The organism is Labrys sp. (in: a-proteobacteria) (assembly GCF_047605565.1).
GTDB classification, from domain to species: domain Bacteria; phylum Pseudomonadota; class Alphaproteobacteria; order Rhizobiales; family Labraceae; genus Labrys; species Labrys neptuniae.
In genome coordinates, this window is record NZ_JASGFM010000046.1 from 1 (window position 1) to 55,719 (window position 55,719).

General features: G+C 64.4%; 48 protein-coding genes, 1 tRNA gene and 2 pseudogenes. 30 read left to right on the forward strand and 21 right to left on the reverse strand.

All coding sequences use genetic code 11. The features are described 5' to 3' along the window. Window positions 1–154: 154 nt before the first annotated feature. Window positions 155–745 (reverse strand): annotated as a pseudogene (locus QM672_RS27935) (DDE-type integrase/transposase/recombinase); the annotation flags it as partial. Window positions 746–1,167: 422 nt separating this feature from the next. Next, window positions 1,168–1,257: transfer RNA gene (locus QM672_RS27940), tRNA-Ser, on the reverse strand. A gap of 256 nt (window positions 1,258–1,513) precedes the next feature. Here QM672_RS27940 and QM672_RS27945 point away from each other — a divergent pair. From QM672_RS27945 to QM672_RS27955, 3 genes are all read left to right on the forward strand, one after another. Beyond that, on the forward strand, window positions 1,514–2,779 hold the full coding sequence (locus QM672_RS27945; protein WP_415086542.1) for a sarcosine oxidase subunit beta family protein: 1,266 nt from the start codon (window positions 1,514–1,516) through the stop codon (window positions 2,777–2,779). Between the two features lie 159 nt (window positions 2,780–2,938). Continuing rightward, window positions 2,939–3,220: a sarcosine oxidase subunit delta gene (locus tag QM672_RS27950; RefSeq protein ID WP_415086544.1), complete on the forward strand. Its 282-nt coding sequence runs from the start codon at window positions 2,939–2,941 to the stop codon at window positions 3,218–3,220. Next, window positions 3,217–6,684, forward strand: coding sequence for a 2Fe-2S iron-sulfur cluster-binding protein (locus QM672_RS27955; protein ID WP_415086546.1), 3,468 nt, complete (start codon window positions 3,217–3,219; stop codon window positions 6,682–6,684). Before QM672_RS27950 ends, QM672_RS27955 begins: the two co-directional genes overlap by 4 nt. A 153-nt stretch (window positions 6,685–6,837) precedes the next feature. On the opposite strand, the gene QM672_RS27960 is transcribed toward QM672_RS27955, so the two are convergent. Together QM672_RS27960 and QM672_RS27965 are read right to left on the reverse strand one after the other, a co-directional pair. Beyond that, a complete protein-coding gene (locus tag QM672_RS27960; RefSeq protein ID WP_394314752.1) occupies window positions 6,838–8,514 on the reverse strand; it encodes a cation acetate symporter in 1,677 nt (558 codons plus the stop codon). After that, window positions 8,511–8,813, reverse strand: coding sequence for a DUF485 domain-containing protein (locus tag QM672_RS27965; RefSeq protein WP_394314753.1), 303 nt, complete (start codon window positions 8,811–8,813; stop codon window positions 8,511–8,513). The genes QM672_RS27960 and QM672_RS27965 overlap by 4 nt, the downstream gene beginning before the upstream one ends. A gap of 326 nt (window positions 8,814–9,139) precedes the next feature. On the opposite strand from QM672_RS27965, the gene QM672_RS27970 reads away from it, so the two are divergent. The 3 genes from QM672_RS27970 (at window position 9,140) to QM672_RS27980 (ending at window position 14,975) form a co-directional block, all read left to right on the forward strand. Beyond that, on the forward strand, window positions 9,140–10,762 hold the full coding sequence (locus QM672_RS27970; RefSeq protein WP_311932939.1) for a Na+/H+ antiporter: 1,623 nt from the start codon (window positions 9,140–9,142) through the stop codon (window positions 10,760–10,762). 263 nt (window positions 10,763–11,025) lie between these two features. Beyond that, window positions 11,026–13,437: a GcvT family protein gene (locus QM672_RS27975; RefSeq protein WP_415086548.1), complete on the forward strand. Its 2,412-nt coding sequence runs from the start codon at window positions 11,026–11,028 to the stop codon at window positions 13,435–13,437. Beyond that, a complete protein-coding gene (locus QM672_RS27980; RefSeq protein ID WP_415086550.1) occupies window positions 13,434–14,975 on the forward strand; it encodes a trimethylamine methyltransferase family protein in 1,542 nt (513 codons plus the stop codon). The genes QM672_RS27975 and QM672_RS27980 overlap by 4 nt, the downstream gene beginning before the upstream one ends. A 143-nt stretch (window positions 14,976–15,118) precedes the next feature. On the opposite strand, the gene QM672_RS27985 is transcribed toward QM672_RS27980, so the two are convergent. The 4 genes from QM672_RS27985 to QM672_RS28000 form a co-directional block, all read right to left on the reverse strand. After that, a complete protein-coding gene (locus tag QM672_RS27985; protein ID WP_415086552.1) occupies window positions 15,119–15,661 on the reverse strand; it encodes an AAA family ATPase in 543 nt (180 codons plus the stop codon). A 97-nt stretch (window positions 15,662–15,758) separates the two neighbouring features. Next, a complete protein-coding gene (locus QM672_RS27990; protein ID WP_415086554.1) occupies window positions 15,759–16,490 on the reverse strand; it encodes an MBL fold metallo-hydrolase in 732 nt (243 codons plus the stop codon). Window positions 16,491–16,566: 76 nt separating this feature from the next. Continuing rightward, window positions 16,567–17,244 (reverse strand): amino acid ABC transporter permease, encoded by a 678-nt coding sequence (locus tag QM672_RS27995; RefSeq protein ID WP_367625333.1) that lies wholly within the window; start codon window positions 17,242–17,244, stop codon window positions 16,567–16,569. 9 nt (window positions 17,245–17,253) lie between these two features. After that, window positions 17,254–18,093 carry an ABC transporter substrate-binding protein gene (locus QM672_RS28000; RefSeq protein ID WP_415086556.1) on the reverse strand — a complete coding sequence of 280 codons (840 nt, stop codon included), beginning with the start codon at window positions 18,091–18,093 and terminating at the stop codon, window positions 17,254–17,256. A gap of 133 nt (window positions 18,094–18,226) precedes the next feature. Here QM672_RS28000 and QM672_RS28005 point away from each other — a divergent pair, with 133 nt between their 5' ends. From QM672_RS28005 to QM672_RS28030, 6 genes are all read left to right on the forward strand, one after another. Beyond that, window positions 18,227–19,138, forward strand: a complete 912-nt coding sequence (locus QM672_RS28005; RefSeq protein WP_415086558.1) for a LysR substrate-binding domain-containing protein — start codon at window positions 18,227–18,229, stop codon at window positions 19,136–19,138. Between the two features lie 119 nt (window positions 19,139–19,257). After that, the gene (locus tag QM672_RS28010; RefSeq protein WP_311932948.1) at window positions 19,258–19,863 is read left to right on the forward strand and encodes a YceI family protein; all 606 of its coding nucleotides are present in this window, start codon (window positions 19,258–19,260) and stop codon (window positions 19,861–19,863) included. Window positions 19,864–19,877: 14 nt separating this feature from the next. Further along, on the forward strand, window positions 19,878–20,438 hold the full coding sequence (locus QM672_RS28015) for a cytochrome b (RefSeq protein ID WP_311932949.1): 561 nt from the start codon (window positions 19,878–19,880) through the stop codon (window positions 20,436–20,438). Window positions 20,439–20,514: 76 nt separating this feature from the next. Further along, window positions 20,515–21,174, forward strand: a complete 660-nt coding sequence (gene nthB, locus QM672_RS28020) for a nitrile hydratase subunit beta (protein ID WP_415086561.1) — start codon at window positions 20,515–20,517, stop codon at window positions 21,172–21,174. Next, window positions 21,161–21,409, forward strand: coding sequence for a nitrile hydratase accessory protein (locus tag QM672_RS28025; RefSeq protein WP_376717605.1), 249 nt, complete (start codon window positions 21,161–21,163; stop codon window positions 21,407–21,409). Before nthB ends, QM672_RS28025 begins: the two co-directional genes overlap by 14 nt. Beyond that, window positions 21,406–22,035 (forward strand): DUF1287 domain-containing protein, encoded by a 630-nt coding sequence (locus QM672_RS28030; protein ID WP_367625338.1) that lies wholly within the window; start codon window positions 21,406–21,408, stop codon window positions 22,033–22,035. The genes QM672_RS28025 and QM672_RS28030 overlap by 4 nt, the downstream gene beginning before the upstream one ends. Before the next feature lie 66 nt (window positions 22,036–22,101). Here QM672_RS28030 and QM672_RS28035 read toward each other — a convergent pair. From QM672_RS28035 to QM672_RS28055, 5 genes and pseudogenes are all read right to left on the reverse strand, one after another. Beyond that, window positions 22,102–22,441, reverse strand: a pseudogene (locus tag QM672_RS28035) (endonuclease domain-containing protein). Between the two features lie 106 nt (window positions 22,442–22,547). Next, a complete protein-coding gene (locus tag QM672_RS28040; protein ID WP_367625340.1) occupies window positions 22,548–23,984 on the reverse strand; it encodes a homospermidine synthase in 1,437 nt (478 codons plus the stop codon). Window positions 23,985–24,118: 134 nt separating this feature from the next. Further along, on the reverse strand, window positions 24,119–24,685 hold the full coding sequence (locus QM672_RS28045; RefSeq protein WP_311932956.1) for an N-acetyltransferase: 567 nt from the start codon (window positions 24,683–24,685) through the stop codon (window positions 24,119–24,121). A gap of 168 nt (window positions 24,686–24,853) precedes the next feature. Further along, window positions 24,854–25,984 (reverse strand): type III PLP-dependent enzyme, encoded by a 1,131-nt coding sequence (locus tag QM672_RS28050; RefSeq protein ID WP_311932958.1) that lies wholly within the window; start codon window positions 25,982–25,984, stop codon window positions 24,854–24,856. Between the two features lie 670 nt (window positions 25,985–26,654). Further along, window positions 26,655–27,287 carry a DUF2239 family protein gene (locus QM672_RS28055; RefSeq protein ID WP_367625341.1) on the reverse strand — a complete coding sequence of 211 codons (633 nt, stop codon included), beginning with the start codon at window positions 27,285–27,287 and terminating at the stop codon, window positions 26,655–26,657. A gap of 188 nt (window positions 27,288–27,475) precedes the next feature. Between QM672_RS28055 and QM672_RS28060 the strand changes: the two genes are divergently transcribed. From QM672_RS28060 to QM672_RS28080, 5 genes are all read left to right on the forward strand, one after another. Beyond that, window positions 27,476–27,964 carry a DUF305 domain-containing protein gene (locus QM672_RS28060; RefSeq protein WP_415086565.1) on the forward strand — a complete coding sequence of 163 codons (489 nt, stop codon included), beginning with the start codon at window positions 27,476–27,478 and terminating at the stop codon, window positions 27,962–27,964. A gap of 11 nt (window positions 27,965–27,975) precedes the next feature. Beyond that, a complete protein-coding gene (locus QM672_RS28065; protein ID WP_415086567.1) occupies window positions 27,976–29,430 on the forward strand; it encodes a YncE family protein in 1,455 nt (484 codons plus the stop codon). 66 nt (window positions 29,431–29,496) lie between these two features. Beyond that, window positions 29,497–30,024, forward strand: coding sequence for an RNA polymerase sigma factor (locus QM672_RS28070; RefSeq protein WP_415086569.1), 528 nt, complete (start codon window positions 29,497–29,499; stop codon window positions 30,022–30,024). Then, entirely contained in the window at window positions 30,021–30,797 is a 777-nt protein-coding gene (locus QM672_RS28075) for an anti-sigma factor family protein (RefSeq protein WP_415086571.1), read from the forward strand. Before QM672_RS28070 ends, QM672_RS28075 begins: the two co-directional genes overlap by 4 nt. A 189-nt stretch (window positions 30,798–30,986) precedes the next feature. After that, a complete protein-coding gene (locus tag QM672_RS28080) occupies window positions 30,987–31,574 on the forward strand; it encodes a GNAT family N-acetyltransferase (RefSeq protein WP_311932968.1) in 588 nt (195 codons plus the stop codon). Between the two features lie 41 nt (window positions 31,575–31,615). Here QM672_RS28080 and QM672_RS28085 read toward each other — a convergent pair whose 3' ends face one another. The 5 genes from QM672_RS28085 to QM672_RS28105 form a co-directional block, all read right to left on the reverse strand. Further along, complete coding sequence (locus tag QM672_RS28085) at window positions 31,616–32,302, reverse strand: DUF1523 family protein (RefSeq protein ID WP_311932969.1); 687 nt, start codon at window positions 32,300–32,302, stop codon at window positions 31,616–31,618. A gap of 119 nt (window positions 32,303–32,421) precedes the next feature. Beyond that, window positions 32,422–33,756, reverse strand: coding sequence for a DUF6638 family protein (locus QM672_RS28090; protein ID WP_367625345.1), 1,335 nt, complete (start codon window positions 33,754–33,756; stop codon window positions 32,422–32,424). 181 nt (window positions 33,757–33,937) lie between these two features. Continuing rightward, complete coding sequence (locus tag QM672_RS28095; protein WP_415086575.1) at window positions 33,938–35,887, reverse strand: ATP-binding protein; 1,950 nt, start codon at window positions 35,885–35,887, stop codon at window positions 33,938–33,940. 216 nt (window positions 35,888–36,103) lie between these two features. Further along, window positions 36,104–37,264, reverse strand: a complete 1,161-nt coding sequence (locus tag QM672_RS28100; protein WP_311932972.1) for a hypothetical protein — start codon at window positions 37,262–37,264, stop codon at window positions 36,104–36,106. A 178-nt stretch (window positions 37,265–37,442) separates the two neighbouring features. Further along, window positions 37,443–38,522 carry a hypothetical protein gene (locus QM672_RS28105; RefSeq protein WP_367625347.1) on the reverse strand — a complete coding sequence of 360 codons (1,080 nt, stop codon included), beginning with the start codon at window positions 38,520–38,522 and terminating at the stop codon, window positions 37,443–37,445. A gap of 689 nt (window positions 38,523–39,211) precedes the next feature. Here QM672_RS28105 and QM672_RS28110 point away from each other — a divergent pair. After that, window positions 39,212–40,264: a catalase family peroxidase gene (locus QM672_RS28110; protein WP_311932975.1), complete on the forward strand. Its 1,053-nt coding sequence runs from the start codon at window positions 39,212–39,214 to the stop codon at window positions 40,262–40,264. Continuing rightward, window positions 40,261–40,800, forward strand: a complete 540-nt coding sequence (locus QM672_RS28115; RefSeq protein ID WP_367625349.1) for a cytochrome b — start codon at window positions 40,261–40,263, stop codon at window positions 40,798–40,800. The genes QM672_RS28110 and QM672_RS28115 overlap by 4 nt, the downstream gene beginning before the upstream one ends. 51 nt (window positions 40,801–40,851) lie before the next feature. Here QM672_RS28115 and QM672_RS28120 read toward each other — a convergent pair whose 3' ends face one another. The 3 genes from QM672_RS28120 to QM672_RS28130 form a co-directional block, all read right to left on the reverse strand. Then, the gene (locus tag QM672_RS28120) at window positions 40,852–42,135 is read right to left on the reverse strand and encodes an HlyC/CorC family transporter (RefSeq protein ID WP_311932979.1); all 1,284 of its coding nucleotides are present in this window, start codon (window positions 42,133–42,135) and stop codon (window positions 40,852–40,854) included. 125 nt (window positions 42,136–42,260) lie between these two features. Beyond that, window positions 42,261–43,394 carry a 3-dehydroquinate synthase gene (gene aroB, locus QM672_RS28125; RefSeq protein WP_415086579.1) on the reverse strand — a complete coding sequence of 378 codons (1,134 nt, stop codon included), beginning with the start codon at window positions 43,392–43,394 and terminating at the stop codon, window positions 42,261–42,263. Further along, complete coding sequence (locus tag QM672_RS28130; protein ID WP_311932983.1) at window positions 43,391–44,008, reverse strand: shikimate kinase; 618 nt, start codon at window positions 44,006–44,008, stop codon at window positions 43,391–43,393. Before QM672_RS28130 ends, aroB begins: the two co-directional genes overlap by 4 nt. Before the next feature lie 133 nt (window positions 44,009–44,141). Between QM672_RS28130 and QM672_RS28135 the strand changes: the two genes are divergently transcribed. The 11 genes from QM672_RS28135 to QM672_RS28185 form a co-directional block, all read left to right on the forward strand. Beyond that, window positions 44,142–44,306 carry a histidine kinase gene (locus QM672_RS28135; protein ID WP_311932986.1) on the forward strand — a complete coding sequence of 55 codons (165 nt, stop codon included), beginning with the start codon at window positions 44,142–44,144 and terminating at the stop codon, window positions 44,304–44,306. 121 nt (window positions 44,307–44,427) lie between these two features. Continuing rightward, complete coding sequence (locus QM672_RS28140) at window positions 44,428–45,099, forward strand: methyltransferase family protein (RefSeq protein WP_415086581.1); 672 nt, start codon at window positions 44,428–44,430, stop codon at window positions 45,097–45,099. 136 nt (window positions 45,100–45,235) lie between these two features. Continuing rightward, a complete protein-coding gene (locus QM672_RS28145) occupies window positions 45,236–47,293 on the forward strand; it encodes an FUSC family protein (protein ID WP_415086583.1) in 2,058 nt (685 codons plus the stop codon). 77 nt (window positions 47,294–47,370) lie between these two features. Beyond that, the gene (locus QM672_RS28150) at window positions 47,371–48,066 is read left to right on the forward strand and encodes an acid phosphatase (RefSeq protein ID WP_311932993.1); all 696 of its coding nucleotides are present in this window, start codon (window positions 47,371–47,373) and stop codon (window positions 48,064–48,066) included. 59 nt (window positions 48,067–48,125) lie between these two features. Next, complete coding sequence (locus QM672_RS28155) at window positions 48,126–49,064, forward strand: site-specific tyrosine recombinase XerD (protein ID WP_415086586.1); 939 nt, start codon at window positions 48,126–48,128, stop codon at window positions 49,062–49,064. A gap of 842 nt (window positions 49,065–49,906) precedes the next feature. Beyond that, window positions 49,907–50,488 (forward strand): dTDP-4-dehydrorhamnose 3,5-epimerase, encoded by a 582-nt coding sequence (gene rfbC, locus QM672_RS28160; protein ID WP_311933048.1) that lies wholly within the window; start codon window positions 49,907–49,909, stop codon window positions 50,486–50,488. Further along, a complete protein-coding gene (gene rfbB / locus QM672_RS28165; RefSeq protein ID WP_311933049.1) occupies window positions 50,488–51,540 on the forward strand; it encodes a dTDP-glucose 4,6-dehydratase in 1,053 nt (350 codons plus the stop codon). Before rfbC ends, rfbB begins: the two co-directional genes overlap by 1 nt. A 34-nt stretch (window positions 51,541–51,574) precedes the next feature. Further along, window positions 51,575–52,510: a dTDP-4-dehydrorhamnose reductase gene (gene rfbD / locus QM672_RS28170; RefSeq protein ID WP_415086591.1), complete on the forward strand. Its 936-nt coding sequence runs from the start codon at window positions 51,575–51,577 to the stop codon at window positions 52,508–52,510. A gap of 53 nt (window positions 52,511–52,563) precedes the next feature. Beyond that, window positions 52,564–53,445 carry a glucose-1-phosphate thymidylyltransferase RfbA gene (rfbA, locus tag QM672_RS28175; RefSeq protein WP_311932997.1) on the forward strand — a complete coding sequence of 294 codons (882 nt, stop codon included), beginning with the start codon at window positions 52,564–52,566 and terminating at the stop codon, window positions 53,443–53,445. A 43-nt stretch (window positions 53,446–53,488) separates the two neighbouring features. Next, window positions 53,489–54,523: a hypothetical protein gene (locus QM672_RS28180; RefSeq protein ID WP_311933000.1), complete on the forward strand. Its 1,035-nt coding sequence runs from the start codon at window positions 53,489–53,491 to the stop codon at window positions 54,521–54,523. Window positions 54,524–54,698: 175 nt separating this feature from the next. Next, window positions 54,699–55,719, forward strand: a 1,021-nt coding sequence (locus QM672_RS28185; RefSeq protein WP_415086588.1) for a Hint domain-containing protein, incomplete at its 3' end; no start/stop codon positions are given.

Sequence of the window (55,719 nt, forward strand, 5' to 3'; positions counted from 1 at the left end):
CGTCAGGCTCATAACCTGAAGGCCGCAGGTTCAAATCCTGCCCCCGCAACCAACGTTCTCGAATAAGCCCTGTCGCCAAACGCGCAGGGCTTTTTTGCGTTTGCGGCCCCCAGTGTCATGATGGCCGCTGACCTGCTCCCCTATTTGTCCGCGTCTATAGGTTAGCTCTGTTCATGTTGCGGTCCGTTGCGGACCGGGTTGCAAACTCGTTTGGGGTGAGCCCGCCGAGGCTCGTGTGTGGTCGGCCCAGATTGTCGTCGGTCCTCCCGTCCTCGATGATCTGACGAGCGTGGCGATAGCTGTTGAGGCATTCGTCCCACAGGCGCCTCTTGAAGGACTCCACGAAGCCATTCCGCATCGGCTTGCCCGGCACGATGTACCGCCATTCGACACCATTCTCCTGCTGCCATTCGAGCATGGCGTTCGAAGTGAGTTCGGTTCCGTTGTCGCTGATCACTATCGGCGGATAGCCGCAACGCTCGGCGATCGCATCCAACGCCCGCGCCACGCGCTCGCCGGAGATCGAGTCATCGACCTCGGTCGTCAGACATTCCCGGCTGAAGTCGTCGATGACACACAGTATGCGGAAGCGGCGGCCGTCGACCAATGTGTCAGAGACAAAGTCGAGGCTCCAGCGCTGGTCGACGGCCGCCGCGCTTCCTTACCATCACCCGTTCCTCGCGTGGCGATGGAGCTTCCTCCAGCTAACCTCGACGCCCTCGCGCTTCAGACTAACCTCAAAGCGGTGACTTTCCAGGGGCAGTTAATCTCATCGCCATGGCCTTTGCCCGACTCAAAGCCCGTCCGAGGGCGGCTGCCGCTCGAATTTTCGAACAACTCTGGAATGCAATCGGCGATATCTGCGATCACCGCAGCCCCAAAAGGCTGGAACTATTTCAACGCCGCCGGCTATGCGTCTGACTAAATGTCCGATGCTCTAGAAAGAAGCCCCCAATCGCCCGTTCTCGAGAGGCGGACGTTGCATGCCAAGCGAACCACGACACGTAGCTCGGTAGAAAGTCGCATGAAAGGCAGCTGAGATCGACGGCGCACTGACTTCTCCGGCTTCGCCGCAGCCGGAGGTGCCTTACTGTAACGATTTGATTAAAAACATTTTCGCACGGCCTGGATGACCTGTCGCGCTTGCCAAGTGCCATGAAGAAGGAATGGCGGAGAGGGAGGGATTTGAACCCCCGATGGAGTTGCCCCCATGCCGCATTTCGAGTGCGGTGCATTCAACCACTCTGCCACCTCTCCGCAGCTGGTCGGGGGCTTCATATAGATATGCGCCGCGCGGGGCAAGACCGGAATGGCGGAAAAATTGGGAGAAAGTTACGGCACGGTGCTGCGGGAGACCGGGGCGGGATGGTCGGCCATCTCATCTCGGTTCCGGAGGGGCGGCAACAAAATCGCAGCCCATCTCGGTGTTTCGATTGCCAGCGGCAAGCGAGGTGCTTAAGTCGGGAGGGCGCCTGCGTCGGGCAGGCGCCCTCGCGGCATCACAGCGGAGCCCATGTCCGTCCTCTCTTCCGCCTATTCGGGATTTCGTCTCGCGTTCGAGGCGTTGCGCGGACATCGCGGCTGGGGGCCAGCCTGGCGCAAGGCGGCGCCCAAACCGGCCTATGACGTGGTGATCGTCGGCGGCGGCGGGCATGGCCTGGCCACGGCTTACTATCTCGCCAAGAATCACGGCATCACCAACGTCGCGGTGCTGGAGCGCGGCGGCATCGGGCTCGGCAATGTCGGGCGCAACACCACCATCATCCGCTCCAATTATTTCTCGCCCGAGAACATCCGCTTCTACGATTTCTCACTTCGGTTGTGGGAAGGGCTCGAGGCTGAGCTCAACTACAATGCCATGGTCTCCCAGCGCGGTGCGCTCAATCTCGTGCATGCGGACGGCCAGCGCGATCTGCTGGCCCGGCGCGCCAACCAGATGCTGCTCGAAGGCGTCGATGCCGAGCTGCTCGACAAGGAAGGCGTCAAGCGCTTGGTGCCGCTCATTGACGTCGACAATGGCCGCTTTCCCGTACTCGGCGGTTTCCTGCAGAGGCGGGGCGGCACGGTACGCCATGACGCTGTGGCCTGGGGCTATGCCCGTGCCGCCGACCGGCGCGGCGTCGACATCGTCGAGAATTGCGAGGTCACCGGCATCACGCGCGAGGGCGGGGCGATCAGCGGCGTCGAGACCAGCCGCGGCGGCATTCGCGCCGGCAAGGTGCTGTTCGCGGTGGCCGGGCATTCCTCGCTGCTGGCCAGCATGGCGGGCTTGCGCCTGCCGCTGGAGACCCATGTGCTGCAGGCCTTCGTCTCCGAGGCGATCAAGCCGCTGATCGATTGCGTCGTCACCTATGGCGCCGGGCATTTCTATGTCAGCCAGTCGGACAAGGGCAGCCTGGTCTTCGGCGGCGCGCTCGACGGCTATAATTCCTATGCCAGGCGCGGTAGCCTGCCGATGGTGGAAGACGTGCTGGCGGCAGGCCTGACGCTGATGCCGGCCCTCGGGCGCCTGCGCGTGCTGCGCCAATGGGGCGGGGCGATGGACATGACCGCCGACGGCAATCCGATCATCTCGACGACGCCGGTGCCCAATCTCTACCTCAACGGCGGCTGGTGCTATGGCGGCTTCAAGGCGATCCCGGCCGGCGGCTTCACCACGGCCCATCTGGTGGCGACCGGCGCGCCGCACCCCCTGATCGCCCATTTCGGGCTGGAACGCTTCCGGGAAGGGCGGGTGATCGACGAACGGGGCATCGGTCCCTATGCCTGGATGCATTGAGATGGGGGAGCTCGTGGCAGCATTTACCGTCATTGCGAGCGCAGCGAAGCAATCCAGCCTTTGCGCCCTTTGGCCCCTGGGTTGCTTCGCTCAAGCCAATCCATATGGATTGGCCAGGCTCGCAATGACGTCGAGCTTTAATGCCAAGGCTTGCCCGTCATGCTGAGAATTGCCTGTCCCCATTGCGGCTTGCGCGACGAAGTCGAATTCCGTTATCGGGGCGATGCCTCGGTGCACCGGCCGGGCGAAGAGGCCGAGGCGCAAGCCTATTACGATTATGTCTATGAGCGCGCCAATCCGGCGGGCTGGCATCTGGAATGGTGGCAGCATGTGCATGGCTGCCGGCAGGTGCTGAAGGTGCTGCGCGATACGGTCAGCCACGAGATCCAGGCCGTGGTCAGCAGACATGACGAGATCCCCTTGCCGGAGCGTTCGGCATGAGCGGTCCCCATCGCCTCGTCGAGGGCGGGCAGGTCGATCGCGGCAAGCCGCTGTCCTTCCGCTTCGACGGCAAGATCCTGCATGGCTATCGCGGTGATACGCTCGCCTCGGCGCTCCTGGCCAATGGCGTGCGCATCGTCGGGCGCTCGTTCAAATATCACCGGCCGCGCGGCATCTTCACGGCCGGGCCCGAGGAGCCCTCGGCCCTGGTGGAACTGCGTCGGGGCGCCCGGCGCGAGCCCAATGTCCCCGCCACCACCATCGAGCTCTTCGAGGGGCTGGAGGCGGTGAGCCAGAACCGCTGGCCCTCGCTCGGCTTTGATCTCGGCGCGGTGAATGGCTGGCTGTCGCCCTTTCTGCCGGCAGGTTTCTACTACAAGACCTTCATGTGGCCGGCGGCCTGGTGGGAGAAGGTCTACGAGCCGCTGATCCGCCGGGCGGCCGGGCTGGGGCGGGCGGCACGGGAGCCCGATCCCGACAGCTACGACACCATGCATGCCCATTGCGACCTCCTGGTCGTCGGTTCCGGACCGGCCGGGCTCGACAGCGCCCTGGCGGCGGGGCGGGCCGGCAAACGCGTGATCGTGCTGGAACAGGATTTCGCCTTTGGTGGCTCGGCGCTGCTCGATCCCGCGGCGCGCGACGGCCTGACCGACAAGCTTGCCGAACTCGCGGCGCTTCCGGAAGTGATGCTGCTCAACCGCACCGGCGCTTATGGCCTCTATGATGGGCTGGTGGTCGGCGCCGTCGAACGGGTGGCCGATCATCGCGCCACGCCAAGGCCGCACGAGGTGCGCCAGCGCCAGTGGATCATCCGCCCGGGCCGGATCGTGCTCGCCACCGGCGCACAGGAACGCCTGATCGCCTTTCCCGGCAATGACCGCCCCGGCGTGATGCTGGCTTCGGCCGCCGCCACCTATGCCGCGCGCTTCGGCGTGGCACCGGGTCGGCGGGCCGCCTTCTTCGTCAACAATGACCGCGCCTATGACGCGGCCAGGCAGCTTGTCGAGGCTGGCGTCGAGATCGCCGGCATCATCGACGTCAGGCCTGAAACGGCCGCCGGCCGTGAGGCCGAACGAGCTGGCATCCCCGTCTGGTTTGGATCGCAGGTCTCCGCGACCGAGGGCGCACCCCTGCATGTCCTGACCATCACCTCGATCGCCGCCCGGCTGCGGCCGCAAATGCTGCTGGCCGATCTGCTCTGCGTCTCCGGTGGCCATGATCCCCGGCTGCAGCTGGCTGGCCAGGCCCGCATGCCCTTCGAATGGGACGAAAAGGCCGTGTCCTTCCGCGCGAGGGGCAATGAGCGGATCGAGCTCGTCGGCGATGCGGCAGGCACGCAAGGCGAGGGAACGCCATCGCAGCCCTTCTGGGAGGCCAAAGTTTCACGCGCTTCCAGCAAGGCCTTCATGGGCAAGGCTTTTGTCGACTTGCAGCACGACGTCACCGCCGATGATCTCCGCCTGGCGGTGCGCGAAGGCTATGCCCATGTCGAGCATGCCAAGCGCTATACCACGCTTGGCATGGCAACCGACCAGGGCAAGACGGGCGGCCTCGTCGGCAGCGCCATCCTCGCCGGCGAGAAGGGCGAGAGCCTTGCCGAGACGGGCCTGCCGACCTTCCGTCCCTATGCCGCGCCGGTCTCGTTCGGCGCCCTCGCAGGGGCCGAGACGGGCGAGCATTTCCGCCCCAAGCGCCGGCTGGCCTTGCATGACTGGCACTCGCGGCAGGGCGCCGTGTTCGTCAAGCTCGGCCTGTGGCTGCGGCCCCTGGTCTATTCCCCCAAGCGGGACACCAGCTGGGCGCCGGTGCTGGCCGAGGCCCGGGCGGTGCGCGAGGCCGTCGGCGTCACCGACGCCTCTTCGCTCGGCAAGATCGACGTCCAGGGCCGCGATGCCGGCGTCTTTCTCGATCGCATCTATGCCAATACCTTCTCCTCGCTGCCGGTCGGGCGCGCGCGCTATGGGTTGATGTTGCGCGAGGATGGCATCGTCCTCGACGATGGCACCACCTCGCGATTGGCCGAGGATCATTATTTCGTCACCACCACCACGGCCAATGCCGGGCTGGTGCTGGAGCATCTCGAATTCCATCACCAGGCCGTATGGCCTGATCTCGACGTCCAGATCACCAATGTCGCCGATCAATGGGCGACTTTCGCGGTGGCCGGCCCTAAGGCCCGGGCGGTGCTCGCCCGCATCACCAGCCAGGACCTCGACGATGCGGCCTTCCCCTTCATGGCCGTTGCCGAGGCCGTCATCGCCGGGGTTTCCGGCCGGCTCTTCCGCATCTCCTTTTCGGGCGAACTCGCCTATGAGGTCAGCGTGCCCTCAGGCCATGCCGAGCCGGTGTGGGAAGCCATCCTCGCGGCCGGCAAGCCCTTCGGCATCAAGCCCTATGGGCTCGATGCCCTCAACCTGCTTCGGATCGAGAAGGGGCATGTCGCCGGCAGCGAGCTCAACGGCCAGACCACGGCCGCCGATCTCGGCCTTGGCCGCATGCTCAAGAAAAAGGGCGATTATGTCGGCCGCGTCCTGGCCGGTCGTCCCGGCCTGACCGAGGCTGGGCGCCTTGTCCTGGTTGGCGTGAAGGTGGACGATCCCGGGCAGAAGCTGCGGGCCGGCGCCCATCTTACCGCCTCCGCCGAAGCCAAGGAGAGTCTGGGCTTCGTTACCGCCGCCTGCCCAACCACGCAGGGGAAGGGCTTCATCGGCCTTGCCCTGCTGCGCGGCGGCAAGGAACGGATCGGCCAGAGGCTGCATGCTGCCGATCCCGTGCGCGGTGAAGCCTGTGAGGTCACCATCGTCTCCCCGCATTTCGTCGATCCGGACAATCTCAGGGTGAGGGATGCCCTGCCGGTCGGGGCCGTCGAGCCGCTGGTCCTGCCGCGCTCCGTACCCGGTCATCACGCCTTGATCCCGGACCGCCCCTCCGATCGCGTTGCCGAGGTGCAGTTGGCCGAGCGCAGCCCCGACATCGCCGAGATCAAGCTGCGGCGGGATGGCGAGGCGGGCTTGCGCCGTGCGCTCAAGGCGGAGTTCGGGTTGGATCTGCCGGAGCCCGGCCGATCGGCGGTCTCGGGGGCGCTGAAGGTGCTTTCGCTCGGCCCTGGCGACTGGCTGGTGCTGGACAAGCAGGGACGGCCGGGCAGCCTTGCCGTGAGCCTCAAACATGCTCTCGGCGAGAACGCCTCGGTGGTGGATCTTTCCTCGGCCTTCGGCGTGCTGCGCCTGTCAGGCCCCAAGGCGCGCGGTGCGCTGATGAAACTATGCCGGATCGACCTGCATCCGCGCGTGTTCGGGCCCGGCCATGTCGCACGCACCCTGATGGCGCAGATCCCGATCCTGCTGCACCAGGTCTCCGACGAGCCGGCCTATGACCTCTTCGCCCCCTCGACCCTGGCCCAGGCCTTCGCCGAGGTGCTGGTCGAGAGCGCGGCCGAATATGGCCTGAAGCTGGATTGAGAAAACACCCCTCATCCCTCCCGCCGGGACCTTCTCCCGCAAGGGGAGAAGGAGCTTGGATAGCATAGCCGAGCCGAATGAAATCCCTTCTCCCCTTGCGGGAGAAGGTGGCGGCAGCCGGATGAGGGGTGCCTCAACCGGCCCAGTCCTGCCTCAATGCTTGCTCGCCGCCGTAGCGCCGATGCCGGTCTGCGACCGGACATATTGATCGTCGAAGCCGGCCCGGTCCTCGGCGGCGCGCTGGCTGTTGTCGAGCTTGGAGAACAGCCAGATCCCGGCAAAGGCGAGCGCCATCGAGAACAGCGCCGGATTCTCGTAGGGGAACGGCGCCGAGCCCTTGGGATGCTGGAGCACGGCTTCCCACACGCCGGGCGAGAAGATGACGCCGAGCAAGGCGGAGATCAGGCCGAGATAGCCGCCCATCACCGCCCCGCGCGTGGTCATGCCGCGCCACATCATCGACATCAGCAGCACCGGGAAGTTGCAGGAAGCCGCGATGGCGAAGGCCAGGCCCACCATGAAGGCGACGTTGACGTTCTCGAAGGTGATGCCGAGCCCCATGGCGATCACGCCGAGCACGATGGTGGTGATCTTGGAGACGCGGATCTCGTCCTGCTCCTTGGCCTTGCCGCCCTTGATCACCGTGGCATAGAGGTCGTGGCTGATGGCCGAGGCCCCGGCGAGCGTCAGGCCGGAGACCACCGCCAGGATGGTGGCGAAGGCGACGGCGGCGATGAAGCCGAGGAAGATGTCGCCGCCGACGGCGTCGGCCAGATGGATGGCGGGCATGTTGATGCCGCCCCGGATCGCCTCCAGCCCCTTGGCCGGATCGGTCAGGAAGGCCGGGTTGGTCGACACCAGAGTGATGGCACCGAAGCCGATGATGAAGGTGAGGATATAGAAATAACCGATGAAGCCGGTGGCGTAGAACACCGACTTGCGGGCTTCCTTGGCGTCGGCGACGGTGAAGAAGCGCATCAGGATATGCGGCAGGCCGGCCGTGCCGAACATCAAGGCAAGACCGAGCGAGATGGCCGAGAGCGGGTTGGCGAGCGTGCCCGGCTGCATGATCGCCGCCCCCTTGGGATGGACCTCCACCGCCTTGGCGAACAGGGCCTCGGGGCTGAAATTGAAGGTGAGCAGCACCATCAGGGCCATGAAGGTGGCGCCGCCCAGCAGCAGGCAGGCCTTGATCAGCTGCACCCAGGTGGTGGCGACCATGCCGCCGAAGGTGACGTAGAGCATCATCAGGACGCCGACGATGATGACGGCGTAGCTGTATTGCAGGCCGAACAGGAGCTGGATCAGCTTGCCCGCGCCGACCATCTGCGCGATCAGGTAGAAGGCCACCGTCACCAGCGTGCCGAAGGCGGCGAGCACGCGGATCGGCGTCTGCTTGAAGCGGAAGGAAGCGACGTCGGCGAAGGTGAACTTGCCGAGATTGCGCAGGGGCTCGGCGATCAGGAAGGTGACGATCGGCCAGCCGACCAGCCAGCCGATCGAATAGATCAGGCCGTCATAGCCCTTCATGTAGACCAGGCCGGAAATGCCGAGGAAGGAGGCCGCCGACATGAAGTCGCCGGCGATGGCGAGGCCATTCTGGAAGCCGGTGATGCCGCCGCCCGCCGTGTAGAATTGCGAGGCCGATTTGGTGCGGTTGGCAGCCCAGGCCGTGATTCCCAGCGTGAGGAGCACGAACAGGCCGAACATGATGATGGCGTGCCAGTTGGTCGCCTGCTGCTGCACCGGTCCGGAGACGGCGTCGGCGAGGGCCTGGGTGGCGGTGAGGGCCGGCAGGAAGGCCGCGAGGATGAGGGTACTGCGCTTCATCCGCGTGCCTCCTTGACGATTTCCTGGGTCAGCGTGTCGAATTCGGCGTTGGCCTTGCGGACATAGATGCCGGTGAGGATGAAGGCGGCGACGATGACGAGAATGCCGATCGGAATGCCGATGGTGGTGACGCCCGTGCCCAGATGCTGCCCGAGTACGCCGGGCAGATAGGCGACGACCAGGATGAAGCCGAAATAGATGACCATCATGATGGCCGAAAGCGTCAGGCTCAGCGTTCTTCGGCGCCGCACCAGTTCCTGATATTTCGGATTTTGCTCAATGGATTTGTAAGAAGACATGTCGTTTCCCCCGACGCCGCTTTACCGGCAAGGCAGCCCAAATGTTTTGCGGGTCCACCGTCCGGTTCAACCTAGGATTAAGCCAACATGTCGCGCAACGGACAATTGCGGCTATGCCCAATTCATTGAACTCGTATGTTTGTTGTTGTGCGTTATTCCGATGACGAAGTCTTGTCCGAGCCGGAATCCTTAGGAGAGGCGCGACCGGAGAGCCCGAACGCCGGAGCCGGTCCATCCGTTTTCGGGTTGGTGAAAACTCGGACTGGTCAACAATATCTTAACAGGCGCTTCCTAGCTTGACCGCGTCACGAGCGGATAAGGCGGGCATGGAGACGATCTCGGTCATTTTGTTGTTGTTGCTGGCGGTCGTTCTCAGCGGCGCGCTCGCGAGGATGCTGCCGATCGTCCTGCCTTTGCCTCTGGTCCAGATCGGCTTCGGCGCACTGATCGCGTCCTTCGCCAGTTTCAGGGTCGAGCTCGACCCGCAGGTCTTCTTCCTGCTGTTCCTGCCGCCGCTGCTGTTCCTGGATGGCTGGCGCATTCCCAAGGACGGCCTGTTCCGCGACAAGGGCACGATCATCGAGCTCGCCTTCGGCCTGGTGGTGTTCACCGTGATCGGCGTCGGCTTCTTCATTCACTGGATCATCCCGTCGATGCCCCTGGCGGTGGCGTTCGCGCTCGCCGCCGTGCTGTCGCCGACCGATCCGATCGCGGTATCGGCTATCGCGGCCAGAGTGCCCATTCCCAAGCGGCTGATGCATGTGCTGGAAGGCGAGTCGCTGCTGAACGACGCTTCCGGCCTGGTCTGCATGCGTTTTGCCGTTGCCGCGGCCTTGACCGGCACCTTCTCCTTCACCAGCGCCCTCGGCACCTTCCTCTGGGTGGCGAGCGGCGGCATCGCCATCGGCATTGCCGTCACCTGGGGCGCGTCCCTGGCCAATCGCTGGGTGGCCCGCCGCTTCGGCGACGAGGCGGGCTCGCAGGTGCTGGTCAGCCTGCTCATCCCCTTCGCCGCCTATCTCCTGGCCGAAGAACTGCATTGCTCGGGCATCCTCGCGGCGGTCGCCGCCGGCATGACCATGAGCTATGTCGAGCGCCTCGGCCAGTCGCTGGTCGCCGCCCGCATGCGTGGCGGTGCCGTCTGGGACATGGTGCAGTTCGCGGCCAACGGCATCATCTTCGTGCTGCTGGGCGAGCAGATTCCGCAGATCGTCGCCGCCGCTGCCAGGAGCCATGGTGCGATCTGGATGATCGTCTATGTCCTCGCCATCACGCTGGCGCTGGCGATCCTGCGCTTTCTGTGGGTGTGGACCTCGCTGCGCTTCACCCTGTTTCGCGCCGCGCGCAAGGGCAAGGCGATCATGCTGCCAAGCTGGCGGCTGATTGCCGCCGCCTCGCTCGCCGGCGTACGCGGCGCCATCACCCTGGCCGGCGTGCTGACGCTGCCTTTGGCCCTCAGCGACGGCACGCCCTTCCCGGCGCGCGACCTCGCCATCTTCTTGGCAGCCGGGGTGATCGTGATGTCCCTGGTGGCGGCGAGTGTCGGCCTTCCCCGCCTGCTCAAGGGGCTGGAGCTGCCGCCCGAGCCCTCGCACCAGGAGGAGGAGGACGAGGCCCGCATCGCCGCGGCGGAGGCGGCGATCAAGGCGATCGAGCGGACCCAGCACGAACTGGGGCTGGGACGCAGCGATGCCGATCTCTACGCCGATGCCAGCGTGCGCATCATGGATCTCTATCGCCAGCGCATCGACGGGCGACTGCAGACCGGCGAGGAAGCCGAACTGACGCGCCGCATCGACGAGATCGAGCGCCAGTTGCGCCTGGCGGGCCTCAGGGCCGAGCGCGACCAGATCTTCCAATATGCCCGCACTCGGCGGCTCTCGGACGAGGTGGCCCGCAGATTGGTGCGGGAACTCGATCTGCTCGAGGCCCGTTTTGCGACGGGTTGAATCCCTGGGATCGCAGGCTTCCAGCCTGCATTTTGGAAACGCTACGCCTGGGGCAGGGGAAGATGCAGGCTGGAAGCCTGCGATCCCAGGATCAATCTGTTTTCTTATCCATCAATTGTTTATTTTTCTAACTTTTGATCCATAAAACCCGATAAGTTCACTCTCGTCATGTTTGTTTTGTCATCGATGCGTTTTCCCTACCATCGTCGCGAAGCGGGCTGATGTCGTGTATCAGGGACTCCTGCTTTGAAAGGGTCCCGGGAATGAAGAGCGAAGTGCGTGCCGTGGTGATCGGCGGTGGCGTGGTGGGATGTTCCATCCTCTATCACCTGGCCAAGATCGGCTGGACGGACGTCGCCCTCATCGAGAAGAACGAGCTGACCTCGGGCTCGACCTGGCACGCTGCCGGCGGCATGCACACCTTCAATGGCGATGCCAACGTCTCCAAGCTGCAGAAATATACGATCGACCTCTATCGCGAGTTGGAGGCCCTCACCGGCCAGTCCTGCGGCATCCATGCCAATGGCGGCCTGATGCTCGCCGCCAATGAAGGCGAGATGGACTATCTGCGCCTGGTGGCCAGCCGGGCCCGCTATCTCGACATGGAAACCGAGATCATCCCGGTGGCCGAGGCCAAGCGCCGCAACGTGCTGATCGAGGAGAAATACTTCACCGGCGCGCTCTGGCGCTCGGATGGCGGCCATGTCGATCCCTGGGGCACCACCCATGCCTATGCCGCCGCGGCCCGCAAGCTTGGCGCCGAGATCCACCGCTTCACCCGCGTCACCGGCCTCAGTCAGCGCCCCGACGGTTCCTGGGACGTTGCCACCGACAAGGGCTCGATCCATGCCGAGCACGTGGTGAATGCCGGCGGCCTGTGGGCCCGCGAGATCGGGCGCATGGTCGGCATCGAGTTGCCGGTGCTGGCGATGGAGCATCACTACATCGTCACCGAGGCCATTCCCGAGCTGGAAGGGTTGGACAAGGAGATCATCAACACCACCGATTTCTCCGGCGAGATCTATGTGCGCCAGGAGGGCAAGGGCGCGCTGCTCGGCACCTATGAGCACAACTGCACCCCCTGGTCGGTCGACAAGACGCCTGACGATTTCGCCACTCAGCTGCTGCCCGACAATTTCGACCGCATCGCTCCCGAGCTCGAAGTCGGCTTCGAGCATTTCCCGGCGGTCGGGCGCGCGGGCATCAAGAAGTCGATCAACGGCCCCTTCACCTTCGCCCCCGACGGCAATCCGCTGGTCGGTCCGGTCAAAGGCCTGCCGAATTTCTGGGTCGCCTGCGCCGTGATGGCAGGCTTCAGCCAGGGCGGCGGCATCGGCCTGACCCTGTCGCGCTGGATGGCCGAGGGCGACCCGGGCGCCGACATCATGGCCATGGACGTCGCGCGTTTCGGCGTGTTCGCCACGCCACGCTACACCAAGGCCAAGGTGATCGAGAATTATCGCCGCCGTTTCCGCCTCGCCTTTCCCAATGAGGAATTGCCGGATGCCCGCCCGCTGCGCCGCACCCCGATCTATGGCCGGCTGAAGAAGGCCGGCGCCGTGTTCGGCGCCAATTTCGGCTTGGAACACGCGCTCTGGTTTGCTCCCCCGGGCGTCGAACCCACGGAGAATCCGACCTATCGGCGCTCCAACGCCTTTCCGCATGTCAGGGCCGAGTGCCTGGCGGTGCGCGAGGCCGTCGGCCTCTACGAGACCTCCAACTACGGCAAATACGAGATCACCGGTGCCGGCGCGCGCGCCTGGCTCGACAAGCTGCTCGCCTGCAAACTGCCAAGGCCCGGCCGCATGGCGATCGCGCCGATGCTCAACCCTGAGGGACGCATCGTCGGCGACCTCTCCATCGCCTGCCTCGCGATGGACCGCTACCTGCTGATCGGTTCGGGCTTCGCCGAAGCCTATCATATGCGCTGGTTCTGGCAGCAAAAGCCGCCCGAAAACGTGCATGTGCGCTCGGCTGCCTCGACCTTGACCGGTTTTTCCATCGCCGGCCCCAATGCCCGCACGCTGATGCAGCGCCTCGCGCGCGAGGATCTTTCGCCCGATGCCTTCAAGTTGTTCGCGGTCAAGGAGACTGCGGTCGGCCTATCGCCGGTGATCTTCTCGCGCGCCGGCTTCACCGGCGAACTCGGCTATGAGGTGTGGACCACGCCGGACTTCCAGGCCACGCTCTATGACGAGATCGTCGAGGCGGGCGAGGATCTCGGGCTCAAGCTGTTCGGGGGCAGGGCGCTCTCTTCCCTGCGCCTCGAAAAGGGCTATGGCTCTTTCAACAAGGATTTCCGGCCCGACTACACGCCGGCCGAAACCGGGCTCGATCTCTTCATCGACTTCAGGAAGGAAGGCTTCACCGGCCGCGACGCCGCTTTGGCGGAACGCGAGCGCGGCCCCAGGCGCCGCCTTGCCGTCCTGGAGGTCGACACGGATACGGAAGTGATCGGCTATGAGCCGATCCTCAAGGACGGCAAGGTCGTCGGCCACGTCACTTCGGGCGGCTATGGCCATTATGTCGGCAAGAGCCTAGCCATCGGCTACGTCAAGAGCGAGTACCACGAGGACGGTGCCGCTTTCGCCATCGACATTTTCGGGCAGGACCGTCCGGCCATCCTGCGGGCGGCGCCCCTGCACGATCCCAATGGCGGGAGGCTGCGCGGATGAGCCGGGAAAACATCGGGCCCGAGCATGGCCGTGCCGGCCGCCGCGAGCGCGGCAGCCGCAACACCGGGGCGGCCACCCCGCCGATGCCGCGGCTGGCCAATCGCTTCGCGCCGGTCGACATCCTCTCGCCCGAGCAGGTCGAGCGCATCCTCGATGCCGCCTATGCCCTGCTCGAAACCGACGGCATGAAGATCCTCAGCCCGCGAGCGCGCCAGGCCTATGCCGCCCATGGTGCCCTGGTGGATGAGGCGACGCAGATGGTGCGCCTGGGGCGCGACATCGTCGAGGCCATGCTGGCCAAGGCGCCCAGCCGCTTCGTGCTGCATGCGCGCAATCCCGAGCGGGACCTGCATGTCGGCGGCAATGTTGTCAATTTCGGCCCGGTCAACGGCGCACCCAATATTCGTGATCTCGAGCGCGGCCGGCGCTATGGCGATCTCGAGGCCTTTCGCGACATCCTCAAGATCACCAACGGCCTTGGCCTCCTGCACTGGCAGGGCGGCGTGGTGGTGGAGCCGGTCGACATCGCCGTCCCCGTGCGGCATCTGGAGATGTACCGCGCCCATATCGAATTGTCGGATCTGGTCTGGGCGGCGCGCGGCGTCGGCGGCGTGCAGGCGCGCGATGCCCTGGCGCTTTCGGCGATCGAGCATGGCTGCAGCATCGAGGCCCTGGCCGAACATCCGACCCTGATGACGGTGACCAACGTCAATTCGCCCCGCGTGGTCGACGAGGACATCCTCGACAGCATCATGATCATGGCCGAGCACGGCCAATGCGTGGTGATCACCCCCTTTACGCTGATGGGGGCGATGGCGCCGGTGACCCTGGCCGGCGCTTTGGTGCAGCAGACGGCCGAAGCCCTCTCGATCATCGCGCTCTGCCAGATGCTGAGGCCCGGCGCGCCCTGTGTGATGGGCGGCTTCACCTCCAATGTCGACATGAAGACGGGGTCTCCCGCCTTCGGCACGCCCGAATATGTCAACGCGGCCCTGGCGACCGCCCAGCTCGGCCGTCGCCTTGGCGTGCCGGTGCGCACCAGTGCCGTCAATGCCAGTCCGGCGCCGGATGCGCAGGCGACCTGGGAGACCAGCTTCTCGCTGTGGGCAGCGATCATGAGCCACAGCCACCTGATCAACCATGCGGCCGGCTGGCTCGAAGGCGGGCTGTCGGCGAGCCTGGAAAAGATCGTGATCGATGCCGAATTGCTGCGGGGCTGGGCCGAGATCCTCAAGCCCATCGAGTTCGGCGACGACGAGATCGCCCTCGATGCGATCCGGGGCGTGGCGCCGGGCGGGCATTTCTTCGGCTCGCCCCATACGCTTGCCCGCTACGAGAACGCCTTCTATCGCCCGGTGCTCTCCGACTGGTCCAATTTCGAAAACTGGCGCGATGCCGGCGAGCGCACCGCGACCGACCGGGCACTGGATGTCTGGAAGAAGACGCGCGATGCCTATGTCCCGCCGCCGCTCGATCCGGCCGTGCGCGAGGCGGTGGACGCCTATATCGCCAGGCGCAAGGAGGAGACCGGGGGATGAGTCCAACGGTATCAAGGCCGAACAAGCGATAGGCGTAGCGCCGGTTTTCTGGGACCGCTGGCTTCCAGCCGGCTCTTCCTTCTTGACGAGTACAGTGGTTGCAAGAGCCGGCTGGAAGCCGGCGGTCCCAGGAAGGGTGGCCCCTACAGATCCCATGCTCGATAGAGCTCGTTGAGCGCCTTCGCCGTATGGCATTCGACGGCGGGCAGGCCGGATTTGCCGATGATTGCTGCATACTTGCCGCTGCTGTCACGAGTCTTGACCAGGATCCAGTGGATCATCTCCCATTTGAGACTGTCCTGGGCGCCTTCCAGGTGGCCGGCCCGGCTGGAGCGGTTCACCAGCGTGCGCTTGAGATAGCGATAGAAGCGCAGCCAGTGATGGGAGGTGATCAGGATCGCGCCCGTGGCTCGGGCGAAGCGCTGCGGCATCAGGCGCGAATAATTGCCCTCCATCACCCAGCGCTCTCCCATGATGGCAGCATCGTGCAGGGCCTTGAACTCGACCTCCGGCCGGGGCTGCCAATCGGTATGGGGCCGATGGCTGAACTGGTCGAGATGCACGGCGGGCACGCCAAGCTTTCTGGAGAGGGCGACGGCGAGCGTCGACTTGCCGGCATTGGAAGGGCCGAGGACGACGATGCGCTCGCCGAGGCAGGCCAAATCTTTCACGGTCGTGGGCAGCATGGTGGCACCGATCATGAAAATTGAGGGCGAGCCCAATGCGCCAGGCGGGCTGGCTTGTCAATGGCGGATCGATCAATGCCGCTTGCCGCCGACTCAATCACCTCTCTGCATCGCCGTCCCGCAAATAGCCCCGGGCGATCGCCTGCATGGTGGCACGGTCCATGCTGGCGCCGTGACCGCCATGGGCCACGGCGACGTCGAGCCGGGCGAGGCGCTCCATCGTCCGGCGATAGACTGTCCTGTCGGCGCCTGGCACGTCGTCGACGAGGCCGCCGCGATAGATCGCATCGCCACTGAAGAACAGGCCGTCGTGCTCGTCCAGCAGCCCGATCGATCCGGGGGAATGGCCGGGCAGATGCAGCACGTGCAGCCGGGCATTGCCGAGATCGAAGCTGTCGCCTTCGGTCAGGAGCGTCGTCAGGGGAGCGGGAGTGAGGCTGAAATCGGCGGCCCGCCAAGCCGGAGTCGGCAACTGCGTGACGGCTTCGTCGATGTCCCGGAACAACGCAGCAAGCGTCTCGCCGTCGCGCATCTCGGCGAAGGCAGCCTGTTCGGCGGCGTGACCGAAACGCCGCTCGAATTCATGAAAGGAGCCGACATGATCGACATGGCCGTGGCTCGCCACCGCCAGGACGGGCTTGCCTGGGGTAAGATCGAGGGCGTCTCGCAATGAGGCCAGGCCCATGCCGAAGTCGAGCACCAGGTCGGCGTCGCGGCCCCTGAGATGGAAGATGTTGGCCTGGAAGAAGGAATGGACGAAAGGCTCCCACAGTCGGGTCAGGTCGGGCGCGAGGTGTTCCTTGGCAAACCAGGTGTTGGAAAGGGCCACGGTTATGCCGTTCCTCCAGGATGCGGGCGCGATGTCTTCGCACGGGGCAGTGCGATGGTAGCGGAAGGCAGGGCCATCAGCGCCGGCCTCTTGCGAAGAGTGCCTCGGTCCGCATCTGGATGGCGGTCAGGATCGAGACCATGACGAGATAGTAGACCAGCGCCGCGCCATACCACTCCATGAAGCGGAAGCTGGTGGCGATCGCATATTGGGTGACGGTCATCAGTTCCTTGAGCGAGATCACCGTGGCGAGCGAGGTCGTCTTCAGGAGCGTGATGAACTCGCTCATCAGGGCGGGCAGGGCGATGCGCATGGCCTGGGGCAGCGTGATCAGGACGAAGATCTGGCCGCGATGCAGGCCGAGCGCCGCCCCGGCTTCGCGCTGCCCCGGACCCACCGCCGCGAAGGCGCTGCGCAGGATCTCGGTGAGATAGGCGACCTGGATCAGGGTGAGTGCGATGAAGGCGGCCAGGAAGGGCGAGAACCAGCCCGCCCGAAATAGCGGAGAGAGCTGGGGCAGCCCGTTCCAGATGAACAGCAGCACCAGCAAAGCCGGCGTACCGCGCAGCAGCCAGACATAGCCGACGACGCTCCAGCGCAGCAGGCGTCGCGGCGAGGTGGCCAGGGAGGCCGTGCCCATGGCCGTCACCATCGAAACGGCCATCACGGCAAGCGACAGAGCGACGGTCAAAAGGGCGCCTTCGGCCAGGGGCCAGCCGAAGACGGCGTCGAGGAAAAGCTGGAAGTCGAACATTGCGCCGCTTCATCGAGCCGCAGCGCCATCGACTTCGACGGCCTCGGGCGACAGGTTCCACTTCTTTAGCATGTCCTGCATGCGGCCTTCGGCCTTCAAGGCTTCGAGGCCGGCCCGGACGGCCTTGCGGTCGCCGGCATCCTTGCGCAGGTAGATCGCGTAATATTCCTTGTCCGGATAGGTGTAGGGCACCTGCAACCGGCCGGGCGTCTGGGCCATGCGATAGGCTGCCGTGGTGTCCAGCGTGATGGTGCCGGCGGCCCGGCCGACGAGGATCTGCTGGATGACGGCCGAGGCTGAAGGATAGGGCTGCAGCACGGCCTCGGGCCGGCCGGCCTTGGCGAAGGTGGCATTGAGGGCGGCAAGCGTCGGTTCGAAGGTGGTGCCCGCCTCGACGGCGACGGTCTTGCCGCTGAAATCCTCGGGCACCTTGGTCCCGCTGTCGCCGGCGGCCGTCACCATCACGGTGGAGGTCGTGAAATAACCGATGCCGTCATATTTCTGCAGCCGCTCGGGCCTGAGCGTGATGCCGCTCATGACGGCATCGCAACGCTGGGAATCGAGCGAGGGCAGGAGGCCCTTGAAGTCGCCGACGACATAGTCGGTCTTGGCGCCCCATTGCTGGGCCAGCGCCTCAGCGACGTCGATCTCGAAACCGACAAGGGCCTTGTCGCCGGGCTTGTCGTAGAATTCCATCGGCGGGAACTCGCCGGAGGTACAGACCTTGAAGGTGCCGTTCCTAGCGAAGGAGGGCACATCCGCCGCCCAGGTTGCCTCCGTGGAAACGCTAAGGAGGGCAGCAAACCCGCAGAAAGCGGTGCATGCAAAATGGGTCTTCGTCGAGCGCATGGATGCGTTCCCTTCGTGCCGTGGTTTCGGCTGTTCTGCTCTGGATCACCCGACTGTCCGGCACGCGATGCATGGAAACAAGCTAAATGTTCTGCTAGTTTTAGCGTGATTGAAACTAAACAATTAGGGGCGCATGCTTCCGCCACTTCATGCTTTCAAGGTCTTCGAGGTCGTGGCCCGGCTCGGTCATGTCGGGGCCGCTGCCGCCGAGTTGCATGTCACGCCGGGTGCCGTGAGCCAGCAGTTACGCTCGCTGCAACTCCATCTCGGCATGGATCTCTTCGCGAAGGTGGGGCGCCGGCTCGTGTTGACGGAGGCCGGCCTGACACTGCAGCAATCCGTCGGGGTCGCCATGGCCGAGATCGGCGAGGGTGTGCGCAATCTTTCGGCGCAGCGGATCGACCGCCGGGCCGAGGTCGTGGTGAATCTCTGCATTCCGCCCGTGCTGGGGACGACCTGGCTCGCGCCCCGTCTGTTCGCCTTCATGGCCGACCACCGCCACCTCAGGCTGAATGTTGCCACCGGCGTCGAATTCCATGCCATCGACTGGCGCAGGAGCGATGTCGCCATCGTCTATGGCAACCCGCCCTGGCCGGGCTTCTGGTGGCGCATGCTGCACGGCGTCTATCTGATGCCGGTCTGCAGCCCGCAATTGCTGCGTGGGCCGCATGCCATCCGCCACCCCGCCGACGTGCTGCATTACCGGCTGCTGCACGAGGACGATGGATCGGAGTGGCGCCGCTGGCTGGCGCAGGCCCGGGTGAAATATCCGGGCGCGGCCGACATCTATTTCGGCGACTTCGCCCTCATTCTCCAGGCGGCCCGGGACGGCCATGGCGTCGCCCTGGTCGACGACGTGATCTCGGCCCGCGATCTCGACGAAGGCCGGCTGGTCCAGCCGCTGACGCAGCGCGTGCCGGCGGCCAAGAATTATCATTGCATCTGCAGCGAGGAGACCCTCGCCAAGCCCGAGATCGGCGCTTTGGTCGACTGGTTGATCGATCAGGCCTCGCGCACGCCGGTGCCGCGGATCGGCCTGGGTTAGCAGCAAGTACTCGTTCACCCCGTTGTGATCGGCCCATCGTCCAGGATACGAATAAAATCCAGCACGGTGTGTTTTCCAGACGAACCCTTCTTCGCGACGGATCGAGACGGAACTGAGCCATGACCACCGCAAGTATGACCACAGCCAGACTGAAGAGGCTCTCCCTGGGAGCCATACCCCTGATCGCCTGCTTGCTCGGCGCCAGCCAGGCCGATTCCGCCCAGGCGCGCAACTGGCGCATCAATCCGGCCAGGACGTCCGTCGGCTTCGTCGTCGACGGCATCGGCTGGCCGCGCACCAAGGGGCGTTTCCACGATTTCGACGGCAGGATCTCGATCAATTTCGACAATCCGGCCGCCAGCCGCGTCAGCTTCAAGGTTGCGGCAAAATCGGTCGATGTCGGCTCGCCCTCCTTCAACGATTACCTGCGCACCGATGCCTTCTTCAACGTGGCGCAGTATCCGACCATCACCTTCACCTCCACCAGAGTCGAGAAGGTCGATGGCAGCCATGCCCGGGTCACAGGCGACCTCACCATCCGCGGGATCACCCGCCCGCTCACCATCGATGTCGCCCTGGACAAGCCGGCCGACAAGGCAAGCTCGCAGATCGGCTTCCGGGCGACGGGCGTGATCAAGCGGCTCGCCTTCAACATGAGTGCGGGTTTTCCGGCGATCAGCAACGATGTCGACCTGATCGTCACCACCGAGGCGCAGGCTCAGTGACGGGAGGCGTGGTGATGAAGGCGAGGCCTTCCCTCCGCCATCGCTGGAGCGCCACCGGGCAAATCCTGCACTGGTCCTGCGCTGCCCTCATCCTGTTCATGCTGGGGCTCGGCCTTGCCATGGTGGAATGGGTGGAGGACCAGGGCCAGCGCTTCGATCTCTATCAGCTGCATAAGAGCCTTGGCGCCCTCGTCTTCCTGTTGATGGCGCTGCGCGCCGCCTGGCGCCTTCTGGCCCGGGCGCCGGTCCTGCCGGAGAGCATGCCGCGTCATGAGCGCGTGCTGAGCAAGGCGGTGCATGTCGCCCTCTACGGGCTGATCTTCGCCATGCTCGTCACCGGCTATGTGATGATCTCAGCCTCGCCGCTGCCGCTGCCGATCCAGCTGCCGGGGGGAGGGCATGTTCCCAATCTCGTTGCGCCCGATTTCGAGCTTTCCGAGCAGATGAAGGCGCTGCACCATCGCTTCGCTTTCGTGCTGATCGCCCTTGTCCTCCTGCATGTGGCGGCGGCCCTCAAGCACTGGCTGTGGGATCGCGACGGCGTGCTGCAGAGCATGCTGCCGGGGCGGGGCTGAGGCTTCATTACTTTTGCAAAGCAGGGCCGACTCCGCGTAAGACAAGCCCCTGTTCTTGCCTTACCCGGAGTTATCAATGAACGGTGCGCAGGACCTTGGCGGCATGATGGGCTTCGGGCCGATCGCGCCGGAAAAGGACGAGCCTTTCTTCCATGCCGCCTGGGAGAAGCGGGCGATGGCGGTGACGCTGGCGATGGGCGCGACCGGCTCCTGGCCGCTCGATGCCGGGCGCTATGCGCGCGAGAGCCTGCCGCCGGCGGATTATCTGTCCTCCTCCTATTACGAGATCTGGATCAAGGCCCTGATCAAGCTGATGCTGGCGAAAGCGCTGGTCAGCGAGGCCGAGCTTGCCGAGGGGCGGGCGATCGAGCCGGGCAAACCCCTGAAGCGCGTGATCAGGGCCGCCGAGGTGCCGGCTGCGCTCGCCGCCGGCACGCGCTGCGACCGCCCGGCGAGCCGGCCCGCGCGGTTTGCCGCCGGCGAGGGCGTGAGGGCGCGCAACGAGCACAAGATCACCCATACCAGGCTGCCGCGCTATGCGCGCGGGCATCTCGGCACCGTCGTCGAAGCCCATGGTGCATTCGTGCTGCCGGATACCAATGCGCATGGCGAAGGCGAGAACCCCGAATGGCTCTACACGGTGCGCTTCGCCGGTACCGAACTCTGGGGCCCGCAGGCCGACCCAACCCTGACAGTGATGCTCGATCTGTGGGAGAGCTACCTTGACCCCGCTTGACGCCATTCCTTCCATTCCGCGCGATCGCGGCGAGCCCGTGTTCCGCGAACCCTGGGAGGCCCGCGCCTTCGCCCTCGCCGTTTCCCTCCATGAAAAAGGCGTGTTCACCTGGCCGGAATGGGCTGAGGCGCTGGGCCGCGAGATTGCCGCTGCGCCCGCCGACGACGGCTCGCATTATTACGAGCACTGGCTGTCGGCGCTGGAAAAACTGGTGGGAAGCAAGGGCCTGACATGAATGGAATAACGCGCCGAGGGATCCTGCAGCTTGGTTTCCTAGCCCTGGCTGCGGGTGCCGGCGGTGCGGCGAAGGCGCAGCCATCCGGTGCTGGGGAAGACTGGCGCAAGGCCCTGGTGGATGCGGCGCGCAGCCAGATCGGCGTCACCACCCTCTATGATCCTGCCTATAGGCGCATCGCCTATCCCGGCGGCGACGTGGCGCCCGAGCGGGGCGTGTGCACCGACGTGGTGGTGCGCGCCTATCGCAAGGCCTTCGCCCTCGATCTCCAGCGCCTCGTGCACGAGGACATGAAGGCCGGTTTCGCCGCCTACCCGAGGAACTGGGGCATGCGGGCGCCGGATCCCAATATCGACCACCGCCGCGTGCCCAACCTGATCGCCTTCTTCAAGCGCAAGGGCACAGTGCTGCCGGTGACCGCCGATCCGGCGGACTATTTGCCGGGCGACCTGGTCACCCAGATGCTGCCGGGCAATCTGCCGCATATCCTGATCGTCTCTTCGCAGGTCGCGGCGCCGACGCCGGGGCGCCGGCTGGCGATCCACAATATCGGGCAGGGCGCGCGGGAAGAGGACACGCTGTTCGCCTTCCCGCAGACCGGCCATTTTCGCTTCGCGCCGGCGTAAAATGCCTTCTCCCCTTGTGGGAGAAGGTGGCGCGAAGCGCCGGATGAGGGGTGGACGAGGCCCCTCTCACCAAGGCAGTCCGGCTCGAGCCAGAATGGTATCCTGAATCACTGCGGGAGATTGCAGGATTTCGGCGTTCCAGAACCGGACGATGGTATAGCCTTGAGCTGCCAGCCAGCTGTCACGCACCTGGGTGTGTGCTTTCGGCGTGCTGGGAGCCATCAGCCTCGACAATGAGGCGATACCGAAAGCAGGCGAAGTCGACGACATAGCGGCCGATCGGCACCTGGCGGCGGAACTTCAGATGAGCGGGCCGACGGCCGCGTAACAGACGCCAAAGCACGGTCTCGGCGTCGGTTTGATCGCCGCGCATTTTGCGGGCGAAGTCGCGTTGCTCAGGCTTCATGGTTTCGGCATCCAGAGGCCTGAGCAGTTTAGTGCTGGGAGGGGTTTCGTCCACCCCTCATCCGCCCTTCGGGCACCTTCTCCCTCAAGGGGAGAGGGTTTTTCGTTCACCGCACCAGGATGTTGCGGAACTGCCAGGGATCGGAGGTGTCGATGTCCTCCGGGAAGAAGCCCGGGCGGCCGTCGAGCGGGGTCCAGTCGGTATAGTAGCCCTTGACCGGGCCGAGATAGGGCTTCTGCACTTCCAGGCAGCGGCGGAAGTCCATTTCATCGGCTTCGACGATGCCGGCTTCCGGATTCTCCAGCGCCCAGACCATGCCGGCCAGCACGGCCGAGGTGACCTGCATGCCGGTGGCGTTCTGGTAGGGCGCGAGCTTGCGGGTCTCCTCGACCGTGAGCTGGGAGCCGTACCAGTAGGCATTCTTGCCGTGGCCGTAGAGCAGCACGCCGAGTTCGTCGGCACCGTCCTCGATTTCCTTTTCGTCGAGGATGACGAACTTGTCCTGCGCCTTGCCGGCGGCGCCGAACATCTCGTGCAGCGAGAGTACGGCATCGTTGGCCGGGTGATAGGCGTAGTGGCAGGTCGGGCGGTAGACCGCCTCGCCGTTCTCGCGCACCGTCAGATAGTCGGCGATCGAGATCGCCTCGTTATGGGTGACGAGGAAGCCATATTGCGGGCCCGGCGTCGGGCACCAGCTCATCACGCGGGTGTTGGCGCCGGGCTGCAGCAGGTAGATCGCCGCGCCACAGCCTTCCTTGTGGGTGCGGCCGGTCTCGGGCATCCAGGTCTCGTGCGTGCCCCAGCCCAGCTCGGCCGGCTGCAGGCCTTCGGAGATGAAGCCTTCCACCGACCAGGTGTTGACGAACACGCCGCGGGGCTTGGGATGCTTGGCGCGCTGGGTGTCGCGCTCGGCGATGTGGATGCCCTTGACACCGACCTTGCGGGCGAGCGCCGCCCATTCCTCGCGGGTCTTGGGATCGGCCGAACCATGGCCGGTCGCCTCGGCGACGTCGAGCAGGGCCTGCTTGACGAACCAGGAGACCATGCCGGGGTTGGCGCCGCAGCAGGAAACCGCCGTCGGGCCGCCGGGCGTGCGGCGCTTGGCAGCCAGCATGCTCTCGCGCAGGGCGTAGTTGGTGCGCGCTTCCGGGCCGGCATTCTTGTCGAAATAGAAGCCGAGCCAGGGCTCGACCACCGTATCGATATAGAGCGCGCCGAGGCTGCGGGCGAATTCCATCAGGTCGACCGAACCGGTGTCGACCGAGAGATTGACGCAGAAGCCCTGGCCGCCGCCGGCGGTGAGCAAAGGCTGCAGCAGGCTCTTGTAGTTGTCCTTGGTAACGGCCTCCTGCACGAATCGAATGCCGTGCTCCTCGATGATCTTGCGGTCGGCATCGAGCGGATGCGGGTCGATGATGACCATGCGCTCCTTGTCATATTCGAAATGACGCTCGATCAGCGGCAGCACGCCGCGACCGATCGAACCGAAACCAATGATCACGACGGGGCCGGAAATCTTACCGTAGACAGGCCATTGAGCCATTCAATCCTCCAAAATGTGCAAGCCCCAGCGTTTAGGCGCTGGGACCCGCGGGTGCAAGTTTTGTCGCGTGAATGTGAAGCAGGGATGACACGATCCCTGGGGCCGCCGGCTTCCAGCCGGCTCTTTTCATCGGCTTAGGCCGCGAAACGCAGGCCGGTGTCGTTGGCTGCCTGGGCGACGAGCGCCGCGAAGTCGGGCGCGGTTTCGAGGTCGCCGGTGGCGTTCACAAGGCCGGCCGCCCCCACCAGCCCGTCGGGCACCAGCTCCAGGCCGAGGAAGCGGTTGCGCTCCACCGGGCCGGGCAGCCAGAGGCGCTCGGTGAGGTCGGTCGAAAAGCCGAAGCGGCTGTAATAGGGCGCGTCGCCCACCAAGAGGATGGCCTTGTGGCCATAGTCCTGGGCATAGCCGATGCCGTGCCACATCAGGCGCGCGCCGAGACCTTCGCTGCGATAGCGGGCATCGACGGCGAGCGGGCCCAGCAGCAGGGCCGCCCGGCCGGGGCCGGCGGAGACGTTCCACAGGCGCAGCGTGCCGATCAGGCTGCCATCATCGACGGCGGAGAAGGCCAGGCCCTTGGCCGGCAGGCGGCCTTCGCGCAGGCGCTCGCTGGTCTTGGCGAAACGGGACGGACCGAAGCAGGCGTCGAGCAGGGTCTCGCGCGCTTCGAGATGGGACGAGGATTCTTGGACAATACGGATCATGGCCGTGGCTCCTGGCAAAAGGAGAGCGACAGCCCTCGCACCGATGAAACGGCCGTACGGGACGATGAATGGAGCGCGGACATCACAGCGACATGCCTGCATGTCGCGATGTCCGCTCTTGGAAACGGGAGGCTTGAGAGAAGAGCGGACAGGATGTCCGCGCTCCGATCAAATCACCACGGAGGCCAGCGGCGGGAAGCCGTTGAAGCCGATGGTGGAATAGGTGGTGGTGTAGGCACCGCAGGCCTCGATCAGCACCTTGTCGCCGATCGACAGGCTCACGGGAAGATCATAGGGGGTCTTCTCGTAGAGCACGTCGACGCTGTCGCAGGTCGGTCCGGCCAGGACGCAGGGCGCCTTGGCATCGCCGTCCCGCTCGGTGCGGATCGGGTAGCGGATGGCCTCGTCCATGGTCTCGGCGAGGCCATGGAACTTGCCGATGTCGAGATAGACCCAGCGGATCTCGTCCGTTTCGGCCTTCTTGGACACCAGCACCACCTCGGCCTCGATCATGCCGGCATCGCCGACCATGCCGCGGCCCGGCTCGATGATGGTCTCGGGCAACTGGTTGCCGAAATGGGTGCGCAGCGCGTTGAAGATCGCCTCGCCATAGGCCGGCACGCCGGGCATGGCGCGCAGATACTTGGCCGGGAAGCCGCCACCCATGTTCACCATCGACAGCGTGATGCCACGCTCGGCCATCTCGCGGAAGATGCCGGCAGCCGTGGCCAGGGCGCTGTCCCAGGCCTGCACATTGCCCTGCTGCGAGCCGACATGGAACGACACGCCATAGGCGGTGAGGCCGAGGGCCTGCGCCTGCTCGAGCACGTCGGGCGCCATGGAAGGCGCGCAGCCGAACTTCTTCGACAGCGGCCATTCGGCGCCGGCGCCGTCGCACAGGATGCGGCAGAACACGCGCGAACCGGGAGCGACGCGGGCGATCTTCTCGACCTCGGCCACGCAGTCGACGGCGAACAGGCGCACGCCGAGTTCGAAGGCGCGGGCGATGTCACGCTCCTTCTTGATGGTGTTGCCGAAGGAGACGCGATCGGCACCGGCGCCGGTGGCGAGCACCTGCTCGATCTCGACCACGGAAGCGCAGTCGAAGCTGGAGCCGAGGCCGGCCAGCAGGTTGAGGATCTCGGGGGCCGGGTTGGCCTTGACGGCGTAGAAGACGCGGGTATCGGGGAGCGCATGCGCGAATGCCGAATAATTCCGCTCCACCACGTCGAGATCGACGACGAGCCGGGGGCCGTCGGCGGGGGTACGTCGGAGGTAGTCGAGGATGCGGTCGGTCATGGCGGGTCTCCCCAAAATCCAAAGGGTGTCACGGATCGGTGCGACGTCACCGCCGCCGCGGGGTGGAGCCGCGGACGTTCGATGCTGACGCGCCGCCCACCGCCGGAAAGGCCGGATGCCTCGCCGCGACGGGATGCAAATCGCCACGCAACGGATCAAGCCGCTGCATGGTTCGAAACTGCCTTGGATTGGATCGGGATACCCGGTCCGCACGCCTGGCAAAGAGAAACAAGCCTCTTCAGTCGCTGGATATGGAAACCAGCCGAGACCAAAAAAGCCCGCTTCGTCGTTGCTTCAAGCTGCGTCCCCCGCGGAGTACGGGGTTCACCGGTCGCCTCCGGCTGCCGATCGTTGTTCGGGATTCGATGATTTCGGCACGTCATGCCTGATCACCTCAAGGGACCACTGCCGCGATCCCTAGTCCATCCCTGGCGACCGTCCAGCCTCTTGTCTGGATGTCCACCGACCGACACGCGGCCACAGGCACGTGCGAAATTGGGCAAGCCGGGAAATAGGAAGAATGGACGTCATATGCAAGAAAAATTTTCGCCCGGGCCGAAATTTTTCTGCGCTGCAAAAACTGAAAATTCACGTGGCCGGCAAAGGAGTTATGCCGGGGCACCCGCTCACGCGCCAGCCAGGGGCGCTGAAGCGGGGCCATGGGCCGGTTTCAGGCGCGAAGACCGCCATTTGCGGACGGGTAACGGACATGCCCGTTGCCGCTGCCCTGCGCTGTGGCGGTGTTGGTCGTGAAGGCGGCTTCGGCCAGCTTGTGTGCATGCCTGCTGACGTCGTCAGGCCAGTCGGCGATCATGGCAGCGAATTTTTCGTCATCGCCGGCGAACAGGGCGCGAATCGCTTCCTCGTAATGCGGCTCGTTGCCGGCCATGGCGCTCATGAAGCGATAGGCGGCCTCGCGCGCCTCGCGCAGCCGGTCTGTCGCCTCGGAGGCATGGCGCGCTTCGTCCACCAGGCGGCGCAGGGCCACGGAGGCCCCACCCGGCTGCGAGGCCAGCCAATCCCAATGACGCGGCAGCAGGGTGATCTCACGGGCGACGACGCCGAGCTTCGGACGCCCCGGCCCGCGCGGCGGCGGCTCGATCAGGGCATAGCGATTGCGGATGTCCTCCGCGCTGCCGCGCAGGTCGAGATCGACAGGCCGGCCGGTGGTATCCTCGAACACCTGCACGGGCGAAGCCTCGCCCGCATCCTGGGCCTGGCGGATGGCCAGCGCAACGGTAATGGCATCGCCCTCGGCCAGACATCTGCGCCCGGCAAAGGCGATGAGGGCAAGATGGGTCATGATCCCTGATCCTGTTGGACGCGCAAAATAGGCCCGGGTGGAATTCATGTCAATATTATCCGGGTGAATATGGATCTCAGCCACTGGAAACGAGACTGCAGAGAAAAATGTCTGCAAGCGGTGGAATAAACGCCGCCTCCGGTTGTCCACCCATCCGAAGGGGTTCGAAACATCACGGGACAGCAAACATGATCGTTCAGCGCAGGGCCGCCCTCGTCGGGCTGGCCTGGATCCTGGCAGCCGGCTCCGTGCCGGCTGTCGCCGACGACACGGCGCATCACGGACACGAGGCCATGCCGGCCTCCGCCGAAACGCCGTTCCTCCAGGAAAACGATGCGGCCATGTCGAAGATGATGAGCGCGATGGCGGTCAAGCCGACCGGCAATGTCGATCGCGACTTCACCGAGATGATGATCCCCCATCACCAGGGGGCGATCGACATGGCGCAGACCTATCTGCGTTATGGCCGCAACGAGCAGCTCAGGCGCATCGCCCAGGAAATCATCGTCGAGCAGCAGCAGGAAATCGCCGCCATGCGGCTGGCGCTCGGGGACCCGCCGCCGGCTCCGGCTGCGGCACCCACGCAGGCCAGCCCCGCCGTTGACCTCTCCCTCAATCCACCCGCCGACGCCAGTTCCCCGCCTCCCCCCATGTCGATGACGGGAACGGACAAATGAAGGACTCATGCATGCATCGCATTCTCTTCGCTCTCGGCCTTCTTGCAGGCACCATGCTGGCACCGGCCGCCGCTTCCGCGGGACAGATACCCGGCCCTGCATCGGCGGCGGATATCCCTATCAGCCACAAGGATCGCCTTTATGCGGCCGAGCAGTTCTCGAACACCGTCTCGGTGAGCGATCCCGTCGACAACAGGCTGCTGGGCGTCATCCGGCTCGGTGAGCCCCAGCCGGGCAATCTCAGCCCGCTCTACAAGGGCCAGGTGCTGGTCCATGGCATGGGGTTCTCGCCCGACCACAAGACACTGGCCGTGGTTTCGATCGGCTCCAATTCCGTGACCTTCATCGACACGGCGACCAATGCGGTCAAGCACACCACCTATGTCGGGCGTTCCCCGCATGAAGCCTTCTTCACGCCTGATGGGCGCGAAGTCTGGGTGACGGTGCGGGGCGAGGACTATGTCTCCGTCATCGATACCGGCAGCTTCGAGGAAAAGCTCCGGATCAAGGTTCCGGGTGGCCCTGGCATGCAGATCTTCTCGCCGGACGGCAAATACGGCTATGTCTGCTCCTCGTTCAATCCGCAGACCGTGGTCATTTCCCTCGCCGACCACAAGATCGTCGGAAGCGTCAAGCAGGCGAGCCCCTTCTGCCCGAACATCGCCGCTTCGGCCGATGGCAAGCAGGTGTGGTTCACCCTCAAGGACATCGGCAAGACGCAGGTCTTCAAGGCCGAACCTCCCTTCGATCTCGTCAAGACGCTGGATACCGGCCCGATCACCAATCACGTCAACCTCGTGGTCAACAAGAAAGGCAGCTTCGCCTATGTCACCGTCGGCGGGTCGAACGAGGTGAAGGTGTTCCGCACCGATGATTTCAAGGAGGTCGCGACCATTCCGGTCGGCAATCTGCCGCACGGCATCTGGCCCTCGGGCGATGGCAGCCGGGTCTATGTCGGGCTCGAGAATGCCGACCAGTTTGCCGTCATCGACACCTTGACCAATCAGGTGATCGCCACCATTCCGATCGGGCAGGCGCCCCAGGCCGTCGCCTATGTCCCCAATGCCGTGCCCGAGGGCGATGGCCTGCAGAACCTGATGCCGCTCGGCGCCGCCGGCGAGGCCGCCCATCTCAAGCTCGCGCCCAGAGGTGCCGGTAGCAAGACCGCTGCGACCAGCGTATCCTTGTTCGATCAGGGCCTGACCCAGATTCTCCAGGCGGCGGTCAGTGGCCTCGAACCGAAGAAGCCCTATGTCCTTGCGCTGTCGAGCCGGGCGGATGGGGGTGGGGCGCTGCAGCCGCTCTCGACCTTCACCACGAACCCGGCTGGTTCCGCCATCGTCAACGCCGTCGGACCGATACGCCAGATCGTCGAAGCCAGGCATGAGGATGAAAGGCGTTTTCTCGTGGTTGCAACCTCCACCGAAGGAAAAGCCGGTGACGTGGTCCAGGTGCAGGTTCAATGAGTAGCGGGCGCGCTCGCCTCGGCCATGCCGGTGGGCGCGCCGTCGACCGGAAGCAGTGTCAAGGCCATGAGTGATCTGCAACGGCTCGTCGAGCCGATGATCCCCGCTCTGCGACGGTATGCCCGCGCCTTGCTGCGGGACACCGTCGCTGCCGATGACCTGGTCCAGGATTGCCTGGAACGGGTGGTCGCCCATTGGCAGCAGCGGCGCGGCAAGGATCCGCGCACCTGGGCTTTTGCCATCCTGCACAATCTCGCCGTCAACCGTATGCGGCAGAAGGCGCGGCGCGGCGACCATCTGCCGTTCGAGGCTGTCGAGGAGAGCGTCCTTGCCCGCCGGCCGGCCCAGGAAGACGCCTTGGTCCAGGCCGAACTCGTCTCGGCGCTGGCGCAGCTTCCGGATGACCAGCGCAGCCTGCTCCTCCTGGTCGGTGTCGAGGATCTTTCCTATGCCCAGGTTTCCGAGATATTGGCGATCCCGATCGGAACCGTGATGTCGAGGCTGTCGCGTGCCCGCGAGCGCCTGCGGCAGCTTCTTGAAAACTCTGATCGATCTGCCACCAGGCGCGGCGGCCATCTGCGGAGCGTGAAATGATCGACAAGCCGATTTCCGAGGATGATCTCCACGCCTATATCGATGGCGCTCTGGACGAGGCCCGCCGCGCGGAGATCGCCTCCTATCTCGAGGCACATCCCGAGATTGCGGCCCGCTTCGGATCCTATGCCGATGATCGCTCCGGCTTGCGATCCGCCTTCGCCGCGATCGCGGAAGAACCCATTCCGACCAGGCTCAACCTGGCCCATATGATCGATCGGCAGCGGCGGCCACGCATTTCCGGATTGTGGGCTGCGGCGGCGGCCGTTCTGCTTCTTGCCGTCGGCGGATCCGGGGGATGGCTGTTGCGCGAGATGACGTCCATACCCCAGGAGGGCGTGGGCGCCCTGGCCCGCGAGGCGTCGGCGAATTTCAGCGCCTATGCTTCCGACAACGTCAGGCCGGTGGAAATCCGCGCCGACAAGGCCACGGAACTGGCCGATTGGGCGGCCGAACGGATGGGGCGCAAGCCTGCCTTGCCCGACCTGTCGAAGGCAGGTTACCGGCTGATGGGCGGGCGGGTGGTGTCCACGCCCCACGGCCCGGCGCTCATGCTGATGTATGACGACGACCGTGGCGGCCGCCTCGTGATGCTGACCAGGCCGATGGCCGTGGACCAGGACAAGGCGATGGCCGCCCATACCGAAGGCAAGGTCGACGGCTGGAGCTGGGCAAGCCGCGGCATGGGCTACAGCCTCGTCGGAACGATGCCGGCCGAGGCGCTGCATCCCCTGGCCGACGATATCCGCAAGCAGGTTTCGGGAGACATATAGGCGTTGCGCCCAACCCCGCCCGGGCGCGCGGCAGGTCAGCATGGCCGAAAGGCCAAGCAGCAGGCATCACTTCCCGCATGGCAGCCTTGTGTGCAGTGCGACGGAGATCGCTTGCAATTTATGCTGCGGTGCACAATATTTCGGACATAGGGAGGTGACGACTCGGGGGTAAGCCACGAGGACTGCGAGATGAACCAGATCACCACCATGGCCCCCAGGGGCATTATCCGGCAGTTGAGACCGTCCGATCTGCCGAAGTTTCGCGATCACCTGCTGCGGCTGGACCGGGAAAGCCGGCATGATCGTTTCAACGGCGGCATCAGCGCCAGTTTCGTCGCCGACTATGCCGAGCGCAGCTTTCGCGGTGGTGCAACCGTCATCGGCTATGTCGAGGACGGCCAGGTTCTCGGCGCGGCTGAATTGCACGAACTGCCCGAATTGGCGGAGCCGACGGCCCAGATCGCCTTCAGTGTCGAACGTCACCGCCAGCATCAGGGCATTGGTGGGCGGCTGTTCGCGCGCCTGCTGCTGCACGCGCTCGGCCTCGGCTATACCCGCCTCGAGGTCTCCACCCATGCCGACAATGCCAGCATGAAGGCGCTGGCCCGCCGCTTCAACGCCAAGCTCAGCTTCGCCCAGGGCGAGACCATGGGCGTGATCGAGCTCGATCCGGCGGTGACGCTGGAACATCCCGCCTTCGAGGCGATCGGCGAGATGCTGCCGGGGCCGCTGACCCTGACGATCGTGGGCGAGGGCATCGCCAGAGCGGCGGCCTGAGCCCTTCAAGTCTCCAGGTCAGATATCTTCCCGGCTTGATCCTATTTGTAGCGCCGTTGGTTCTTCGGCTTCCAGCTGTCGAGCCAGCGCCGGATACGGGCCATGAAGCCGGTGGCCCTGCTCGAAACCGCGACGGCATGATCATCGACGGCATCGGCCGCCGCGCTGACATGGTTCTCGATGCGGGTCAGCATCGGATCGATCCGCTCGCGCTTGAAACGTCGCAGCCGGAAATAGAGCCAGATCAGTCCGATCGCCAGGCCGCCGAACACGAAGATCCGCATCCAGGGGATGACATATTCATCCGGCCCCGTCGCGGCCCGGATCGAGAGCGCGTTGGGGAACATGGTCAGATAGGTGACGCGCCAGCCATAGCTCTTGATCACCACCCATTTCGGAGTTTCCGAGCTGGACTGGAAGGACTGGGCGGCCGCCATCAGGTTGCCGGAGTCGAACTTGTAGTACCAGGGAAAGCCCCAGTCGGTATCCTCGTTGCGATACACGCGCAGTGCGCCGCCGGGATAGACGGTGTTGATGAAGCGCACGTCGCGCGTGTTGGTCGCCTGCACATTGGGCGCCTCGCTGTCGAAGAAGCCGGAACTGTCGAGGCGCTTGGTGTCGGTGCCGACGATGCGCACCACGTCATAGCGCGGCAGCACCTGGTCGAGCCAGCAATAGCCGACCACCAGCGCCAGGACGATCAGGAACCATTTGAACAGGCGCAGCATGAACTCTCCGGGGTGCGCGGGCGTCCCAACGACATGCCAGCATGTCGTGATGCCCGCTTCTTCCTATCCGACAGGTGGGGTGTTTCCAAGAGGCGGGCAAGATGCCCGCGCACCCGGAATCACCCTTTCGGGATTGCTCCCCAGGGTCCGGCCTGTGGTGCCGGCTCTTCCTCCGGCGTGCCGTCGCCGAACAGATCCTCCCAGGCATCGTCGTTCCTGAGTGCTTCGTCCCGGGACAGGAATTCAACCACATAGTCCTGCTTGCGCGCGGTCCAGCCCTGATAGGCTTTGTAGAAGGCCGGCTTGTTGCACAGGAAGAGCTGGCGGATGTCGAGGGGCGTGAACTCGCTCAGGAGCTGGTTGACGAGGTCGCGATCCGGCAATTGGGCGGCCCGGTAGAGATAGAAGCAGCCCGGTTCCGTCGGTCCGGGCAGGCGGGGCTCGAGACCCTGCTCGGCGGCGCGCAGGGCCGCCTCGACCACCTCGAATTCCGGCGGAAGGTCATCGGCGTGGCGCATGGCGAAGCGGCGCAGATCCTGCCGGTTGAGGCGGGCCAGTTCCGCTGGCGCGTCGGCCTTGCCGGCAAGGACATTGGCCAGCATGAAGTCGAGCCGCTGGCGCAGCAGCGCCTTGGCATTCAGGTCGGCCGCCTCGAAGACTGAGGTGATCAGGCCGTTGAGCTGCAGGAAGTGCCAGACATCCACGGCGCTTTCGAGATTCTTGGTCTCCACGGCCCCGATCTTGGGAAAGCCGGGCGCCACGCCGCGATAGAGCATGGCGGGGTATGACAAGTCCCGGAATAGATAGAGCCCGTCGAAATAATTGGTGTAGAAATTGCCCTGGCTGTAGTCGGTCTTGCGAAAACGCACCGGATTGCGGGTGATGTCGCCAACCCGGCCGGCAAGCTTGATCATGGTGTCGATATAGGCGTCGTCCTGCCACAGATCGTCCTTGGCGCGGAAATCCTCGACCAGGCGCGACAGCTGCTCGGCCTCGCCCAGCCGGTCGGTCGGCGTATTGGCCTCGACGGTGACGGAGCGCAGCTCCAAGAGGTCCGCCGGGCTCTTGATGCGCCACATCGAATGCACGAGCTCGCCCATCACGGCCTCGCGCACGCTGAGGGCCATCAACTCCCTGGCATTGTCCTGGATGAAGTTGCGCAGCACCGAGCGCATGGTCGAGAACTGCGCGTTCAGGAGCGGCGCCTTGAGCTGGTCGAGGCTGAGCAGGATGAACATCCGGTTGCAGCCCTCGGGATTGAGGTAGCGGATGTCGTCGAGTTCGTCGCCTACCTCCGGCGAGAAGCCGGAGAGGTCGATGTGGAACTCGGTGAGGGTGGTGCGCTTGCCGATCAGCTTTTCCAGCGCCGCATTGTAGCGTGCCACCATGGTGGGGGAGGAGACCTCGATGAGGTTCCCGAACATCAGCCCCGCTTCGATCAGACGCTCTAGCATGATGGCGCTTCCCGGAAGTTATCTGTCATTCCCGGCGCCGCCACAGGCGGCGGGAAGGGGATCCAGGGGCTATGTGCACTATTCTCTGGCCCCTGGATCCCACTCACAAGCAAGCTTGTGAGGATACCAAGGCCTTCGGCCTTGCCGGGGATGACAGAACGTCCAACGCCGACGATCACTATCATGTGCGCTGCTCCAGATAGCGTTTCTTGGCTTCCTCCATGCGGCCCATGTCACGCACCGCATTGTCGATGGCGGCCTCGTCCGACTTGTCGGCATAGCGGAATTCACTGTCGGCGTAGCGGTTGATCTCCTGGATCACCATCTCGACCGTGATGGGCCTGGCTAGTTCGGAGATCATCGCAAGCTTGGTGGCATAGTCCTTGGTCAGGAACAGCTCGGGCTTTTCCATCCATTCGTCCGGCAGCTCGAAATCCATTGCCCTGACCTTGATGGCATCGGTGATGTTCTTGATGGCACGGCCGGTGAAACGCTCATCGGCCTCCTGGATCGCCTTGAGATAGGCGCCGAGCCTGGCGACGGTGTCGAGCGCCCCGATCTTGCCCTGCACGCTGTCGAACACCTTTTTCAGGGCCTCCTCCTGCGGGCGCGAATGCGCGTCATAGGAAGCGGCGACCGCCTTCTTGATCTCCTGGGCGGCGAAGAGATCGTGCTCTCCGAGCGGAATCTGGTGGCGCTTGCCGAGCAGCAGGGAGAGGAGGTCGATATAGTCCTCCTTGCTCTGCGGGCCGTCGACCAGGAAGCGGGCGCCGGCGCGTTGACGCAGGGCGTCGTCGACATTCTCCGGGAAGTTGGAGAACATGCCGAAGGTGCAGTTGCCGCGCACCACGGTGTTGGCGCCGGCAAAGCTCTCCATCAGCACGGCGGTGATCTCGAGCTGGCCCGAGGAGGATTGCCGGTCGCCGCGCTTGCCGGCGAGCTGGTCGATGTCGTCGATGGTGCCGAAGCCGATCACGGCCGGGTCGATGATCTCGCGGATGAAGGCCTTGGCGTTCTGGGCCGACTTGCCCTGGTAGGAATCGATGCTCTCGGTGGAGAGGTTGGCATAGCGGAAGGGATAGCCGGCATTGGCGCAATAATCGTTGAGCAGGCCCGCCATCATCTGGATCAGCGTGGTCTTGCCGGTGCCGGGCTTGCCGTCGCCCATGAAGGTGAAGATGAAGCCGCCGAGTTCGGCGAAGGGGTTGAGCCGCCTGTCGAAATCATAGGCCATCAGCATCTTGGCCAGCTTCATCGACTGGTATTTGGCGATGTGGTTGCCCACCACCTCCGTCGGCTTCTTGAAGGCCATGGTCAGCGTGGTGGAGCGCTTGTGGGTGGCGGGCGTGAAACCGTTGACCTGGAAGTCGTCGGCCTCGACACGGTAGGCGGCGCTGGTGAAGGCCTCCAGGCGCGGTGCGGTGCCGGCGCGCATGGCGACCGCCTCCATCAGCCGCTCGCACCAGGCCGTCAGCGTCGGCACCAGCTTGAGGCTGCCATCCATGCGGCTCAGTATGCCGTCGAGCTCCCACAAGGCGCCCTGCAGGGCGAGGGCGGGATTGTCGGTGAGAATCTCTTCCAGCTCGCCGACTTCCGCCTGGCCCTCGCTCGCCTGGGCGGCGAGCAGGAAGGAAAGCATGTTGGCGGTGACGTGCAGGCCGATCAACGAGGCCGCCGCGAGCAGTTCGGCGAATTCGGTACGCCGGGCAGGGTCGAGGCGGCCCTCGCGATTGTCGCGCTTGAGCTGGCCGAGGGCGGTGCGCTCCTCATAGAGCTCACCGACGGCCATGGCGGTGGCCAGCGCCCGGCGCAAAGCCTGCAGCACACTGGCCTGGGCCGGGCTCATCAAGGCTTCGCCGGGGTCGGCCTGGCTGATGCGTGCGATCAGGTGGACGCCGTCCTGCGCCGCGCTGGAACGCGCGGTCAGGCCCGGCGTGGTGGCGCGGAACAGCCGGCCGGTCGCGGTCGGGATGCCGGGGGAGCGTTCGGCCGGCGCGGTGCCCGTCGATGCGGGCCGTGCCTTGGCGATGCGTGGGGCATGGTCGAAGCCCTCCATCAGGGCCAGGGCCTGGGGATACTGCGCGCGGATCGCCGCCTCGCGGATTTCCATCAGATTGAGGGAAGCGGTCATGGGGTCCTCGTGGTCAGGATGGGGCGCGGAATGCCTTCTCCACGTAGTGGGGAAGGTGGCGTTGCGAAGCAACGACGGATGGAGTGCGGCCCGCTAACGGTACTCGATCCGGACAGGGCGCAGCTAGCGGCCCACACCCCATCCGACCCGACTTCGTCGGGCCACCTTCCCCGCTTCGCGGAGAAGGCCGGTCGCGCTTTATTCTGCGCACTCCCATCACAGCCCCGTCAGCAGCGACCCGTCCTCGCCCACCACATATTTGCGCACGTCCCGGAAGCCGGGGGGATCGCGGTCGACGAGAACCTGATAGGGCAGCACCGGCAGGACGAGAGAGCGCTCGAGCCGGGTGACGCCGGCCTCGGCGGCAGCGGGCTGGTACTGGTCGAGGTCGAAGATCTCGCGCTCCACCGTGGACAGCAGGCCCGCAGGCACCCTTTCGCTGCGGGCCGAGACCAGCGTCTCGATCGTCCAGGCCAGGGCCCAGTCGCTCTCCTCGGTGCGCGAGACCTCGGCGAGGATTTCCCGCAAGGGGCCGGTCTGCTCGGTGAAGGCATGCGAATACATCGGCCCGACATGGATGCGCCTCAGGAGCTTGGGGTGCAGATTGTCGAAATCGACGTCGAAGCCGCGGGCGATGGTGAGGAGCTTGAGGCTGGAGAGCGACTGCGCCATCAGGTGGGACTGCACCTGCGGCCAGCGCATCTGGTCCTCGTTGAGGATGACATGGCCGGTATCCTCGACCACCAGGAGATAGATCACCGGCAGGCTGAGGGCACTGTCATAGACGGCCCAATGCAGCAGGTAGCGCCGGCGCTGCGCCTTGGGGTCGGACAGCAGCACGAATTGAGGGTGGTTCTGGGCGAAGAACAGGCCGCGCGATTTCAGCGTCTCGTAATAGATACGCTGGCTCATCGCATATTGCAGGTTGGTCGGCCTTGCGCGTTCGGAGAGGATGGCCGCGATCATCTCCTCCTTCAGCCGGGCCTGGTCGGGCTGGTTGGCGAGGTGGCGGTCGACCTGTGCCAGGTCGTTCGCCATCGTCATGATCTCCTGGAACACCGGAAAGCCGCTTTCCGAGCGGTCGATCGCCAAAGTGAGCGGCAGCGAGGAGACCCGGCCCGACATCAGGTGCTTGAGGCTGAGGGCGGTGAAGGTCTTGGCGAGGCGCTGGAGATAATTCTCGATCAGGTCGAGCTGGATGTTGGCGAACTCGCCGCCGCCATATTTGGCGTCATCGGCCAGGCTCGCCTGGTTTCCCTGGCCGGTCTGGCCGGCGATCTCGCGCAGATGGCGGATGATGCGGGAGAACTTGCCGAAATAGCGCCGCATCGCCTGAGGGTCCGGCAGGGTGACGTGATCGTTACCGGGAGGGGTCAAGGGCGGCCTCGGACTCTCTACCCTCCCCTGGAGGGGGAGGGTCGGCCCGCAGGGCCGGGGTGGGGTGATTTTGCCGGAAGGGCTGACACGTTACGGCGCATCCCGAGGTCGGGCGGTGTTGCCACCCCACCCCGATGCTTTGCATCGACCTCCCCCTCCAGGGGAGGGTAGGCGCGCCTCACGCCCCGCCATAGAGGTTCTTGTCGTGCTTCTCGACGATCTTGGCGAAGCGGCGGGCGAAGCGCTCGTCGGATTTGGCCTTTTCTTCCAGGATCTTGCGGGCGAAGACCATGTGGTCCTCGTGCTTTTCCATCATCTCGGCCATGCGCTGGTTGGTGGCCGAGCCGATGGCGGCCATGGCGGCCTGGGCTTCCTGGTCGGTCTTGACGCCGATCTCGTTGATGCGGTGGGCGACGTCCTGCTGCTGGGCCGTCTTGAGCGACTTGGTGAGCGCATCATAGAGCACCACGCGCTGCTTGGTGTCGGTCTGCAGCTTGTTGATCAGCACCATCTGGGTGGCGGCCTGGTTCTGCAGGCTGTCGACCCAGCTCTTGCCCTGCTCGATATAGCGCTCCAGCGTCTGCGACTGCGCCAGCTTGACCTGCTCTTCCTGCACGAGATTGTTGTAGGCCGCATTGGTCTGGGCAAGCTCGGTCTCCAGCCGCGTGCGGGCGGCGGCATCCTGCTCCATCGAGATCTTGTTTTCGAGATCGATGATCTTCGGATCCATGGCCAGGACCTGGGCGCGGATCTTCTCCAGGTCCGCCACGGTGCTCTCGCGATCGGACAGGGTGCCGGACAGATTCTTCTCGACCCGGGTCTTGTGGTCGTTGAGCACGCCGAGCTGGCTCTGCAGCAGATTGACGATGATGTCGGACTTGGAGATCAGGTCCTGCAGCTTGTCGTCGATGGAGGCGGCGCGCAGGCGCTCCTCGCGCATGGAGTCCGATTTGGCGGAGGAGAAGATGCCCACGAAGCTCTCCCAGCCGGACTTCTCGCGCATGGCGTCGAATTCCTTGGAGAAGCCGGCGGTGACATCGTCCAGGCCCATGATCAGCTCGGCGATGTTGGCGTTCATCGCGTTGGAATGGGCGTGAACGTCGTCGAGCGTCGCGTTCTGGATATCGATGGAGATGTCCTCGCCCTTCTCCATCTTGGAATGGGCGAGCTCGATCTTCGAGCTGACCTCGGAAATCTTGGCCTGGGCCGCCTTGATTTCAGCTTCGGCGGACTTGATCGCGGCGTCGAACTCGGCCATGCGGCTCTCCCCTGGGTTGGCCACCCCGGAGCGTGCGGCGTTCATGCCGAACGCTTGTCTGCTCCGGGTTCGTTGTTGCCAAGCCAATCCAACGGATTGGCTTGGAGCGTCTTTGCAATTCTTGGCGATTGCGCCAATTCGGAAGACGCTTTGACTGTTGAGCAACCAAATAGGGGAAATCGAGCCAAGTTTAAAGGGCGCACTCCGGTGTCGGCAACTGGCGTGTGACGTAGGGCACAAAGGGGAGGGGAAGAGGGAGGCGGACCCGCTTGATGTGGCCATGCGAGGCCGGGAAAGGAGAAATGTGCGGCCTCGGCATATCGGATCTCGGAAACAGATCGATAGCCTTCGGGATCCCGCCGCGCATATCCGCAAGCTTGATCGTTCACGCGAATTTCAGACGCACGGATGACCTCACTGCGTGTTTCCGGCGTGGAGGAATGCTATCAAGTCAACTCGATATCGAAAGAGGGGCGCCAAGCGTGCGTCATCACTAACGTGCGTCATCACTAACGTGCGTCATCATGAATTTGCCGCCGTTGCCTGTGGCGCGGGATGCGACGAGTATTGGTCGCCATGTCTGCTTGACTTGCCTCCATCCTCGGATGAAGAATAAGAAATTCTTCGACAGTTGAGGAAGAAATTATCTTTTCTTTTTATCGTGTCGGAATTCGGCTTAAGGAGTTGTGATGTCATCAAGTCCGGCGTCCTCCTATTCTACCTGGTTATCTTTTGCGATTATTGGGGTGGTCGTCGCAGGTGGAGGCGCTGCTTTTGCCTACACTGCCGGGTGGCTTTCACCCCAGGCTCTCACCTCGCAGAAACTCGTCGATGCCCTGGCGCCCGCCACCGGGCCGGCGCTCGGCCACCGGCGCAATCATGCCAAGGGCATCTGTTTCACGGGGCAGTTCGAGGCGAATGGGTCAGGTGCCAGCCTGTCGAAGGCCAGCATGCTGGCGGCCGGCAGCTATGCGGTCGTCGGGCGCCTCAATCTCGGCACGCCGGACCCGAAGGCCAACGATGCCACGGTCCGGGTGAGGGGACTTGGCATCCAGATCACCGGAGCCGACGGCCAGCAATGGCGCAGCGCCATGATAGACCCGCCCTTCTTCCCGGTTTCCACGCCACAGGCGTTCTACGAGCTCCTCATCGCCTCGGCGAGCAAGGATCCGGAGGCGATGAAGCGTTTTGCCGGTGCCCATCCCGAAATCGCGGCGTTTGGCGGCTGGGCCAAGGCTACACCATGGACGGCAAGCTATGCCGAGGACCGTTTCAACAGCCTGAACAGCTTCATCTTCACGAATGCAGCGGGCGCGGAGCAGGCGGTGCGCTGGTCATTGGTTCCCACGGTCGCTGCCAGTGCCCTTGCGCCGGACGATCTGGCCAAGCGCAACGCCGATTTCCTCGAGCAGGAAATCGCGGAACGGGTGAAGGCGGGACCCGTGCAATGGAAGATGGTCGTCACCCTGGCCAATCCGGGCGATCCCACCGCGGATCCGAGCAAGGCCTGGCCTGATGATCGAAAGACGGTGGAGGTGGGAACGCTATCCGCCACGCAGATCCTCGCCGAGGATCATGGGCCGTGCCGGGACATCAACTTCGATCCGACCGTGCTTCCCGACGGCATGCGCACCTCGGACGATCCATTCCCGGCCGCCCGTTCGGCGGCCTACGCCGTCTCGTTCGACCGGCGAACGGCCGAAGCCGGCAGCTATCCCACCCAGCAGGGAGCACAGCAATGACAGCGGCCAGCGGCTCCTTCTCGCTCCTGCAGCGACTGTTGCACTGGGTGATGGCGATTTGCATTCTTGCCATGCTGTTCATCGGCGTGGCGATGGTGCGGACGATCGGGCCGGACTATCTCTCCCTGATTTCAATTCACAAGAGCCTCGGCGTCGCCATTCTGGTGCTGGCGCTCCTCAGGCTGGCGGTCCGGCTGAGAAAAGGCGCGCCTGCCTTGCCCTATGATCTGCCGGCGCCCGTGAAGCTGGCGGCCTATCTGTCGCATCTGGCCTTCTATCTGCTGATGATCGGGATGCCGCTGATCGGATGGGCGATGATGTCCGCGGCGGGTTACCCGATCGTCCTGGCGGGCGGCCTGCGCCTGCCTGCGATCCTGCCGGCCAGCCGCGAAATGCATGCCCTGCTCTGGGATGCTCATTTCTATCTGGCAATGGCCTTCTTTGCGCTGGTCCTGGTTCACATCGCGGCAGCTCTCTTCCACCTGCTGGTAAGGCGGGATGAGGTCTTCAAGCAAATGACGGTTGGGACCGAGTAAGGCGTATGGATCAGGCTCAGTGACGAGGCGGATGCCTCTCGGGGGCCACTCTCACGCGTCCGGCGCCTCCGGCACGATCGGCGTGATCCTGAGCGAGGCGATGCGGTTCTTCTGTTTCCTCAGCACCTGGAAGCGGTAGCCGTGGAAGGTGAAGGTCTGGCCGGCCTCGGGGATGGTGCGGGCCTCGTGGATGACGAGGCCGGCAATGGTGGTGGCCTCTTCGTCCGGCAGGGTCCAGTCCATGGCGCGGTTGAGGTCGCGGATCGGCACCGAGCCGTCGACATTGACGGCGCCGTCCGCCTGTGGGCGCACGCCCGTCACCACCAGATCATGCTCGTCGGAGATGTCGCCGACGATTTCCTCGATGATGTCCTCCAGCGTGACGATGCCGAGCACCGAGCCATATTCGTCGACCACGAAGGCAAAATGCTGCTTGCGGCGGCGGAAGGAGCGCAGCTGGTCGACCAGCGAGGTGGTGTCGGGCACAAACCAGGCCGGCAGGGCAATCTCCTCGATGTCGAGCTTGAGGGGATCGTTGCCGGCGGCGTCGAGGGCACGCAGGAGGTCCTTGGCATGCAGCACGCCGATGATGTTCTCGGGGCTCTCCTTCCATACCGGGATGCGGGTATAGGGTGCGGCGAGCACGCTCTGCACGATCTGGGCCGGCCCCTCTTCGAGGTCGACGGAGAACATCTTGGTGCGGTGGACCATGACGTCGTCGACGGTGAGCTCCTGCAAATCGAGCAGGCCGCCGAACATGTCGCGGTCGGTCTTCTCCACCGAGCCTTCCTTGTGCAGGAGGTCGACGGTGCCGCGCAATTCGTCGGTGGCCGAGAGCAAGGAGGGGTGCTTGCCGACTTCCAGGCCGACGAGGCGTAGGATGGCGCGCACCAGCCAGCCGAGCAGGCCCGTCACCGGCGAGAAGATCAGCACCACCAGCCGGACCGGCCAACCGACCGCCAGGGAGAAGCTCTCGGGATAGTTGATGGCGATGGTCTTGGGCAGGATCTCGACGAAGATGATGGTCAGGACCGAGATGACGATGGTGGCGTAGAAGATGCCGACATCGCCGAAAATGTCGAGCAGGATGCCAGTCGTCAAAGCCGCCGCGGCGGTGTTGACGATGCTGGTGCCGACCAGGAGCGAGCCGATCATCGCCTCGCGGATGTCGAGCAGCTTGTTGACGATCTTGGCGCGCTGGCTGCCATTCTTCTCCAGCGACAGCAGCCTGGCCCGCGAGGCGGCGGTGAGCGCGGTTTCCGAGCCCGCGAAGAAAAAGCCCGCCAGCAGGAGCAGGAAGACGATGAAGAGCGAGTACCAGGCCTCGGGATGCATGGGTTACTTCCGGCTCGGCCCAAGGAAAGAGATCGTCATGGCGGGCGCAGCGAAGCAATCCGGATCTTCATGGCGGGCCAAATCCGGATTGCTTCGCTGCGCTCGCAATGACGGTTCAGACATCATCACGCTCCCAGCTTGCCGGCGTCGGCGAGCTTCTCTTCCAGGAAGCCCGTCACGGCACTGGGGTCGACGTCGTTGGCGATGAAGCTTTCGCCGATGCCGCGGGTGAGAATGAAGGTGAGCTTGCCTCGCTTGACCTTCTTGTCCTGCAGGATCGCGTTCATCAACTCGCCCGCCGTGCCGGCGCCGCCCGGCACTTGGTCGATGCGGGTGGGCAGGCCGGCTGTGGCAAGATGGGCGGCGACGCGCGAGGGCGTTTCCTGCGAGCACAGGCCGAGCCGGGCCGAGAATTCATGGGCCAGAACCATGCCGATCGAAACGCCTTCGCCATGCACCAGGCGGGCGGAATTGTAGCCGGTGACCGCTTCCAGCGCATGGCCGAAGGTGTGGCCGAGATTGAGCAGGGCCCGCTCGCCGGTCTCCGTCTCGTCGCGGGCGACGATGCCGGCCTTGGAGCGGCAGGAGGTGGCGATGGCCTCGACGCGCGCCGGCCCGCCGGCCATCACGTCCTGCCAGTTGTTTTCCAGCCAGTGGAAGAAGGGGGCGTCGTTGATCAGGCCATATTTGGCGACCTCGGCATAGCCGGCGCGGAATTCGCGTCTGGAGAGGGTGTCGAGCACCTGCGTATCGGCCAGCACCAGGCTGGGTTGATGGAAGGCGCCGACCAGGTTCTTGCCGTGGCGGGAATTGATGCCGGTCTTGCCGCCGACCGAAGAATCGACCTGCGCCAGCAGGCTGGTGGGGATCTGCACGAAGCGCATGCCGCGCCGGACGGCGGCGGCCGCAAAGCCGGCCAGGTCCCCGATCACGCCGCCGCCAAAGGCGACGACGAGATCGCCACGCTCGACGCGGGTGGCGATCAGGCCTTCGCAGACCTCGGCGAAGGTGGCGAAGCTCTTGGACGCCTCGCCGGGCGCGACCGTGATGGTCTGGTGCTCGAGCCCGGCCGCATCCAGGCTCGCCGTCAATGTCGCCAGGTGCAGGGCCGCGACATTGGCGTCGGTGACGATGGCGAGGCGCGCTTTGGGCACGAGGGCGGAAATGCGTTGGCCAGCCTCGGCGAGGAGGCCCGGGCCGATGGCGATCTCGTAGGAGCGCGCGCCCAGCGCGACGGGAACGACGATGGGCTGGCTCATGCCGGTTTGTCCGATCTTTCTGTCGATAGATGATGTTCGAGGGCGGTGACGACGTCCTCGAGCACTGTCTCCTGGGCGACGTCGCGCGACAGCACGGTGACATCGGCGCCGGCATAGATGGGATAGCGGACTTCGATCAGCTTGCGCAGCGTGCCTTCCGGATCGGGTGTCTGCAGGAGCGGGCGGGTCGGCTTGCGGCGAACGCGGCGCATCAGCACGTCGAGTTCCGCCTTCAGCCAGATCGAGATACCGCAGCGGGCGATGAGGGTGCGGGTCTCCTCGTTCATATAGGCGCCGCCCCCGGTCGCCAGCACGATCGGCTTGTCGCAGGCAAGCAGCCTTGCGATGACGCGGCGTTCCTTGTCGCGGAAGAAGGCTTCCCCATCCGAGGCGAAGATTTCCGAAATGGTCTTCTGGGCGGCTTCCTCGATCTCGGTATCGGCGTCGCGGAATTCGAGGCCGAGCCGGCCCGCCAGGCGCCGGCCGACGGCGCTCTTGCCCGCACCCATCATGCCCACCAGCACGACCGACCGCCCCGCGAGGGCTTCCGCCATTTTCTTCTCGCGCTCGGCCGGGACAGGGGGTGTCGCAAAGCCGCTCATATCGTCCTGCATCAACAAGTCCATCGTTCTAATGAACCGGAGAGGGGCCTCGATGCAAGAGCCTCACGGGTAAGCGGAGGGCACAACGCCATGGTGCTGCCCTCAATCGCGCACTATCCTGGCACCGTTGCGTTTCAGGATCCTCATGCCCAGCCTCTTCCGTTTCCTTGTCATTCTCCTGCTGCTGGGCCTGGCCGGGTTCGGCCTCGTCTATGCCCTGGGCACATTCGTGAAGCCGGCGACGCGGCCGATGAGCCAGGATATTCCGCTCAGGAACCTGGAGCCGCCGAAGGAGCCGGCCAAGCCCTAGCCTGCTCGCATGCTGGCGGTTTCGGGGCGGGAGCGGCCCTGTTTCCCGTTGGGTGTTCCGAGAACTGCATTTTCGCCCAATACCTGCGGGATGATGCCGTTGCCGCATGGGGACAATGGCCATGATCGTCAAACTGGTCCTGCAAAACCTGGTGTTCGTCGGCATCATGGGCCTGGTGCTGTTCCTCTCCGCGGGCACTCTGGCTTGGACCGCGGCCTGGTTTTACCTGGTTGTTTCCCTGATTGTCGGCCTTGCCGCCGGCTTGTGGCTTGCCTGGACCGATCCGGGCCTGCTGGCCGAACGCATGAGGCTGAAAGCTCCCGAGCAACCCAGCGCGGACAAATGGTTCATGCTGGTCTTCCTCGTGGTCGCCGTGGTCTGGTTCGTGGTGATCGGGCTCGAACGGCGCCTACGGGCCCCCACCATGCCCCTCCCGCTCGAGGCCGTCGGGCTCGTGCTCTATCTGGCTTCCACGCTCTTCGTCATGTGGGTGTTTCGCGAAAACTCCTTCGCCGCGCCAGTGGTCAAGGTGCAGGCCGAGCGTCACCATCATGTGGTCTCGACGGGCCCCTATGCCTTTGTCCGCCATCCCATGTATGCCGGCGTCATGCTCTATTTCATCGGCACGCCGCTGTTGATCGGCTCCTGGTGGGGGCTTGCGATGATGCCGGTGTTCTTCCTGGCGTTCGCGCTCCGCTCGCGCATCGAGGAACGCACCCTGATGACAGGCCTGCCAGGCTATGCCGATTACGCCCGGAGCGTGCGCTATCGCATGCTGCCCGGGATCTGGTGAGGCCGGAACAGGTTCGGAAACGATCGTTTCCTATTCTCATGACAGCAGCTTGCGCCTCGCAGCGGCAGCATGCTCTTCATCATCGCGCGCCATGATCGGGTACCAAATCAGCGACAAACCCTGTATGGCCGGTGTGATGCCTCGCTCGAATTTCCTGCCTGCCCGTCCATCGCTCAGCCTGCCGCATCTGGCCATGCCGCCGCGGGCCGACTGGATCTTCGCATTCCGCACCACCGCAGTCGGGCTCGTTGCCCTGGCGATCGCCTATGCGCTCGGGCTTGAACAGCCCCAATGGGCGATGATGACCGTCTATATCGTCAGCCAGCCCGTCGCCGGCATGGTGCTCGCCAAGGGGCTGTTCCGGCTGGCCGGCACGCTGATCGGCGCCCTTGCCTCGGTGGCGATGGTCAAGCTCACGGGCAGCGAGCACCTGTTCTTCCTGGGGCTGCTGGCCGCCTGGATCGGCCTGTGCACCTTCGTGGCCTCGACCCTGCGCAACCCCGAAGCCTATGGGGCGGTACTGGCCGGCTATACGGCCGCCATCATCGGCCTGCCGGCTTTCGACAATCCTCATCTCGTCAACGAACTGGCGGTGGCGCGCTGCATCGAAATCATGCTCGGCATCGTCTGCGCCGGCCTGGCCAGCCGCTTCCTGCTGCCGCAACTCGCGCGCGACGTACTGGTGGAACGGGCCGGCGCCAGCCTCAGGGACATTGCCCGCTATGGGGCCGGTGCGATCGGCGGCACGGCGAAGGCCGAGCTCGACACGCGCTACCAGCGCCTGATCGTCGATATCGAGGCGCTGGCAGGCATGCGCGCCTATGCCCGCCTGGAAGCGCCCAGCCTGGTCACGCATGGGCGCATGGCACGGCACACGATCGGCCACATGCTCTCGGCCATCTCGGCCGTGCACACGCTGCTTGCCCATGCCAGCGCGCCCGATTCGAGCTGGCGCCCGCTGCTCAACCGCATCAGGACCATGCTGGACGGCATCGCCCAGGGCGACTGGCTCACCCAGGATGTCCGCCCCTGGCTGAGGCAGATCGAGGAATTCTGCCGTGAGTCCGAGGCGATGCGTGGCGCACCGCTGCAGCCGCACGAGGACCGCGCCGCGGCGGCGGCTCGCATCACTTTGCTGATCGAGTTCCTTACCGCCATCCGCCAGGTGCTGGAGGGACTGGCCGCCCTGCGGCTGCGGGCGCCCGACCCACCCGGCCAATGGAAGCTGCCGGCCCTCACCATCGATCGCGACTATGAGGTGGCGGCCGTCAACGCCATCAGGGCGGCGATCGCCACCACCATCGTCACCGCCTATTGGATCGCCACGCGCTGGGCCGACCTCGCCGGCGCGGCGGTGATGGTGGCGGTGATGTCGAGCCTGTTCGCCACCATGCCCAATCCGCTGCGGTCGGCCTGGGACTTCCTCAAGGGCACGGCCTATTCGGTGCCGTTCGCCTTCCTGGTCGGCCAGCTCATGCTGCCCCACCTGCCGGGGCTCCCCTGGCTGCTGGCGCTGATCGGGCTGGTGCTGCTGCCGGCGGCGCTGGGCATGGCCAATCCGCGCTTCACGCCGATCGCCACGGCCTTCGCCATCAACTTCCTGCTCTTTCTCAACCCGCGCCAGCCCATGGTGGCCGAGCCCTGGTTGTTCATGAATGCGGCGATCGCGGTGCTTGGCGGTGGGTTGCTCAGCCTTGCCGTGTTCGCCGTGGTGCTGCCCCGCCGGCCGCAAAGCGTGGTCGAGCGCGTGGTCGAGGCTTTCCGGGCCGATCTTACCCGGCTTTGCCTGCATGAGCGCCTGCCCAAGCCTTCGGCTTTCGAGAGCCTTGCCTATGATCGCATCAACCAGCTGATGGCACCGCTGGAGCGCGTGGGCAGCAAGGGCCAATATGTGCTGGACGGGAGCCTGGCCGCGGTGACCATGGGGCTGGAGATCCTGCGCCTGCGCCGCTTCCTGCGCGAAGGCCTGATCGAGCCCGACCATGCCGCCGCCGTCTCGGAGATGCTGGTGCGTGTCGCCGGTCTCCTCGCCATCCGCATTCCGCATGCCAAGCTGTTGCGCGACATGATCGTATCCCTGAGGGGATTGGCGGCCGAGATCGTCAAGGAAACCAGTCCCAACGCGCATCTGCAGGCGGCTGCTTCGCTCAGGGTGATCGCCTTGGCCCTGGAGGATCATCCGCTTTATTTCTGAGCTGCGGCCCGGCAACGTCACGGCGTTGTCATCGACCACTGCCAATCGGACGGCGCCCCCACCCACAGGAGCGCCCCATGCGCACGATTCTCGCCGCTGCCGCCTTGCTGGCTCTTGCTGCCTTCGCCCCCGCGAAGGCCGAGGATGCCAAGCCCTTCACCGATGCGAAGATCATCGATCTCGTCACCATCCTGCCGCCGCCGCCGGCCAAGGACTCCGACAAGACCAAGGCCGAACTAGCCGAGATCCTCACCCTTCAGGTCGAGCGTACGCCGGAGATGGTCGCCCATGCCAAGGCCGACGACGAGGAGACGGTCTGGCGCTTCGCCGGCGAGCTGTTCGGTCCCAAATTCGACAAGGACAAGCTACCCAAATTCTCGGCTTTCTTCGACCGTGTGGTCGAGACGGAGGCGGCTGTCGTCGATCCTGCCAAGAAGATCCTCAACCGGCCGCGCCCGCATATGGTGAGCGATATCGTCAAGCCGGTGGTGAAGCTGTCGAACTCGGGCGCCTATCCCTCCGGCCATACCACGCTGGGCACCTTGATGGGGATCGTCCTCGCCGACATGGTGCCGGAGAAGCGCGCCGAGATCATGGCGCGGGCCTGGGACTATGGCCATAGCCGTCTGGTCGCCGGCATCCACTATCCTTCCGACATCGAGATGGGCCGCATCTCCGGTTCGGTGATCGCCGCAACCATCTTGCGCCAGGATGATTTCAAGGCAGAGTTCGCTCCGGCCAAGACGGAGCTGCGCGCGGCGCTCGGCTATTGAGCGGGTGCCATACGGCGCGGTTTTCCGGCTGTTAACCTCGGTGGGCTTAGGCTGGTGCCATGTCCAAGCCCGCCAGCGACGCTCGCCTGATCAATGCCTTTCTCGACATGGTGTCCGCCGAGCGCGGTGGCGCCGACAACACGCTGCAGGCCTATCGCCGCGATCTCACCGACTATAGTGATTTTCTGAAGGGGCGGGGCGCCGCGATCGCCACGGCGGGCGCCGATGAGGCGCGGGCGCATCTCGCCGCCCTCAGTGATCTCGGCTTCAAGGCGACCACGCTGGCGCGCCATCTGTCGGCGATCCGGCAGTTGCACAAATTCCTCTATGCCGAAGGCTTCCGTACCGATGACCCGACCGGTGTGCTCGACGGGCCGAAGCGTGGGCGTGCCCTTCCCAAGGTACTGGATGTGGCCGAGGTCGATCGCATGCTGGCGGCGGCGGCCGAGGGGATCGAGGATGCTGCCCGTCCATTGTCGGAGCGTCTGAGGGCGGCGCGGATGAGCGCCTTGCTCGAGACGCTTTATGCCTCGGGGCTGCGTGTCTCGGAACTCGTCAGTCTCAAGCGCACCGCGGCGCGGCCCGGGCTCGCCATGCTGAATGTGGTCGGCAAAGGCGCCAAGGAAAGGTTGGTGCCGCTCACCGAAGCGGCCCAGCGAGCCATGCAGGCCTATCTCGGCCTGCTCGCGCAGGCGGGCAGGGAAGGAACTTCGCCCTGGCTGTTCCCGTCCTTCGGCGAGAGCGGCCATCTCACGCGCCAGCATTTCGCGCGGGAACTGAAGATGCTGGCGGCGAGCGTCGGTATTCGTGCCGACCGCATCAGCCCGCACGTGCTGCGTCATGCCTTTGCCAGTCATCTCCTGCAGAACGGCGCGGATCTGCGTTCCGTGCAGATGATGCTCGGCCATGCCGACATCGCGACGACGCAGATCTACACGCATGTGCTGGACGAGCGCGTGAAGTCGATGGTGCGCGATCTGCATCCCCTTGCGGATTGAGACTGCGGCCGGGGGCATTGCGCGTCACCATGGCACCGCCATCCGCGCGGCCGGCCTTGCTGCCTGGTTTCCCGCCCTGCCCCTGATCTTTCGAGCCAGGCGGTAGTATCGGGGCAGCCCACTCGTCGTATGCCGTTGTTTCGCATGCCATTGTTCTTGCGTCTGTGTCCGGAAAGTACTCGGGGGCTGCCAGCCGGAATGCACAACCGATACTACTTCAATTGTTTTGAGCGGGTGGTGGCGCATCTGATTGCGATCAGGTAAACCTTTCAAGTGAAATGAGCGCACCCAAAACACCCGGATAAATCAATAAACTTAAGCAAATGGTGAAATTTTATTATGAAATTTCGAGCATAGTGACAAATTTAAATTATATGATCTGTTGTCATAGAAGAGCTAATTCGATTGATGTTGTCATATCCGCTTAAATATTATTATAATTTAGATTAAATTTATTTTCAGACTTCATCCGATATTTTGAAATGAACCCCTATTTGGAGTATTATTCCCTGGCGTAAATGAACTTACTTGTACGACTTATGTAGTGAAGCGAGTGAGTTGTCCGCAAACTTTCGGGATTTTTGCGGTGTAATTGTATTTTATGTCTGTATATTTTGTATTTGAAAGCAGTATTTTACCTCCCAAAAACTTCTATTTTATGTGTTATATACTAAAATTTAATGACAGTTTTACTTGATTTGAATTCTTGTCGTTTGATTCATGACGTAGATTAATGTAAATCGATTTTTATACTATATTGTTCATTTTGGCTTAAAATATAGACTTGACATGAATGTCTTGCATCAAATACATCATTTAAAGTTCTGGTGAGTGCTAGTATGATGATTGTCGAGCGCCTGGCCATCCCTGAAGTCGTGCGAGTTCGCCCTCGACGTTTTGGTGATGCCCGCGGCTACTTCTCGGAAGTGTTCAGTGCGCGCGGGTTTTGCCAGCAGGTTGCCGAAGTAGAATTCGTTCAGGACAACGAGGCCTTGTCCGGCGCCGCGGGTACGCTGCGAGGCTTGCATTTTCAGCGTTCGCCGATGGCGCAGGGCAAGCTGATTCGTGTCATCCGCGGTGCGATACTCGACGTGGCGGTCGATATCCGCCAGGGCTCGCCGACCTTCGGCAGATATGTCTCGGCCCGCCTGGACGGGGTCGATGGCGACCAGCTGTGGGTGCCTGTCGGCTTCGCCCATGGCTATTGCACGTTGGAGCCGGACACGCTGGTTGCCTACAAGGTCACCAATTACTACAGCCCCGACGACGATGGCGGCATTCTGTGGAATGATCCTGCGATCGGCATCGAATGGCCCGTGCTGCCACAGGGCCCCGTGCTTTCGGCCAAGGACCAGGGGTTGCCGCTCCTGAAAGACTTGCCGGCTCAATTTCATTACAACTCCGAACAGGAAGGTGTCGCATGATGCGTGTTCTGGTGACAGGCGGTGCAGGCTTCATCGGTTCGGCCGTGGTGCGCCTGCTGGTGGGGGAGGGGGACGTCGAGGTGCTCAACTTCGACAAGCTCACCTATGCGGGCAATCCTCATTCTCTGCGCTCGATAGCTGGCTCACGAAATTATCGCTTCATGCGCGGCGACATCACCGACAGGCTGAAGCTGGATGCCGTCATGGCATCTTTTCGCCCGAACGCGGTGATGCATCTGGCCGCCGAAAGCCATGTCGACCGCTCGATCGCCGGAGCCGATGACTTCATCCAGACCAATATCGTGGGGACCTACACCCTGCTGGAAGCGTCGCGCGCCTATTGGCGTACGCTTTCGGGCCGGGAGCGTGACGCGTTCCGTTTCCTGCATGTCTCCACGGACGAGGTCTATGGTTCGCTCGGCAGCGACGGCCTCTTCACCGAGACCACGCGCTATGATCCGAGCTCGCCTTATTCGGCCAGCAAGGCGGCGTCCGACCATCTTGCCCGAGCCTGGATGCGCACCTATGGCCTGCCGGTGCTGATCTCCAACTGCTCGAACAATTACGGCCCGTATCATTTTCCAGAAAAGCTCATCCCGCTCGTCATCCTCAACGCATTGGAGGGACGCACATTGCCGGTCTATGGCGATGGCAGCAATGTGCGTGACTGGCTTTTCGTCGAGGACCACGCCCGTGCCCTGTGGACGATCGTGCGGACGGGCCGGCCGGGAGAGACCTATAATGTCGGTGGGCGCAGCGAGCGCAGCAATCTGAGCGTGGTCGAGACCATTTGCGACGTCCTGGACGGGCTCGTCGCCGGTTCGCGTCCGCGGCGGGATTTGATCGCCTTCGTGCCGGACCGCCCCGGCCATGACCAGCGCTATGCCATCGATGCCGGCAAACTCGAGGCGGATCTGGGCTGGCGCGCCCTCGAGACCTTCGAATCCGGCATCCGGCATACGGTGCAGTGGTATCTCGACAATGATTGGTGGTGGCGCCCGATCCGCTCGGGGGTCTATGCCGGCGAACGGCTGGGGCTCGTCAGCGCCTGAGCCTGCCGGCAGTCCGGATCCAGGAGGTTTCGTGATGCGTATTGTGGTGACGGGCAGGGAAGGGCAGCTGGCTCGCTCTCTGCAGGCCGTTGGCGCATCCTCTGGCGTGGATATCGTCTGTCTCGGCCGGCCCGGGCTCGATCTGGCCGCGCCGGCGAGCATTCCTGAGGCGCTCCTCGCATCCGGGGCGGATGCGGTCATCAATGCCGCCGCCTATACGGCGGTCGACCGGGCCGAGAGCGAACCGGAGAAGGCCCATGCGGTCAACGCCGTCGGCGCAGGGCTCGTCGCGGAGGCCGCGCAACGGCTCGGCGTGCCGATCGTGCATGTCTCGACCGACTATGTCTTCGACGGCGCCGCAGGCCATCCCTATCGCGAGGAGGATCGGGTCTGTCCACTCGGCGCCTATGGTGCATCCAAGCATGAAGGCGAGCTGCGCGTCGCCGCCGCCAATCCGCGCCACGTGATCTGCCGCACCTCGTGGGTCTACTCGCCCCATGGCCAGAATTTCGTGAAGACCATGCTGCGGCTCGCCGGCGAGCGCGACGAGGTCGGCGTCGTCTCCGACCAGTTCGGCTGCCCGACCTATGCCCTCGATCTTGCCGAGACGCTGTTGCGGATCGCCCGGAAGGTCGTCGAGGAGAAGGCGGCGGCCTCACCCTTGTTCGGCGTGTTTCATGTCGCCGGTAGCGGTGAGGCGAGCTGGGCCGATCTCGCCGAGGCGGTGTTTGCGGCATCGGCATCGTCGGGTGGCCCCTCGGCCCGCGTCAGGCACATCGAGACCAAGGACTATCCCACGCCGGCCCGCCGCCCTGCCGATTCAAGGCTGGACACGGCCAGGCTGCAGCAGCGTTACGGCATCGCCTTGCCAGATTGGCACGCCTCGGTCGGCGACTGCGTATCGCGCCTGCAGGCGGGGCGTGCCGGCGCAGGCTCACCCTCTCCCGTTTCTCCTCTTGCTTCGTCCTAACGGCCTTCGCAATCGGCCGCCCGTGGTGTTTTTGATCAAGGAAGTTATTGAGAATGCGCGGTATCATACTGGCCGGCGGCAGTGGCACCCGGCTCTATCCGATGACCAGCATCACCTCCAAGCAGTTGCTGCCGATCTACGACAAGCCGATGATCTATTACCCGCTCAGCACCTTCATGCAGGCGGGTATTCGCGAAATCCTGCTGATTTCCACCCCGCATGACCTGCCGCTGTTCCGCAAGATGCTCGGCGATGGTTCGCAATGGGGCCTGAAGCTGAGCTATGCCGAGCAGCCGCGCCCGGACGGCCTGGCCCAGGCCTTCGTGATCGGGGCCGACTTCGTGGCGGGCGAGCCTTCGGCGCTCATCCTGGGCGACAATCTGTTTTATGGGGCCGGCCTGCCCGGCCTGATGCGCTCTGCCGTCTCCCGCCGCGAGGGGGCCACCGTGTTCGCCTATCACGTCACCGATCCCGAGCGCTATGGCGTGGTCGGCTTCGACGAAAAGGCGGTGGCGACCTCGATCGAGGAGAAGCCCAGGCAGCCCAAATCCAACTGGGCGGTGACGGGGCTGTATTTCTACGATGCCGAGGTGGTCGACATCGCCCGGACCATCAAGCCCTCGGCGCGCGGCGAGTATGAGATCACCGACGTCAACCGCATCTATATGGAGCGAGGCAGCCTGCATGTGGAGCGCATGCGGCGGGGCTATGCCTGGCTCGACACCGGCACGCCCGACAGCCTGCTGCAGGCCGCCGAGTTCGTGCGCGTGCTCGAGCACCGGCAGGGCGTGCGCCTGGCCTGCCCGGAGGAGATCGCCTTTTCCAGCGGCTGGATCGATGCCGATCAACTGCGCCACCTCGCCAAGAAGGTCGAGAACAGCAGCTACGGCAAATATCTCCTGCGGGTGCTGGAGGAAGAGTCGCTCCTGTGGTGAGGCCCGTGCGGCCGAAAAACCAGCTTGGAAATCGGGCGAGGACATGCTGTTCAACATCGAATCGGACGAGGGCGGCGAGATCACCGGCTATGTCGTCCCGGACGATTTCGAGAAGACGCCGATCCTGCATGTCCTCGTCGACGGCCAGGTGGCGGCCCGCATCCGCTGCAGCGAGCCGCGCCCGGCCCTGGTCACGGCGGGGCGCCACCTCAACGGCCTGTGCGGCTTCCTGCTCAACGATGCCAATGTGCCCGGCCTCGGCGCCATGCGCTATGTCGAAGTGGTGGACGAGGAAAGCGGCATCCTGATCTATCGCCGCAATCTGGACGCTCCCGGCCTGCCCAACCGTCTGTTCCGGCTGGAGACCCATCTGTTTCCGCTCTGGGGGCTCGATGCGGCGCTCAAGCAGCATTTCAACTATTTCCACCGCGGCATCGAGCGGCTGGGAAGCGAGACGGCGACCCAGATCTTCCATTTGTTGAACACCACCTCGCTCTATGTCAGCGGGCGGCTCACGCTCAGGCAATATGACGCGCTGATTCATGAGCGCTTCACCTGGGTGACCCTGCTGCACGATCCCTATTACGAACTGGCCGAGCGGCTGATGGCCCTCAAGCTGGTACCCAAATATGGCGATGCCCTGCTGGGCCAGCGCGATCTCTCCGTTTTCAAGCCCGCCATCGATTTCGTCGCCGACCTCGAGACGGACGAGGAGGGATTGGTGAAGGCCTTCGCCGAGATGCCGGGTCCGGTGATTTCAATCCTGTCCAACCCGCTTGCGCGCCAGCTTGCTGCCGAGGGCTTCGACGCGCTGTTGCCGCGCGGCGCCGTGGCGACGGCACTCGCCAATCTTGCCAGCGCCGGGGTTGTCGGCATTCGCGAACGGCCGCATGTCTTCGCCGAGGACCTCGAACAGATCATGCGCATGCCGCAGGGCGCCGTGCAGATCGCGCCCCTGCTGCCGCCGGTCCAGGCCCTGGCGGAACGGCTGCGCAGGCTGCCCGAGACCGAGGTGCTGCTCGAGGCCGATCTCGACATCTACGGCCAAGTCAAGGCGGCGGTCGCAGGCGGCGGCTGACAGGGTCGAAGAAATGCGGTTTGCGCATCGCCTGTCGACATGTTGGCAGTCGCGAGTTTATGTTTGCGCAAAACAAACTTTTCGTGCTATTTCAAAAGGCGTACACGATACCTAATCGGAAGTACGGGTGGCCGTGGGGGACAGGCCGGAATTCCGACGGATGCAGGAGGAATGAATGCCTATTTTCGGACCCAACGCTGGCGGCGTCAGCTATGACATCAGCAATCCGGATATTCTTGGACAAAGCGACGTTACTATCTCGGGCGGCGCACTCAACGGTACCGTCTTAAATAACGTACCTGGCGGTAACATCATCACGACCACTGGCGGTTCCGCGGGCGCTCTCGTAAGCCTTGGAAGTGTTTATGTTGTCGCGCCCGGTGTAGCCAACAGTAACGTTAATATCCTGGCCGCGGTTGGCCCGCAGACAATTTATGTTGGTGGTACTACCACGATCAATAGTACGCTTGCTCTTCTTAGCGGTACTCAAATCAATGTTACCGGTGGCTCTGCCAGTCTTGCTGATGGAATCTTGGCAAATGCCCTGAGCAGTTCAACGGTGAATTTGACGGATGGTGGCTCGTTCACCAATGGGAATAATCTTGCCAACGTGTTGACCGGTACGACCATCAACTATGGCGTCGGTGGCGGTACCTTTACTGTCAATGGCGGCGGAACGCTGATCGATCTCTCAAATACGACGATCAACGGCTTTGCGACCAACAATGGTCTGAACCATCTGGAGTTCCAGAATACTTCGGCTGCGGCAGCTACCTATCAGATTTCGAATACGGGTAGCGGACAGAGCATTGTGGTTCGTGATGCCAACGGCAACATCATCGCGCAAGCCAATATCGCAGGCCAGACGCTCAACACCGGCACGTACACCCCTGGCGATCCAGGCCCACTGACCATCAGTGGTGACGGCACGAGCCTGACTATCACCGACTTGGCCGTTGTCTGCTTCCTCGCTGGCACGCTCATCCGTACGGCCACAGGCGAAGTCGCAGTCGAGAAGATCAAGGTCGGCTATGAGATCTATGTGTCCGTCGACGGCAAGGATGAACTGCGTCCCGTGACGTGGATTGGATCGGGGCATGTGATGAGCAATCCCTCGCGTCCCATGGATATGGGCGGCTACCCCGTCCGCATCCTCAAGGATGCGATCGCCGAAGGCGTGCCCTATCAGGATCTGC

Coding starts and splice junctions, on each gene's coding strand:
- aroB (WP_415086579.1), bottom strand. CDS start 43,394: ATGAGCCAGCCCATCGTCGTTCCCGTCGCGCTGGGCGCGCGCTCCTAC.
- rfbB (WP_311933049.1), top strand. CDS start 50,488: ATGCGTGTTCTGGTGACAGGCGGTGCAGGCTTCATCGGTTCGGCCGTG.
- QM672_RS27960 (WP_394314752.1), bottom strand. CDS start 8,514: ATGAAGCGCAGTACCCTCATCCTCGCGGCCTTCCTGCCGGCCCTCACC.
- QM672_RS28105 (WP_367625347.1), bottom strand. CDS start 38,522: ATGGCCGAGTTCGACGCCGCGATCAAGTCCGCCGAAGCTGAAATCAAG.
- QM672_RS28000 (WP_415086556.1), bottom strand. CDS start 18,093: ATGCGCTCGACGAAGACCCATTTTGCATGCACCGCTTTCTGCGGGTTT.
- QM672_RS28115 (WP_367625349.1), top strand. CDS start 40,261: ATGACAGCGGCCAGCGGCTCCTTCTCGCTCCTGCAGCGACTGTTGCAC.
- QM672_RS28150 (WP_311932993.1), top strand. CDS start 47,371: ATGCGCACGATTCTCGCCGCTGCCGCCTTGCTGGCTCTTGCTGCCTTC.
- QM672_RS27945 (WP_415086542.1), top strand. CDS start 1,514: ATGTCCGTCCTCTCTTCCGCCTATTCGGGATTTCGTCTCGCGTTCGAG.
- QM672_RS28180 (WP_311933000.1), top strand. CDS start 53,489: ATGCTGTTCAACATCGAATCGGACGAGGGCGGCGAGATCACCGGCTAT.
- QM672_RS28140 (WP_415086581.1), top strand. CDS start 44,428: ATGATCGTCAAACTGGTCCTGCAAAACCTGGTGTTCGTCGGCATCATG.
- QM672_RS28030 (WP_367625338.1), top strand. CDS start 21,406: ATGAATGGAATAACGCGCCGAGGGATCCTGCAGCTTGGTTTCCTAGCC.
- nthB (WP_415086561.1), top strand. CDS start 20,515: ATGAACGGTGCGCAGGACCTTGGCGGCATGATGGGCTTCGGGCCGATC.
- QM672_RS28110 (WP_311932975.1), top strand. CDS start 39,212: ATGTCATCAAGTCCGGCGTCCTCCTATTCTACCTGGTTATCTTTTGCG.
- QM672_RS27970 (WP_311932939.1), top strand. CDS start 9,140: ATGGAGACGATCTCGGTCATTTTGTTGTTGTTGCTGGCGGTCGTTCTC.
- QM672_RS28095 (WP_415086575.1), bottom strand. CDS start 35,887: ATGACCGCTTCCCTCAATCTGATGGAAATCCGCGAGGCGGCGATCCGC.
- QM672_RS28015 (WP_311932949.1), top strand. CDS start 19,878: ATGAAGGCGAGGCCTTCCCTCCGCCATCGCTGGAGCGCCACCGGGCAA.
- QM672_RS28040 (WP_367625340.1), bottom strand. CDS start 23,984: ATGGCTCAATGGCCTGTCTACGGTAAGATTTCCGGCCCCGTCGTGATC.
- QM672_RS28155 (WP_415086586.1), top strand. CDS start 48,126: ATGTCCAAGCCCGCCAGCGACGCTCGCCTGATCAATGCCTTTCTCGAC.
- QM672_RS28060 (WP_415086565.1), top strand. CDS start 27,476: ATGATCGTTCAGCGCAGGGCCGCCCTCGTCGGGCTGGCCTGGATCCTG.
- QM672_RS28050 (WP_311932958.1), bottom strand. CDS start 25,984: ATGACCGACCGCATCCTCGACTACCTCCGACGTACCCCCGCCGACGGC.
- QM672_RS27965 (WP_394314753.1), bottom strand. CDS start 8,813: ATGTCTTCTTACAAATCCATTGAGCAAAATCCGAAATATCAGGAACTG.
- QM672_RS27985 (WP_415086552.1), bottom strand. CDS start 15,661: ATGCTGCCCACGACCGTGAAAGATTTGGCCTGCCTCGGCGAGCGCATC.
- QM672_RS28130 (WP_311932983.1), bottom strand. CDS start 44,008: ATGCAGGACGATATGAGCGGCTTTGCGACACCCCCTGTCCCGGCCGAG.
- QM672_RS27975 (WP_415086548.1), top strand. CDS start 11,026: ATGAAGAGCGAAGTGCGTGCCGTGGTGATCGGCGGTGGCGTGGTGGGA.
- QM672_RS28135 (WP_311932986.1), top strand. CDS start 44,142: ATGCCCAGCCTCTTCCGTTTCCTTGTCATTCTCCTGCTGCTGGGCCTG.
- QM672_RS27980 (WP_415086550.1), top strand. CDS start 13,434: ATGAGCCGGGAAAACATCGGGCCCGAGCATGGCCGTGCCGGCCGCCGC.
- QM672_RS27995 (WP_367625333.1), bottom strand. CDS start 17,244: ATGTTCGACTTCCAGCTTTTCCTCGACGCCGTCTTCGGCTGGCCCCTG.
- QM672_RS28120 (WP_311932979.1), bottom strand. CDS start 42,135: ATGCATCCCGAGGCCTGGTACTCGCTCTTCATCGTCTTCCTGCTCCTG.
- QM672_RS27955 (WP_415086546.1), top strand. CDS start 3,217: ATGAGCGGTCCCCATCGCCTCGTCGAGGGCGGGCAGGTCGATCGCGGC.
- QM672_RS28085 (WP_311932969.1), bottom strand. CDS start 32,302: ATGCTGCGCCTGTTCAAATGGTTCCTGATCGTCCTGGCGCTGGTGGTC.
- QM672_RS28005 (WP_415086558.1), top strand. CDS start 18,227: ATGCTTCCGCCACTTCATGCTTTCAAGGTCTTCGAGGTCGTGGCCCGG.
- QM672_RS27950 (WP_415086544.1), top strand. CDS start 2,939: ATGCTGAGAATTGCCTGTCCCCATTGCGGCTTGCGCGACGAAGTCGAA.
- QM672_RS28070 (WP_415086569.1), top strand. CDS start 29,497: ATGAGTGATCTGCAACGGCTCGTCGAGCCGATGATCCCCGCTCTGCGA.
- rfbA (WP_311932997.1), top strand. CDS start 52,564: ATGCGCGGTATCATACTGGCCGGCGGCAGTGGCACCCGGCTCTATCCG.
- QM672_RS28055 (WP_367625341.1), bottom strand. CDS start 27,287: ATGACCCATCTTGCCCTCATCGCCTTTGCCGGGCGCAGATGTCTGGCC.
- QM672_RS28065 (WP_415086567.1), top strand. CDS start 27,976: ATGCATCGCATTCTCTTCGCTCTCGGCCTTCTTGCAGGCACCATGCTG.
- QM672_RS28145 (WP_415086583.1), top strand. CDS start 45,236: ATGCCTCGCTCGAATTTCCTGCCTGCCCGTCCATCGCTCAGCCTGCCG.
- rfbC (WP_311933048.1), top strand. CDS start 49,907: ATGATTGTCGAGCGCCTGGCCATCCCTGAAGTCGTGCGAGTTCGCCCT.
- QM672_RS28090 (WP_367625345.1), bottom strand. CDS start 33,756: ATGCTAGAGCGTCTGATCGAAGCGGGGCTGATGTTCGGGAACCTCATC.
- rfbD (WP_415086591.1), top strand. CDS start 51,575: ATGCGTATTGTGGTGACGGGCAGGGAAGGGCAGCTGGCTCGCTCTCTG.
- QM672_RS28045 (WP_311932956.1), bottom strand. CDS start 24,685: ATGATCCGTATTGTCCAAGAATCCTCGTCCCATCTCGAAGCGCGCGAG.
- QM672_RS28010 (WP_311932948.1), top strand. CDS start 19,258: ATGACCACCGCAAGTATGACCACAGCCAGACTGAAGAGGCTCTCCCTG.
- QM672_RS28080 (WP_311932968.1), top strand. CDS start 30,987: ATGAACCAGATCACCACCATGGCCCCCAGGGGCATTATCCGGCAGTTG.
- QM672_RS28075 (WP_415086571.1), top strand. CDS start 30,021: ATGATCGACAAGCCGATTTCCGAGGATGATCTCCACGCCTATATCGAT.